We start from the raw sequence: 57,280 nt of genomic DNA on the forward strand, positions 1-57,280 counted from the left end.
GGCACGGTGGTGGTGGAGGCCGCACGCCGCAGCGGGGCGATCAGCACGGCACGGCACGCCCGGGACCTCCGTCGCGCCGTGATGGTGGTGCCCGGGCCGGTGACCTCCGCGGCGTCGGCCGGATGTCACGTCCTGCTACGGGAGTGGAGCGAGGTCGTCTGCGTGACCGACACCGCGGAGGTTCTGGACCTCGTCGGGCTCATCGGTGACGACCTCGCGCCGGAGCGGCGCGGTCCCGTCCTCGACCGGGACCGGCTCGATCCGGTCACCGGAGACGTCCTCGAGGCGATCCCGGCGCGTGGCGGGGCGGGGACGGCGCGGATCGCGGTGACCGCGGGCGTCGATCTCGACACCGCGCTCGCCGCGCTGGGCTCCCTGTCGGCGGCCGGATTCGTCGAGCGATGCGCGAAAGGATGGAAATTGCGCCGCCATTCCCCGGGCGGCTGAGCCGATCCGGTGTGCAGTAGCCCGGTGTGCGGTGGGCCGCTGAGCCGATCCGGTGTGCAGCGGCCCGGTGTGCAGTGGGCCGCTGAGCCGGTCCGCGCCGGCGGCGGAGCGCCGCCCAGCACCGGCCGGTCGTCCGCCGGTAGGGGTGAACGGGCGAGGCGTCGTCAGTGCCGTGGATCGTGAGCGCCGGTGGCACCACGATTCACGGCACTGACGTCGAACGGCCGTGAGCGGGCGGGCGGCACCGGGTGCCGCCCACCTGGGCGCCACGTCAACCGTTGGGCAGCTCCAGGTCGCTCTTGGCCAGCTCCTCGATGTTCACGTCCTTGAAGGTCACAACCCGAACGTTCTTGACGAAACGCGCGGGACGGTACATGTCCCAGACCCACGCGTCCTGCATGGTCACTTCGAAGAAGGTCTCGCCGTTGTCGGTGCTGCGCACCTGCAGATCGACGGTGTTGGTGAGATAGAACCGCCGCTCGGTCTCGACGACGTACGTGAAGAGGCCGACCACATCGCGGTATTCGCGGTAGAGCTGGAGCTCCATCTCGGTCTCGTACTTCTCGAGGTCTTCTGCGCTCATACTCGCGTTCCCTCCCCGAACCGCGGCTCAGGCGACGTCCGCCTGGTCGGCGATGTCCTCATAGTGTGACGCCTCCCAATCGATCTCCCCAGCGGCTGAGGCATCGATCTCCGGTCCCGCCTCCGCCGCGGCCACCCGGGCCACGTTGACGAAGGAGAGCCGATGTTCAGGACAAGGTCCATGCTCCTCCAACGCCGCGGCGTGGGCACGAGTGACGTAGCCCTTGTGAACGCCGAAGCCGTACATCGGATAACGGTCGTGCACCTCCATCATGATCCGGTCCCGGGTCACCTTGGCGACGATCGACGCCGCGGCGACGCAGGCCGCCACCCGATCGCCCTTGGGCACCGCGAGCCCGGGGGCGCACAGGCCCGGCACCCGGAATCCGTCCGTCAGGACGTAACCGGGCTCCACGCTCAGCGCCGCGAGCGCCCGCCGCATTCCGGTGACGTTGCACCGGTGCAGGCCCACCCGGTCGATCTCCTCACGCGGTACGACGAGGGCGTGCCACGCCACGGCCGTGGCCGTGATCTCGTCGTACAGGCGCTCCCGGCGCGCGGCGGTGAGCAGCTTCGAATCGGTCAGTCCCTCGATGCGGCGGCGGCGCTCCGGTGCGAGGATCACGGCGGCCACGACCAGCGGCCCGGCGCAGGCGCCCCGGCCGGCCTCGTCGACCCCGGCCACCGGCCCGAGACCGCAGCGTTCGACCACCCGCTCGTAGGCGTACATGCCGACGTCCCGTCGCGGGGTGAGACCACGAGGGCGGCGAGCTCGGACATCGATGTACACATCAGGCAGCGTACGTCGCGCGGAGGCTCGGCCGTGGCGGAACCTCCCCGCGCGGTGGGCGCATTGGCGCGACCGGTCACTTCCTATGGGGTGTCCGGTGGACAGGCCGCGGCGCGCCGGAGGCGCCGGCGTCCGCCGGGAGACGAGCCGGCGCGGCGGCGTCGCCTGCGCAGCAGTGTCACCGGCAGCGCACCGGCGAAGCCCATCGCCAAGGGGACCGCGGGCAGGGCGCCGTCGGCGAGTGCCAGGCCCGGTTGGCCGAACGTCTTGGGGATCGACAGCAGCTTGACGCGCGTGACCGGCCAGACGACGACGAACGCGCGCCCGACGACGCGGTTCTCGGGGATGGTGCCGCCACCGGGGTCGCCGAGGTGACCGCGGGAGTCGTACGACACTTCACGGTGGTCGCCCATCACCCAGAGCCGGCCCGCAGGCACGGTGATCTTGAACTTGGTGTCGGACGGCTTGTTCTGCTCGTGCGTGACCGGATCGGTGTAGATGTAGGCCGTCTCGTCGAGCGGGTGGCCGTTGACGGTGACGCGGCCCTGCGCGTCGCAACACGCCACGTGGTCACCGGGCACGCCGATGACCCGCTTGATGTAGTCCTTCTCGCCCGGGACGACGCCGAACGCGCTCCCGACTGCGTGCAGGACCTTCGTCACCGGGTTGCTCGGCTGGGAGTACTGGACCTCCGGGTCCCAGGAGTCCAGACCGTTGAAGACGACGACGTCACCGCGCTTGATGTCACGCGTGTGGTAGACGATCTTGTTGACCAGGACCCGATCGCCGACCTTGAGGGTGTTCTCCATCGACTGCGACGGGATGTAGAACGCCTGGACCGCGAACGCCTTGATGACCATGGCGAGAGCGAGGGCGACCCCGATCAGGATCGGCAGCTCCTTCCAGAAGGAGCTCTGCTTCTTCTTGGAGCGCTTGCCGTCATCGGCGGCCTCGCCGTCGTCCGGCTCCGCCGACTCCGCCGGGGCCTCCGGCTCTTCCGGTCCCCCCGGCCGGGACGAGTCCGGCTCGCTCGCCGTCTCGGCCGCCGGTCGCGGGTCACCCGGCTCGCGGTCGCCGGTGTGCGCGCTTCCCTGACCGTTCTGCGAAGCGTCGTGGCGCGTGTCACCGGTGGTGGCCGCGGGCTCGCGCAGGCCCTGCTCGTCGTCAGTCATCAGGGGAAGCCTAATGCCCGAGAGCCCCGGGAGCGGCCAACGTCAGCGTGTCGCCCGCCGCGCGTCTGCAAATCCCTGGCAGCCACTCCGCCCGTCACCTGTCCCGGCCACGGAATCCCTGGCCGTGACGCCGCCCGCCGCCCCTCCCCGGCCGGGGAAGTCCCTCCCGTAACGCTGTCCCTCGCCCGCCCCTGACCCGGGAAGTCCCGCTCGTGGCGCCATCCCTTGCCCCGCCCCCCGGCCGGCGAAGTCTCGTCCGTGGCGCCGCCGGGCGCTTTTTCGCCCGGGAGAGTCCCGTCCCGTGGCGTCGTCCCGCGCCCGCCCCGGCCGGGAGATTCCCGGGCGGTGATGACGAAGGCCCCGGCCCGTCGATCGACGGGCCGGGGCCGGAAGCAGGAACGGAACCCGCTCAGTTGTCGCGCTTCTCCTTGATGCGGGCGGCCTTGCCGCGCAGCTCGCGGAGGTAGTAGAGCTTGGCGCGCCGCACGTCACCGCGCGTGACGACCTCGATCTTGTCGATGGACGGGCTGTTGAGCGGGAAGGTCCGCTCGACGCCGACGCCGTAGCTCACCTTGCGGACGGTGAACGTCTCACGGGCGCCGCCGCCCTGACGCCGGATCACCACACCCTGGAAGACCTGGATGCGGCTTCGGTTGCCCTCGGTCACGCGCACGTGAACCTTGAGCGTGTCACCCGGGCGGAAGTCCGGTACGTCAGACCGCATCGCGGCCTTCTCGATCTCCTGGATCAGGGTGTGCATGACTGCGGTTCCTCGTGGTGAAACGCGCGCGGTCTAGGGACACCGACGCGCGAAGGGATCTTCTGGAAGTCTGGACACGCCCAGCGTCGAGCGCTGGGGTGACGTCTCAGTGTGCCACACGTTCGGCGTCAACCGGAAAACCGGCCTCGGTGAGCGCTTTTCGGTCGGCCTCGTCCAGTGTGTTCCGGCCGATGAGTTCGGGCCGCCTGGCGGCGGTGCGACGCAGCGCCTGATCGCGCCGCCAGCGGGCGATCGCGCCGTGGTTCCCGGACATCAGCACGTCGGGGACGTCGCGCCCGCGCCAGGTCGCCGGCTTGGTGTACACGGGCCCTTCGAGCAGGGCCTCCATGCGGCCGGGCGCGAAGGAGTCGTCGGTCACCGAGTCGGCGTTGCCCAGCACGCCGGGCAGCAGCCTGCTGACCGCCTCGACGATCACGAGGACGGCCACCTCGCCGCCGGCCAGGACGTAGTCGCCGATGCTGACCTCGTCGACCGGCATCCGTTCCCGGGCGTCCTCGATGACGCGGGCGTCGATCCCCTCGTAGCGTCCGCACGCGAAGACGAGCCAGGGCTCCGCGGCGTACTCGGTGGCGAGTTCCTGCGTGAAGGGGCGTCCGCTCGGCGTGGGGACGATGAGGCGCGCACGCGACGGAGGGGGGACGACGGCGTCCAGGGCCTCGCCCCAGGGCTCCGGCTTCATCACCATGCCGGGGCCGCCGCCGTACGGGGTGTCGTCGACGGTCCGGTGCCGGTCGTGCGCCCAGCCGCGCAGGTCGTGCACGTGGGCGTCGACGTCGCCGCGCCGCCGCGCCTTGCCCAGGAGGGAGACGTCGAGCGGCGCGAAGTACTCGGGGAAGATCGTGACGATGTCGAGTCTCATGGGCGCTCCGTGTGTCCTGTGTCAAGTCTGCCCGCCGGCGCCGGGCGCGCGGACGCCGTCCGGGGTGCGAACGCCGTCCGGCGCGTGATCATCGGGCCGCGTGACCGCCGGCCGCCGGACGACGCGGAACGGCGGGCGTCCGCGGCGGGCGTCATTCGAGCAGGCCGGGCGGGGGGTCGATGACGATCCGCCCGCCGGGCACGTCGACCTCGGGGACGAGAGCGCGAACGAACGGCACGAGCGCGTCACCGCCGGGCCGCCGGATGACCAGGAGGTCCTGGCCGAGGTGCTCGACGTCCACGACCTCGCCCACCTCGGTCCCGTCGGGTGTCACCGCGAGGAGGCCGATGAGCTCCTGGTCGTGGAACTCGTCCGGGTCGGCGCTGGGCGGGATGTCGGCGGAGTCGACCAGCAGGAGGGTGCCGCGGAGCGTCTCCGCGGCCGTACGGTCGTCGATCCCGGCGAAGCGGACGAGGAGGCGGCCGGCGTGCGGGCGCGCGGACTCGATGGTCAGCGGGCCGAGGCGCGCCGGGTCGGTGACGAGCGATGACCCCGGCGCGAACCGCACGCCAGGGTCATCCGTGCTCATCTCGACGCTGACCTCGCCACGGACACCGTGGGCTCGGCCGATACGGCCGACGGCGAGCAGCATCAAGCCGCCCCGCCGGCGGTCGTACCGCGAAAGGTGTCGGTCGCGAGCACTATCGGGCCTCGTTGAGGTCGAGGAGGTCGACGCGGATGTACCGGCCGCCCGCGAGGGCACCGATGACCGTGCGCAGGGCCTTGGCCGTGCGGCCATTGCGGCCGATCACCTTGCCGAGGTCGTCGGGGTGCACGCGCACCTCGAGGACCCTGCCGTTGCGAAGCCGGCGGGCACGCACCCGGACGTCGTCCGGGTGCTCCACGATTCCGCGGACCAGATGCTCGAGCGCCTCCTCGAGCACCTTAGGCCTCGCTCTTGGCTTCGGAGGTCTCCTCGGCCGGCGCCGACTCCTCCGCCTCGCTCTTGGCCTTCTTCGGCTCGGCCTTCTTCTTGGACTTGGGCGTGGTCGCCTTGCCCTCGGCGTCGTCCAGGGTCTCCTTGACGGCGGCCTGGAAGACCTCCTGCTTGTCGGGCTTGGGCTCGGCGACCTTCAGCGTGCCCTCCGCGCCCGGCTCGCCCTTGAACTTCTGCCAGTCGCCGGTGATCTTCAGGATCGACAGGACCGGCTCGGTCGGCTGGGCGCCAACACCCAGCCAGTACTGCACCCGCTCGGAGTTGACCTCGATGAGCGAGGGCTCCTCCTTCGGGTGGTACTTGCCGATCTCCTCGATCGCGCGCCCGTCACGCTTGGTGCGGGAGTCGGCGACGACGATCCGGTAGTACGGAGCCCGGATCTTCCCCAGACGCTTGAGCTTGATCTTGACTGCCACGGGTGTGGTGTTCTCCAGATTCGAAATGGACGAGTGGATCAGCCCCGGGTGGGGACCGGAACCGCCGCTCGGATGGACACCGGTGCGCGCAGGTGAGAGAGGGCCCCGCACGGTCCGGTTTTCCAGCCTGCCATTCTGCCAGACGATGACGGGGAAGTGGCAATTGATCAGCGCGCCGCGCGTCACGGTCGGCGATCGGCCGATGACGGGCGTGTGGGCCCACCACGTGGGCGGCTCACAAAAGAGGGTACGCGACGATGGAGCCGGCGACCTTTTCGCGATGAAAGTGAGCTTCAGCCGATGACCGTACCTGACACGACGTCCGTTCTGACCGGGGATCAGCTGATCGGCACGCGGGACGTACCCGGGGCCGGGGAGGAGTTCCACGCCGTCGATCCGCGGACCGGCGAGCGCCTCGATCCGGTGTACCGCTTCGGCGTGGCGGCCGACGTCGAGCGTGCCGCCACGCTGGCGTGGGACGCCTTCGGCACGTACCGGAACACCGATCAGGAGACCCGCGCCGCGTTCCTGGAGGGAATCGCGGACCGGATCGACGCGCTGGGCGCGGAGCTGATCGGCCGGGTCACCGCCGAGACCGGCATTCCGGAGGGCCGTGTCACGGGCGAGCTGGCGCGGACCACGAACCAGTTGCGGCTGTTCGCGCGGGTCGTGCGGGACGGCGGCTGGCTGGGCGCCCGCGTCGACCCGGCCGTTCCCGGCCGCGTCCCGTTGCCCCGGCCGGACCTGCGGCAGCGGCGTATTCCGCTGGGCCCGGTGGCGGTGTTCGCGGCGAGCAACTTCCCGCTGGCCTTCTCCGTCGCCGGGGGTGACACGGCGTCGGCGCTGGCCGCGGGCGCCCCGGTGGTCGTCAAGGCGCATCCGGCGCACCCGGGCACGTCGGAGCTGGTCGGCCGGGCGATCCGGGCCGCGGTCGCCGCGCACGGGCTGCCCGAGGGGACCTTCTCGCTGCTGCACGGCGGACGTGAGCTCGGCGTGGCGCTGGTGACCGACCCGCGGATCCGGGCCGTCGGCTTCACCGGCTCCCGCCAGGGCGGCCTGGCACTGGTGGCGGCCGCGGCGGCGCGTCCCGTGCCGATCCCGGTGTACGCCGAGATGTCCAGCGTGAACCCGGTGTTCCTGCTGCCCGGCGCGCTGCGGGAGCGGGCGGAGGAGCTCGGCCGCGCGTACGTCGCCTCCCTGTCCACCGGAACCGGCCAGCTGTGCACCAGCCCCGGACTGGTGTTCGCGATGGAGGGCGACGGGCTCGACGCGTTCGTCGAGTCGGCGACCGCGGCGCTCGCGGGCACGGCGGCGGCGCCGATGCTGAGCGCCGGCATCCGGCAGGCGTACGACGAGGGGGTCCGGCGGCTGGCGGGCACGGACGCGGTGACCGAGGTGGCGCGCGGCGGTGACGACACGACGATCGCCTGCGCCGGGCGTGCCGCGCTGTTCGTCACGGACGGGGACGCCTTCCTGGCCGACCGCTCGCTGCAGGACGAGGTGTTCGGCGCCGCGTCGATCGTCGTACGGGTACGGGACCACGCGCAGCTCCTGGAGATCGCCCAGGCGGTCGAGGGGCAGCTCACCGCGACCGTTCACGCGACGCCGGAGGATCACGCGCGGGCCGCCGAACTGCTGCCGCTGCTCGAGCTGATCGCCGGGCGGGTGATCTTCAACGGCTGGCCGACGGGTGTGGAGGTCGGGCACGCCGTCGTGCACGGCGGGCCGTTCCCCGCCACCTCCGCGCCGGCCACCACGTCGGTCGGGACGCGGGCGATCGAACGCTTCCTGCGTCCCGTCAGCTACCAGGACGCGCCCGCGGAGCTCCTGCCCGCCGAACTGCGCGACGGGAACCCGCTGGGCATCTGGCGGCGCGTCGACGGCGAGCTCGGCCGCGACTGACGGCCCCTCCCGCGCGAAGGCGTGCGGCCCTCCGGGGTTCCGGTGGACCGCACGCCTCCTTCCGGCCGACGCGGCGGGTTACTTCTTTTTGCCCTGAAGCTTCGACAGGTCCGGCATCTGGAAACCGGGGGGCAGCTGACCCGGCAGCCCGCCGCCGAGGCCCGGCGGGAGGCCCTGCGGCGCGCCGTCGGCATGCTGCGTCTTCTTGCCCGCCGCCTCCTGGGCGCGCTTGCGCGGGTCTCCGCTGCGCTGCTTGCCCTTGCCCTTGCCCTTCTTAGCGGCCGCCTTGGCCTGCTTGCGCCGGGTGCCCGGCATGCCGGGGATGCCCATGCCGCCGGCCACCTGGCGCATCATCTTCTGCGCGTCGAAGAAGCGGGTGACGAGGTTGTTGACCTCGGTGACGCTGACGCCGGAGCCGCGCGCGATGCGCGCCCGCCGCGAACCGTTGATGATCTTGGGGTTCTGCCGCTCCTCGGGCGTCATCGAGTTGATGATGCCGCCGATCCGGTCGAGGTCGCGGTCGTCGATCTGGTCGATCTGCTGCCGCATCTGCCCCATGCCCGGCATCATGCCGAGGAGGTTCTTGATCGGGCCGAGCTTGCGGATCATCTGCATCTGCTCGAGGAAGTCCTCGAGGCTGAAGTCCTCCCCCGAAGCGAACTTCGAGGTCATCTTCTCGGCCTGCTCGGCGTCGAACGCCTTCTCGGCCTGCTCGATCAGGGTGAGGATGTCACCCATGTCGAGGATCCGGCCCGCCATGCGGTCCGGGTGGAAGATGTCGAAGTCCTCGAGCTTCTCGCCCGTGGAGGCGAACATGATCGGCCGGCCGGTGATGTGCCGGACCGACAGGGCCGCGCCACCGCGGGCGTCGCCGTCGAGCTTCGTGAGCACCACGCCGTCGAAGCCGACGCCGTCGAGGAACGCCTGCGCGGTGACCACGGCGTCCTGACCGATCATCGCGTCGACGACGAACAGGATCTCGTCGGGGCCGACCGCGTCGCGGATGTCGGCCGCCTGGCGCATCATGTCCTCGTCGATGCCGAGGCGGCCGGCGGTGTCGATGATCACGACGTCGTGCTGGGCGTGCCGGGCGTGCTCGATCGACTGGCGGGCGACCTCGACCGGGTCGCCGACGCCGTTGCCGGGCTCGGGGGCGTACACCGCGGTGCCCGCGCGCTCGCCGAGCACCTGCAGCTGCTGGACGGCGTTGGGCCGCTGGAGGTCGGCGGCGACGAGCAGCGGCGCGTGCCCCTCGCTCTTGAGCCAGCGCGCGAGCTTGCCGGCGAGGGTGGTCTTACCGGAACCCTGCAGACCCGCGAGCATGATCACGGTCGGCGGGGTCTTGGCGAACCGCACGCGGCGCGTCTCGCCACCGAGGATGTTGATGAGCTCCTCGTTGACGATCTTGACGACCTGCTGAGCGGGGTTCAGCGCCTGCGAGACCTCCGAGCCGCGGGCCCGCTCTTTGATCTGCGCGATGAAGTCCTTGACGACGGGCAGCGCCACGTCGGCCTCGAGCAGGGCCACGCGGATCTCGCGCGCGGTCGCGTTGATGTCGGCCTCGGACAGCTTGCCCTTGCTGCGCAGCGAGGAGAAGACCGTAGTCAGCCGGTCGGAAAGCGTCTCGAACACGTGTCTGGACCAGTCCTAGGGTGCTTCGGGGATCGACCCTCAACACTATCCGCTCGGCGGCCTCCGGGTACCGACCGCCACAGATCACTGTGACACGGCGCCCGCGGTCTCACCAGAGGCCGCGTGCGGCCCGCCGGGCCGCCCCCGGGAGTGTGATCGGCCACATCGCGGAATGCCGCCCCAGCCAACGCACTTGGCCCAAATAGGTGAACAAACCCGTTTAAGGGGGAGGAAGTCCGCATGGACTCGCAGGTGGAGGCCGCCCGGCTCCTGGTGCGCTGCCTGGAGGCGGAGGGCGTCGAGTACGTCTTCGGCATCCCGGGTGAGGAGAACATCCACTTCGTCGACGCTCTGAACGAATCCTCGATCCGTTACGTCCTCGTACGCCACGAGCAGGGCGCCGCTTTCATGGCGGAGATGTACGGGCGGCTGACCGGCCGTCCGGGCGTCGCGTCGGCGACGCTCGGTCCGGGCGCGATCAACCTGCAGCTCGGGGTCGCCGACGCGACCACGAACAGCACTCCGGTCGTCGCGATCTCCGCGCAGGTCGGCCTGGACCGCATCTACAAGGAGTCGCACCAGATCATCGACCTCGTCTCGCTGTTCCGGCCGATCACCAAGTGGGCCGACATGGCGCCGACGCCGGAGGCCCTGCCGGAGATGGTGCGCAAGGCGTTCAAGGTGGCGCAGACGGAGCGGCCCGGCGCGGTCTACCTGGCGATCCCCGAGGACGTCGAGTCGGCCGAGGTCGACCCGTCCCTCAAGCCGCTGCCGATCAACATCGTGCGCCCGGAGGAGCCCTCGGCCTCCCAGGTGGCCCGCGCCGCCGACGTCATCGCGATGTCCCGGCAGCCGATCATCCTGGCCGGCCACGGCGCGACCCGGAACCGCGCGAGCCACGAGCTGGTCCGCATGTCCGAGCGGCTGGGGATCCCGGTGGCGACGACGTTCAACGGCAAGGGCGTCTTCCCCGACGACCACGACCACGCGCTGGGCGCGGTCGGCTTCATGCGCCACGACTACGTGAACTTCGGCTTCGACGAGGCCGACGTGCTGATCTGCGTCGGGTACGAGCTTCAGGAGTTCGACCCGGTCAAGATCAACCCGCACGCCGACAAGAAGATCATCCACATTCACCGGTTCCCGGCCGAGGTCGACGACCACTACCCCGTCACGGTCGGCATCCAGGGCGACATCCGCAACTCCCTGCGCGCGCTCACCGACGCCGTACGCCGCCGCTTCGACGCCCGGGGCACCGGCGAGAAGATCCGGCGGATGCTCCACGAGGAGCTCGAACGCGGCCGCCACGAGGACCGGTTCCCGATGTCGCCGCGCCGGATCGTCACCGACATCCGCGAGGCGATGGGCCGCAAGGACATCGTCCTGGCCGACACCGGCGCCGTGAAGATGTGGATGGCGCGGATGTACCCGACGTACGAGCCCAACACGCTGCTCGTCTCCAACGGCCTGTCGTCGATGGGCTTCGCGGTGCCGGGCGCGCTCGCGGCCAAGCTCGCCTACCCGAACCGGCACGTGCTGGCCGCGACCGGTGACGGGGCGTTCCTGATGAACTCCCAGGAGCTGGAGACGGCGGTCCGCGAGAAGCTTCCGATCACCGTGCTGATCTGGGAGGACCGGGCGTACGGGCTGATCGAGTGGAAGATGGACCTGGAGATGGGTCACGACTCGAACGTGGAGTTCGGCAACCCGGACTTCGTGAAGTACGCCGAGAGCTTCGGGGCCCGCGGCTACCGCGTCGAGTCGGCGGACGCCCTCCTGCCGACGCTGCGCCAGGCCCTGGAGGAGGACACCGTCTCGGTGATCACCGTGCCGGTCGACTACTCGGAGAACCTCCGCCTCACGTCCAAGCTCGGCGAGCTCACCGACCCCTTCTAAGACACCGCCCGCTTCTGCGACAAAGACCGCTTCTGAGACACCGCCGCCGGGGAGGGCCCGCCCTCCCCGGCGGCGCGCCTCAGCGGGCGGAGGTCACGGCGTCGTACAGGACGGCGGTCGGGTGGTCCGGGGTGAGCGTCGCGGGCGCGGGGCCGGAGACGAACGAGGCACCGGGCAGGTCGTTCCGGCCGAGGAAGAACGCCCGGTTGATCGCCTGCACCTTGATGGTCGCGCCGGTGTCCTTCGCCGTGGCGGGCACCCGGATGCCGACGATCTCGGCCACGTCCGACGGCGTCGTCCCGGGCGGAAGCTGCACCGTCGTCGCCGCGGGCAGGTCCCGGTTGATGGACCGGTCGGGGAACAGGTGGTCCGAGCGGTACAGGGTCGAGTCGCCCTTGAGCCGTACGCCGATGGACAGCCCGACCCAGTCGGTGCCGTTCGGCGGGTCGAGGGTCTGCTTGCGGACCACGAGGTACAGGTAGTCGCGCGGGTCGGCGATCAGGGTCTGTGAGGTCGTCGGCGGGTCCGCCGCGACGCGCCCCTCCCGGCGCGCCTCCGCCGCCGCCACCCAGTACGTCCACGGGTTGCGGTCCATGATCTGCTCACGGGCCTCCGTGGTCGCGTCGAGCGTCTGCGCGGTGGACAGCGAGAACCGCATCGGGTCGTCGACCTTGTCGCAGATGTTGTTGTTGAGCGTGCAGGTCTGCAGCAGCGGGTGATCACCCTCGTACGTGCCGGCGAACTGCTGCGTGACGTGGTTGGGCGCCTGGAAGACGGCGGTGCCGGGCACCCGCCGGCCCCGCGCGTCGACCTCGACCTGGTAGATCCACTCGATGTCGGTCGTCCGGCCCCAGCGCGCCATGAGCTGCGGGGTTGACGTCCCGCCGTCCTCGTTGCTCCAGATGTAGGAGTAGGTCAGCAGGCGGTGCCCCGGCGTCGAGGCGGGTACGTCCTCGTGCCAGGCGACCAGCGGCGTGTCCGTGGCGGCGTTCTGGAACGGCCCGGTCGAGCTGCCCCCGGTGCCGTCGCGGCCGTACAGCACGGGCGCGTGCGCGAGGTCGGTGTACGCCGGCGACCCGGCCGCGACCGTGCGGAACGCCAGGCGGCTCACCCGTACGCTCCGGCCCGGCGACCGGTCTGCGGCCAGCCGTAGCCGCAGCGTGTGGCGGCCGGCCCGCAGCCGGCCGAGGGCGAACTCCCGGGTGATCGGGAAGTCGGCGGGGACCACGTCGTCCGTGGCGTACCGGCCGTCGACGTACAGGGACAGGACGGCCGACTCACGGCCCTTGACGGCCCAGGACACGCCCGGAGCCGCCGCGGTGACGGCGGCGAGCACCTCACCGTCGTGACCGGTCCGGAAGGTGATCGTGCGGTCGTGACCGCGGTCGACGGCCGTGACGCCGGCCGGCGTCACGGCCGCCCTGGCGGGGGCCACGACGGCTCCGGCGAGGGTGAGGGTGAGGACCGGCACGGCCACACGAGTGAGCGGAACGTTGGGCACGCAGACCTCCTGGGGATCTTCGATCCCCAGGAGCCTCACCCGGACCGCGGGCACCGTCAATGGCCCGCACGGCCAGTTCGGTCGATCTTCACCCAGTGGTCAACGGCACTGCCGACGGCCATCGGGGACGTGGCGATCAGCCGATCCCGCGCGGCTGCGGGAGCGGCCGATTCCTTTTCGTGGTGGACGGGATCTACATGGTGGGAGGCGCGACCCGCGACGGGCCGGTCGGTCTCTCCCCTGGACACCGAGAAGAGAAGGCCGATCGCCGATGAGCGTTCCCGCGACCATGCGCGCACTGCAGCAGACCTCCCTCAGTGGCCCGCAGGACATGCGCCTGATCACCGACGCGCCGGTGCCGAGCCCCGGCGCGGACGAGGTCCTGATCCGCGTCGCCGCCGCCGGGGTCAACTTCGCCGACGTCTCGAAGGCCCACGGCACGTTCGCGGGCGGCCCTCAGCCGCCGTACCTGGCGGGTTTCGAGGCCGCCGGTGAGGTCGTCGCGGTGGGCGCGGCGGTGACCGGTCCGCGACCCGGAGCCCGCGTCGTCGGCGTCGGAACCGGCGCTTTCGCCGAGTACATGGTCCTGCCCGCGGCCGCGGCGGTGCCGGTGCCCGCGGGCTGGACGGAGCAGCAGGCGCTGGGTCTGGTCGTGAACTGGCCCACCGCGCTGGCCGCGCTCAGGCCGCTGGGCGGTGTCGCCGCCGGGCAGGTCGTGCTGATCCACGCCGCGGCGGGCGCGACCGGCCAGGCCGCGGTGAGAATGGCCAAGCACTACGGTGCGACGGTCATCGCCACCGCCTCACCGGGCAAGCACGAGACAGTGCTCGCACTGGGGGCCGACCACGTCCTGGACTCCCGCGGCGGCGACCTCGCCGCCGCGGTGATGGAGCTGACCGGCGATTCCGGCGCCGATCTGGTTCTGGAGTCGGCCGGCGGCGCCACCTTCGAGGTCAGCCTGGCCGCGGCCAAGCGGGTCACCGGCCGGGTCGTCGTCTACGGCGTGGCGGGCGGCGAGGCCCCGGTCACCAACTGGGAGTTGGTGTACAGGCACCAGGTCCACATCTCCGGCCTCAACATCGGCGTGCTGATCCAGGCCGCACCGCAGATCTTCGGCGAGCTGATGGGTGAGCTGTCCGAGCTGATCGCGGCCGGCGTGCTCACCCCCGGCCTGCCGACCGTCTACGAACTGGCCGACGGCCCGAAGGCGCTGACGGAGCTGGAGGCCAGGGCCACCGTCGGCAAATTGGCCCTGCTGCCCTGAAACATGGACACCGCTTGTGCGAGACGACTCCGCGTCGTCGATTGTGGCCGAGGTGGGGCCTGGTGTCGCCGGCAGGTGGACCACGCCCGAAGGTGCCACGGGACTAGGCTCCCGGCGTGACCTCGGATCTGCGGGCGGCACCGGATCACGACCGGTTCACCGCCGAGACGGAGCGGTTCCGCCGGGAGCTGCTGGCGCACTGCTACCGCATGGTCGGCTCGGCGCACGACGCCGAGGACCTGGTGCAGGAGAGCTACCTGCGGGCGTGGCGGTCCTACTCCGGATTCGAGGGCCGGGCATCGATCCGGTCCTGGCTCTACAAGATCGCCACCAACGTCTGCCTGAAGGCGTTGCAGCCGCGTCCGATCCGGGTGCTGCCCTCAGGTCTGGCAGGCCCGTACGACGGACCCGACCGGTCGCCGAGTCCCATCGCGCCGGGCGAGGTCTCGTGGCTGGAACCGCTGCCGGACGCATGGATCGCCCCGCCCGCCGACGATCCGGCCGCGGTGGTGATCGAACGCGAATCGCTGCGGCTGGCGCTCATCGCCGGCCTGCAGCACCTGCCCGCCCGCCAGCGCGCGATCCTCATCCTGCGCGAGGTGCTGGCGTTCTCGGCGGCCGAAACCGCGGAGATCCTCGACACCACCACGGCGGCGGTCAAGAGCGGTCTGCAGCGCGCCCGTGCCCGGCTGGACGAGTTGGAACCACGGCCCGAGGAACTGCTCGAACCGACCGACCAACGGGCACGCGCGCTCCTCGACGGCTACATCGCGGCCTTCGAACGCTCCGATCCCCGCCTGCTGGAACAGGTGCTGCGCACGGACGCCACGCTGGAGGCGACGCCGTTCCGCGAATGGCAGGCCGGCCGGGCGAGGTGCGTCCACCTGCTCGAGGCGTACGTGCTGGGCGCACCGGGCGACTGGCGGATGGTCCCCACCACGGCCAACGGCCAGCCCGCCGCCGTCGTGTACCACCGGGATGCGGACGGCGCGCTCCGGGCCGACGGCGCCGTCGTGCTGGCCCCCACCGCCACCGGCGTCTCCCGCGTGGTCAAATTCCATGATCCCGCGCTGGCCGCGACGTTCGGCCTCCCGGACGTGCTCGCGCGCTGACCCGCGGACCCGGCCCCTGTCCGTCCGCCATCGCTCACCGGATCACTTCGAGGACGGCCTCGCGGATCGTCTCCCGCAGGACACGGTCGGCGAGCGGGCGCCCCTCGCCGTCCACGACGTAGAAGACGTCGACGGCCTCCGCGCCGAGCGTCTCCACCCGGGCGGCGCGCACCTGCACGCCGCAGGAGCCGAGGGCGTGCCCGATGCGCCACAGCAGGCCGGGCCGGTCGTGGGCGCGCACCTCCATGACGGTCGCGGTGTCGGAGGCGTCGTCGAGGAGGATGACGCGCGGCGGGGGCACCGGGACGCCCTTGCGGGGCCGGTACGACCGGGCGCGGCGCTCCAGCCGGGCCGCGACGTCGAGCCGCCCGGCGAGGACGCGCCGGAGGTCGGCCTCCAGCGCGGCGGGGTCGGGACCGGAGCCGTACTCGGGGACCGCGAGGAACTCGAGCACGGCCGTGTCCGCCTGATCGCCGCGCTCGCCCACCACGCCGGGCTCCGTACGGCCGCCTGACCGATCGGTCTCCCGGTGTCCGTCCACCTCACCGGCCTCCGTACGAGCGCCCGGCCGGGCGGGCTCCGCTCCGGCGGCCGTGGCCCAGGACGCCGTACGGGCTCCGCGGACGGCGAGGCGGTGCAGCGCGAGCACGCCGGCCGCCTGCCAGAGCAGACCGGGACGGTCGGGCGCCACCACCGTGATCCGGGACCCGGCGACCCGCACGGCGCCACCACCGTGGCGGGCGAGGGCCAGCTGTTCGGGGGCCGGGTCGGGTGCCACGGGTGGCGGCGCTCCGGCGAGCACGGCGGCGACGCGCCGGGCCAGCTCCGCGACCAGGCGGGCCTTCCACGCGCCCCAGGCCGCCGGCCCGGTCGCCTGGCCGTCCGCGACGGCGAGGGCGGCGAGCGTCTCGAGCACGACCGGGTCCCCGACGGCCTCGGCCACCGTCTCGATGGTGACGGGGTCGTCGAGGTCGCGGCGGGTCGCGGTCTCGGGCAGCAGGAGGTGGTGGCGGACGATGGACTCCAGCGCCCGTACGTCGGCGGCGTCGAAGCCGAGGCGCCGGCCGAGGTCGCGGGCCATGACCGCGCCGGTGCGGGAGTGGTCGCCGGGCCAGCCCTTGCCGATGTCGTGCAGCAGGGCGCCGACCAGCAGGAGGTCCGGCCGGGCCACGTCGCGGGTGTGGGCGGCCGCGCGGGCGGCCGTCTCGACGAGGTGCCGGTCCACGGTGTAGGTGTGCACGGGGTTGCGCTGCGGCCGGTTCCGGACGCGCTCCCAGTCGGGCAGGAGCCGGACGATCAGGCCGGCCTGGTCGAGCGCCTCCCACACCCCGACCGCGGGCGGCCCGGCCCCGAGGAGGGTCACCAGCGCGTCGCGGGCGTCCGGCGGCCACGGGTCGGGGAGCGGCCCCGTCTCTCTCGCCAGGCGCTCGACGGTCGCCGTGGCGAGCGGCAGGCCCGCCTGCGCGGCCGCGGCGGCGGCGCGGAGCACGAGCACGGGGTCCTTGCGTGCGTCGGCGCCCAGCGCGAGGACGACCTCGCCGTCCTGCTCGACGACGCCGTCGGCGAGCGGCCTGCGGACGGGACGGCCCGGCGGGGAGCAGAAGCGGGCCACCGTCCGCCAGACCTGGTCGGCGGCGTAGGTGATCGTGCGGGCGGCCTCGGCGACCGCGCGCAGGAGGGCGTGCGCGTCCAGGAGTCCCAGGGCGGCCGCCACGGCGTCCTGCTCCTGCAGGACGAGGCGGTCACCCCCACGACCCGTGTGCCGGTGCAGGGCGTGCCGGACGTCGAGCAGCAGGTCGTAGGCCGCCTTGACCGCGTCCGTGGGGCCGGGCGCCACCCAGGCCGCCGCGACCGCCTGGATCGCGTGAACGTCGCGCAGCCCGCCGTGGGACTCCTTCAGGTCGGGTTCCAGCAGGAAGGCCAGCTCCCCGTAGCGGTCCCAGCGGGACCTGGCCATCTCGCGCAGCTCCGGGAGCCGCCGCCGGGCGTCCGCCCGCCAGTCCGCGAGCACCGTCTCACGCAGTTCCCGGGTGAGGACCGGGTCACCGGCGACGTGCCGGGCGGAGATCAGGCCGAGCGCGGCCTTCATGTCCTCCCGGGCGACGGCGCGCGCCTCCTCGGGGGTGCGCACCGAGTGGTCGAGCCGCAGGCCGGAGTCCCAGATCGGGTACCAGAGACGGTCGGCGAGCGCGGACACGTCGGGCCGGTCCCGGTGCAGGAGGACCAGGTCGAGGTCGCCGCCCGGGGTGAGTTCCTCCCGCCCGTGGCTGCCGACGGCGACCAGGGCGACGCCGGACTCGGCGCCGAGCAGCCGGGCCAGTTCGCGGTCCAGGTCGCGGGCGCGCTCGGCCCGTGCCGCCCCGAGCACGGCACGGGCCTCGGCGGTCGCCGGCGGCCCGGGGAGGGCACGGCCCGGCAGGGCGACCCCGCCCGCCGGGCCGTGCGCCTCCCCGATCACGTCCGCCACGCTTACAGGGCCTCCGGCCCGGTCTCCCCGGTACGGACGCGGACGACGGTGTCGACCGGGACCGACCAGACCTTGCCGTCACCGATCTTGCCGGTCTGGGCGGCCTTGACGATCACGTCGACGATGTCGTCGGCGTCCTCGTCGTCGACGAGGACCTCGACACGGAGCTTGGGTACGAGATCGACCTTGTACTCCGCGCCCCGGTAGACCTCGGTGTGACCGCGCTGGCGGCCGTACCCGCTGGCCTCGCTGACCGTGAGGCCGTGCACGCCGAAGGTCTCCAGCGCCGCCTTGACGTCGTCCAGCTTGAACGGCTTGATCACCGCGGTGACGAGCTTCATGCCTCCGCCTCCACCTTCTTCTCGCCCGGGTCGGCGGACGTCTTGCCGCCGCCCGAGCCATTGTCACCGGCCGCCTTGGCGCGGTCGACGGTGAGCGCGGCCAGGATGCCCGATCCGCCACCGGACCCGCCGTGGGCGGGGCCGAACTCGTACGCGCTCTCGGCGTGCTCGGCGAGGTCGATGCCGGACACCTCGTCCTCCTCGCTGACACGCAGGCCCATCACCTTGTCGAGGACCTTGGCGATGATCCAGGTGATGACGAAGGAGTACACCGCGACCAGCACCACGCCGATCGCCTGCTTGCCGAGCTGGGACAGTCCTCCGCCGTAGAACAGGCCGGCCGGGCCGTCGCCCTTGGCGGGGGTGAGGATGCCGGTGACCGTCGGGGTGGCGAGGAAGCCGATGAGCAGGGCACCCGCCGCGCCGCCGACCGCGTGCACGCCGACGACGTCGAGCGAGTCGTCGAAGCCGAGCTTGTTCTTGAGGCCCACGGCGACGGAGCAGAGCGCGCCGGCGATGACGCCGAGGATGATGGCGCCCACCGGGTTGACCGCGGCGCAGGCGGGGGTGATCGCGACGAGGCCGGCGACGGCGCCGGAGGCCATGCCGAGCGCGGTGGACTTGCCGTACCGGATCCGCTCGGTGATGATCCAGCCGAGCGCCGCCGCGGCGGTCGCGACCTGCGTGTTGATGAACGCCACCGACGCCTGGGCGTTGGCCGCCAGCGCGGAGCCGGCGTTGAACCCGAACCAGCCGAACCACAGCAGTCCGGCGCCGAGGAGCACGAACGGGACGTTGTGCGGCCGCATCGGCTCCTTCGGCCAGCCGACACGCTTGCCGACGACCAGGGCCAGGGCGAGGCCGGCCATGCCGGCGTTGATGTGGACCGCGGTGCCACCGGCGAAGTCGAGGGTGCCGATGTGGTCGGCGAGGAAACCGCCGTCCTTGGTCGTCGTCGTGTCGCCGAAGAAGAAGACCCAGTGCGCGACCGGGAAGTAGACGACCGTCGCCCAGATGGCGACGAACACGCACCAGCCGCCGAATTTGACGCGGTCGGCCACGGCGCCGCTGATCAGGGCCGGCGTGATGATCGCGAACATCAGCTGGAACGCCACGAACGCCAGTTCGGGCGAGGTGCCGGAGGCGGAGATCAGCGTGTCCTTGAGCCCCACCCTGCCCAGGCCGCCGATGAATCCGTGGCTGCCCACGTCCTTGGCGAAGGCGAGGGAGTAACCGTAGAAGACCCACAGGACGCTGACGATGCCGATGGTGGCGAAGTTCATCATCAGCATGTTCAGAACGCTCTTCGACCGGACCATGCCGCCGTAGAAGAACGCGAGACCGGGGGTCATGAGAAGCACAAGGGCTGCACTCGCGAGCAGCCAGGCGGTGTCGCCCGAATTCATCAGTTTGAGAACGTCCGGCGGCATGCGGTCGTCCCTTCGGTGAGGTGGTCGATACTGCTCTGGAGCTTCGAGCAGCGCGGTTTCACCGACGGGGCATGAGTGTTTCGGCGGTGTGAAACCCTGCGAGCCGGTGTTTCAGGTGTGTTTCGGTTTCCTCACTTAATATGACCAAAAATCGGTACGCCCCGTGGCTCGCGAGTCCATTCCGTCACTCCGGTCCCCGCGGCACCGCGTCCCGGCCCGTGGGACCGGGCCCGAAGGTCACCCCACGGGGACGGCGCACGTACGCTGTGACCTGGACCGTCATTCCGGAGCGACGGGTGTCGCGCCGGTCTCGGTCCCGAGGCGAGAACATGACGGGGGCATCCGAGACCACCCGGCCCGGACAGATTCACGGCGTCCCGGCCGAGGTGACGAGTTTCGTCGGGCGTCGGCACGAGGTGGCCGAGGTCAGACGGCTCCTGTCGATCTCCCGACTCGTCACGCTGTGCGGCGTCGGCGGAGTCGGCAAGACCCGCCTGGCCGCCCGCGTGGGCACGCTGGTCCACCGGGCGTTCCCCGACGGCGTGTGGCTGGTCGAACTCGCCGCGCTGAACGATCCCGGCCTGCTGGTCCCGGCGGTGTGCGAGGCCCTGCGAATCCCCGATCGTTCGGTCCGTCCGCCGCTGCGGATGCTGATCGACCACCTGGAGGACGCGCAGGCCCTGCTCATCCTGGACAACTGCGAGCACCTGGTGGGCGAGTGCGCGGTCCTGGCCGAGGCGCTGCTGCGCTCCTGCCCCGGCCTGCGGATCCTGGCCACCAGCCGCCAGTCCCTCGGCATCGCCGGCGAGCAGACCCTGTTCGTCCCCAGCCTGCCGGTGACCGGTCACGCGGTCGCCGGCTCCCACTCCATCGTCGTCGGTGACGCCGTACGGCTGTTCGCCGAGCGCGCCGAAGCCGTCGTCCCCGGCTTCACCCTCACCGAGGACAACCGCGAGACCGTCGAACGCATCTGCCGCCGCCTCGACGGCCTGCCGCTGGCCATCGAACTGGCCGCCGTACGCCTGCGCGCCCTGTCGGTCCACCAGCTCCTCGCCCGCCTCGACGACCGCTTCCGCCTCCTCACCTGCGGATCCCGCACCGACCTCCCCCGCCACCAGACCCTCAGCGCCCTCATCGGCTGGAGCTACGGCCTGTGCACCGCACCCGAACGCCTCCTCTGGCAACGCGCCTCGGTCTTCTCCGGCGGCCTGGACCTCGAAGCCGCCGAAACCGTCTGCGCCGGCGACGGCATCGCCCGCGAGGACATCCTCGAACTCGTCATCGGACTCGTCGACAAATCCGTCCTCCTCCGCGAAGAACACTCCGGCACCGTCCGCTACCGCCTCCTGGAGACCATCCGCCAATACGGCCACGAACGCCTCACCGCCTCCGGCGACCAGCCCCGCGTCCAACGACGCCACCGCGACCACTACCGCGACCTCACCGCCCGCGCCGAACACGAATGGTTCGGCCCCGCCCAGATCGCCTGGTTCGACCGGCTGCGCACCGAACACCCCAACCTGCGCACCGCCCTGGAGTACTCCCTCGGCACGCCGGGCGAGAGCTCCGCCGGCCTGAGGATGGCCTCCGACCTGCTGTTCTACTGGATCGCGGCCGATCTCCTCAACGAGGGACGGCGATGGCTCGAGAAGCTGCTCGACACCGGCACCGACACCGGTGACTCCGCTCCGGCCGCCCGCGCCGCCGCCCTGTGCGTGCACGCCCGGCTGGCCGTCCTCCAGGGCGACCTCGCGGCCGCCCGGCCGATGCTCCGGGAGAGCCGGGCCCTCGCACGTGACCAGCCGGTCGTCCTCGCCCAGTGCGAGTACGTCACGGGCCTCGCCGCGCTGATCAGGTCCGACCTGCACGGAGCCGTGGCCGTCCTGGAGGACGCGCTGACGCGCCACCGCGCGCTGTCGCACGAGAAGGGTGTCGCCAACTCGTCGATGTACCTCGCCACGGCGTACTCCCTGCTCGGCCGTTCCGAGGAGGCCATCGCCCTGTTCGACGAGTGCCTGCGGCTCTGCGAGTCGAGGCAGGACCACTGGTTCCGCTCCTACGCGTTGTCCGTCTACGGGATCGAAATCTGGCGGCGGGGCGACCTCAAGCGCGCGACGGAGCTGGAGCAGCGCGCCATCCGCCTCAAGCAGCCGTTCGACGACCGTCTCGGCATGGCGCTGTGCGTGGAGGTCCTGGCCTGGATCGCCGCCGACGAGGGCGACCCGGAGCGCGCCGCCCGCCTCCTGGGAGCGTTCCGGGAGATCCGGCGCGCGGTGGGCGGCCCCCCGTACGCGTACCTCGCCGGGTACCGCGAGCAGTACGCGACGGCGATACGGGACCGCCTCACCGCCACCAGATTCGACGCGCTCTTCCAGGAGGGGGCCGGTCTCTCGCCGGCGGAGACGACGGCGTACGCGCTCAGGGAGGCCGAGGCCGAGACCGCGCCGGGCGCTCCCGCCGGGCGCGCCCTGTCGCCGCTGACGCGCCGGGAGACGGAGGTCGCCCGGCTGGTGGCGAAGGGGATGAGCAACAAGGAGATCGCCGCCGCACTCGTCGTCGCCCAGCGCACCGCGGAAGGTCACGTGGAGCGCATCCTGCGCAAACTCGGCTTCAGCTCCCGCGCGCAGATCGCCGCGTGGGTCGCGGAGCTCAACGAGGAGGCGCCCGGCTCCGAGCCCGGAGGCGCCCAGGGCCGCCGGTGATCCGGGCGGTCTCCGATCACCACCCGGCGGCGGAGACGGCCTGGAGGGCCGTGTGGCCGTCGCGGAGCAGGGCGACGGCCCGGGGGAAGTCCGTGAGCTGTTCGGCCAGCAGGTCCAGCGCCGGCGCGAGCGAGTGCGCGGGAACACCACGAGCGGCGAGGATGCCCGCGGTCCAGGTGATGAAGCGGGTGAACAGCCCGGCGTCGTCCAGGTACAGGGCGGCGCCAAGGAACTCGGTGACGTAGACGAGGTCCTCGGCGGTGTGCCGGCGCTGCCGGTCGTTGTAGCCGGCCATCGCCGGGAGGCGTTCCGGGAGCGCGGCGAGGACCGCCGTGGCGAGCCGGTGCGTGGTGCGGGTGACGAGGGTGTACTCCTGGTCGGCCAGGTGCGGCAGGTCGTTCAGGGGCTCGTGTGCGGGCGGCGGGACGTACGGCCGGGCGAGGATCTCCTCCAGGCGGACGGCCGCCGTACGGGCGTCGGGGGCCCAGGCGTCGGCGCCGAGCCGGTCGGCGTAGCGGCCACCGGGGCCGAACGCCGCCCCGCCGGCCATGACGGGGACACCCGCGGCCTGGGACGCGATGATCGCCGCGTGGGCGGCGGGCAGGCGGATGGGGATGGAGGACGACAGGGCCAGCGTGTCGGGGCGGGTGCGGTGCAGGTGATCGATCAGGTTGGGGACGGGCACGTGCGCGCCGAGGAAGTCCACCCACCGGCCTCGCAGCCGCAGCGTCTCCGCCAGCAGGCGGGCGGGCAGGGCGTGCCACTCCCCCTCGACGCACGCGACCGTGACCCGGCCCCGCCGCGGCCGCCGGGTCTCGTCGGGCCCGTGGTGGGCCAGGGCGGCGATGACGCGGTCGTTGATGGCCGTCGCGGTGTGCTCCTGGGTGACGCTGATCCGGTTGGCGGCCCACTCGGTACCCGCCTTCGCCTGGGCCGGCGCGATCACGTCGAGGAGGGCGGACTCGGCGTCCAGGCCCGCGTCCACCGCCGACAGCACGACGTCGGCGGCGGCGTACTCGTCGCCCTCGCGGACGGCGTCCCACAGCCGCGCGGACAGCGCCTGTGTGCGGACAGGGTCCGATTTCGAAGCGGTCATCGCCGGATCTCCTCATCGTTCGCGCGCCGCACCGCCGCCGTGGGGGAACCGGTGTGCGGTCCGCTGATCGCCACGACGGCCATGTCGTCGTGGTCCCGGTTCCCCGCCCATTCCGCCGCGAGCATCTGCACCCGCTCCACCACGGCCTCGGCCGGCATCCCCCCGCATTCGGACAGCGCGTCCTTCAACCGCTCCTCACCGAACATGACGTCACCGAGCGGCCCGCCGCGCGCCTCGGTGATGCCGTCGGTGTACAGCACGCACGTCTCCCCGGGCCCCAGATCGACCCGGACGGTGGTCGCGTGGACGTCGGTCATGGCGCCGATCAGGGAACCGCGGGTGGGAGCCTCCTCGACGACGCCGCCGGAGCGCACGATCAACGGCGGTGGATGCCCCGCGCTGGTCAACCGCAACCGCACCCGGTCACCGTCCCGCACCGCGGACGCGAGCACCAGCGTGGCGAACCGGGTCGACTCCGTGGTGAGCAGTGCCGCGTTGAGCAGGGACAGCAGGCGGTAGTGGTCGCCCGCCACGGGCAGGAGCGCCCGCAGCATGTTCCGGATCTTGAAGGTGGTGACCGCCGCCTCCAGGCCCTTGCCGCACACGTCACCGAGGATCACGAGGGACTCGGCGCCCTCGTCCTCACCGGGATGCACGTCGTAGAAGTCACCGCCGATCAGCTCGCTGCGCACCGACGCGCGGTACCCACCGGCGATGTCCACACGGTGGACGCGGTGCAACTGGGGCGGCAGCATCTCACGCGTGAGGATGGTCATCACCTCCGTCCGCTCGGCGTAGGCGCGGGCCGCCGACAGCGCCGCGCCCGCCCGCGCCGCGAACAACCGGGCGAAGACCTCGTCGTTCCGGCTGAACCCGGACTCGTCGCCACGGCGGAGCAGGATCAGCGCGCCCTCGGGGATGCCGTGCCCGGGCAGTGGGGTGACCACGACCGCGCCGACCGGCCCGTCGAACTCTTCCGGCACGGCCCACGAGGGCAACCCGCCAGGGTCGATCCAGCGGGAGGAAGTCGGCGGAAAACCCTGCAGCGCCTCGGTCAATCCGGGCACCTCGGCGGAGTCGTCCGGCACCGTACGGCGGTGGACCGTGCCACCGCGAAGGGCGAAGACCGCCGGCAGCCGCTGTCGTGAAGCCGCGGGCAGGATGACGACCGCGTCGGCCAGATGCTCGGCCGCCAGCCGCGCCGTGACCTCCAGGCACCGGTCGACGGTGAGCGCCGACAGCATGGCGTACGACTCGTCCGCGAGGAGTGCCGTGCGCCCTCGCTCCCTGGACAGAGCGATCTCCGCCTGCCGCCGGTCGGTGTCCTCGACCAGCCACCAGGCCGTGTCCCCGTCCGGTGTCCGGGTCGGAAGGGCGTCGAAGCTCCGTTCCCCCACCCGGCCCCACACCGGTTCGCCCTCGGCCCCGGACGCCGCCGCGGTGCGGTGCGCCTCCGCGAGCCACCCGGGCATCATCGCGCCGAGGCTCGCCCCCGGCTCCGCGCGCGGGAACAGCCGGGCGGCGGCCTCGTTGAGCTCGAGCACCCGGCCGCCGGCGTCGGCCACCACCACCGGGCACGGAGCGGCTTGCCACAGCGCGCCGGCGGCCCGCTCCTGGCCGGGCCGGTCCTTCGAAGGAACGCCGGTAACGTCCACGTGCCAGACCCGCGGTCTCGCGGGTCTTCCCACCTTCTCCCCCGGTCGGAACGGCGCCCTGGGACGACCGTCCCCTCCTCGCGGCGTCGAGACCGCCTCTTTGCCACACTAGTGCCGCGTCAAGCGAGGCCGGTCCGTGCCCGTACGCGGGGCAAGGTCGCGGCCGCGCTCGGTGGTCACCCGGCGGCTTGCGGACGGGCCGGCGCGGCGCACGCTGCGTAGACTCGGGTTCGGGCCCCCGCTCGCGCACCGCGGCGCGGGCCGCGGGACTCGGTGAAGAGGCTCACGATATGCCTGCTCAGGGCACGCTGACCAGGAACGGCCTGCATACCGACAATTCGAGTTTCGTAGGCCGTAGACGCGAGATGTCCGAGGTGAGACGGCTCCTCCCGCGGACACGTCTACTGACGCTGACGGGTGCCGGCGGTGTCGGCAAGACACGGCTCGCGCTCCGTGTCGCGCGGGCGGTGCGGAGCTGGTTCCCCGACGGAGTGCACGTCGTGGAACTCTCCACGCTGGAGGAGGGGCGGCTCCTCGTCCCGACCGTGGCCGCCGCCGTGGGAATCCGGGAGATGGATGGCCAGGCGATGCCGCTCCTCGTGGCCCGCCTCGCCGACAAGCGGATGCTGCTCCTGCTGGACGGCTGCGAACACCTCCTCGACTGCTGCACCGATCTCGTGGACCGGCTGCTGCGCGGCGCCCCGCGCCTGCGGATCATGGCCACCAGCCGTCACCGGCTGGGCGTGCTCGGCGAGCACGTGCTGCCGATCTCGTCCCTGCCGGTCGCCGACCGGCACGCTCCGGCCCGCGAGATCGCCCGGTGCGAGGCCGTACGCCTCTTCACCGACCGGGCCGGCATCGTGTGCCCGGGCTTCCGCGTCACCTCCGCCAACGCGCCCATCGTCGCCCGCATCTCCCAGCGCCTCGACGGCATCCCCCTGGCGATCGAGTTGGCCGCCGCCCGTCTGCGGGCCACCCCGCTCGACCGGCTCCTGGGCGAGCTCGACGACCGCTTCGCCGTTCTGACCGACGGCGACAGCGACGCGCCGCCGCGCCAGCAGACGCTTCGCGCCACGATCGACTGGAGCCACGGCCTGTGCTCCCCCGCCGAACGCCGGCTGTGGGCGCGCCTGGCGACCTTCCCCGGCGGAGCGGACCTCGACACCGCCGAGGAGGTCTGCCCCGGCGGGGAGATCGGCCGGGGGGAGATCTTCGACTTGATCGCCGGACTGGTGGACAAGTCGGTCCTCATCGCCGAACGTTTCCCGGCCGGCCTGCGGTACCGCATGCTGGACAGCATCCGCGCGTACGGCCGCGAGAGACTGACCGGCGCGGAGAAGGAGCGGCTGCGCGGGCGGTACTGCTCCCACTACAGGTCGCTGGTCGCACGCTGCCGGATCGATCAGATGACTCCCGACCAGCTCGACCGGTTCCACGCGCTGCAGCTCGAGCTGCCGAATCTCCGCGCGGCGATGGAGACGTGTTATGGCCGGCCGGCCTCGGCGCCCGCCGGGTTGGAGGTCGCCTCGGCCCTGTGGAGCTTCTGGCTGCTGGCCGGGGCCCTCACCGAGGGACGGCACTGGCTGGAACGGGGCCTGCGGCTGGTTCCCGCGCCCGGTAGGGCGCGGCTCACCGCCTTGTGGGCCGACGCCCTGCTCGCCCTGCACCAGCGTGATCTTGCCGCGGCGGTCATCCGGATCGAGGAGTGCCGGGCGCTCGCCGGGGAGACGGGGGACGCCACGGCGGCGGCGTTCGCCACCATGGTCTCCGGCATCGCCGCGCTGGCGGCCGGGGACGATCGCCGCGGGCTCGCGCTCATGGAACAGGCCCGGCGCCGCCACTGGGAGGACGGGGATCTCAACGCCGTCGGGATCAACCTCTATCTCGCGTCGACGTTCTGCGTCGCCAAGGACCCGGACCTCGGGGCGGCTTTGGGCGAGGAGCTCGTCGCCCTGTGCGACGCGCGGGACGCGCCGCTGTTCCGCGCGTACGCGTTGTTCGCGGTGGGGATCGCGGCGTGGAAACAGGGCGACTGGCGGCAGGCGGAGGCGATGATGCTGCAGGTGGCCGAGCCGTGGTCCGTCATCGAGGACCGCTGGGGGCTCGCCCAGTTCCTCGAGGTGCTGGCGTGGACGGCGAGCGCCGGCGGCGCCCAGGAGCGCGCGGCCCGCCTGCTCGGCGCGGCGGACCGGGTCTGGCATGAGCTGGGTTTCTCGCCGACCCAGCTGCCGTACCACGTCCGCTCGCACCAGCAGTGCGAGACGCACGCCCGTGAGGCGCTGGGCTCGCGGGCCTTCGCGCGGGAGTTCCGCGCCGGCACGCGGCTGGACCTGTCCGCCGCGGTCGCCGACGCCCTCAGCGGACGCTGACCGGGCGGCCGGGATCCGATGGATCTCGGCCGCCGCGGTGGGCCGGTGTCAGCCGCCCAGGATGGCGTCGACGAAACCTTCGGGGTCGAAGGGCGCGAGGTCGTCGGGTCCCTCGCCGAGCCCGACGAGCTTGACCGGGACGCCCAGCTCTCGCTGCACCGCGATGACGATGCCGCCCTTGGCGGTGCCGTCGAGCTTGGTCAGCGCGATGCCGGTGACGTTGACGACCTCGGCGAACACCCGGGCCTGGCGCAGACCGTTCTGCCCGGTCGTCGCGTCCAGAACGAGGATCACCTCGTCGACCTCGGCCTGCTTCTCGACGACGCGCTTGACCTTGCCGAGCTCGTCCATCAGCCCGGTCTTGGTGTGCAGCCGGCCGGCGGTGTCGACGATGACGGTATCGACGCGGTCCTCGATGCCCTTCTTGACCGCCTCGAACGCGACGCTCGCGGGATCGGCGCCCTCCTCCCGGCGCACCACCTCGGCGCCGACCCGGGAGCCCCAGGTCTGCAGCTGATCGGCGGCGGCCGCGCGGAACGTGTCGGCCGCGCCGAGGAGGACGGTGCGCCCGTCTCCGACGAGGACCCGTGCGAGCTTGCCGCAGGTGGTGGTCTTGCCGGTGCCGTTGACGCCGACGACCAGCATCACGGCGGGCTGGGCGCCGTGCGGCCGGGTGCGCAGGGAGCGGTCCCAGTCCTTGCCGATCTGGGCGAGGAGCTCGTCCTTCAGCAACCCGCGCACCTCGTCCGGGGTGCGGGTGCCGTAGACCTTCACCTTGGTCCGCAGGTCGTCGACGATCTGCCGGGCGGGCGCGACGCCGACGTCGGCCTGCACCAGGGTGTCCTCGATCTCGTCCCACGCGTCGTCATCGAGCGTGTCGCGGGACAGCAGGATGAGGAGGGTCTTGCCGAGGGCGTTCTGGGAGCGGGAGAGCCGTGCCCGCAGGCGGATGAGGCGACCGGCGGACGGCGGCGGGATCTCGATTGCGGGCGGTGCGGGCGGCGCCGGAGGCGCCTCGGGGGTCGGCGCGCGCGTGGGCGGCGCGACGGCCTCTTCTTCCTCGATGACGGCGGTGCCGCCGCGCGGCGCCTCCGGCGCCTTGGGCGCTTCCGGTGGCCGGGGCGGCGCAGCGGCGCCGCGCGCACCCCGGACCAGGAAGAACACGCCCGTCGCGACGGCGAGCACGACGATGGCGATGGCGAGAATGACGTATTCCATAGCGTGTCCCAGTCTCGCAGAAGGTACGGGCTCCCCTCCCGTCCCTACCCGGTCACCGGCCGCCCGGCCACGTCGTCCTCACGCGTGCTCGGGCGGAAGGCTCGGAGAAGGTCCGCCGGGGCGCCCCGGCGGACCGGGGCATTCGCCGACGTTCCCATCGGCGCCGGAAACATTCTCCGAGCATTCCGCCCGGCGGGGCGGGAGGCCCGCCGTCAGTCCATCCGCGGGAGCGCCGCCCGCGTGCCGGAGAGGGATTCGCGCTCGGAGGTCTCCCACTCCTCGACGTTGCGCAGCAGCGCCTCCAGGTAGCTGCGCAGGTGCGTGCGGTAGACGTCGCTGAAGGTCCGCAGGTAGGCGATCTCGCGTTCGAGCTCGCGGCGCTCGTCGCCGGACATCGGCTCGCTCGACGGGGCGATCTGCTCGGCGGCGTACGACGCCTGCCGGTGCGCCTCCTCCAGGACGAGGGTGGCGCGGGACCGCGCGTCGGCGAGGATCTCGTCCCGGCCGCGCCGGGCCTCCTCGGCGATCTCCCGGCTGTACCGCTGCGCGTCCGCGACGTACTGGTCCGCGGTCTGCTGGGCGTTCGACAGGATTCGAACGGCCTGGATGTGGGCGTCCTCCGGCTGGATCGCCGCGGCGTCGGGGCCGGCGCCGGCGATGCGCTCGCGCAGGCGGCCGACCTCGTTCTCCAGGTCCGCCTTCTCGTTGAGGACCCGGACCAGCTCCTGCTCGACCTGGCCCAGGAACGCTCTCACCTGGTCTTCGTCGAATCCCCGGCGGCCGAGCGGAGCGCGCTGGAAGTTGACCGCCTGCAGCTCAGCCGGGGTGATGCGCTGGGCGTGGATTTCGGGGGAGGTCATTCGTCTCCTCTTAAGCGTCCGCGTACTTGTCGATTCGGATGCGGTCGTGGCTCAGCCCGAGATTCAGGAGGCGATCGACGGTCGCGTCGGTCATCCCCGGCGAGCCGCAGACGTAGGCGTCGTGGTTCTGCCACATCCCGAACCGCCCGATGACGTCGGGCAGCGTGCCGTGCTCGGCCACCGCCCCGGGATCGTGGTCGGAGACCGCCGGGATCACGGTGAGCCACGGCGCTCCGGCCGCCCGCTTCTGCAGATCGTCCAGGTCGTAGAGCCCGTCCACGTACCGCGCGCCGAAGAACAGGTGGACGCGCGGCGGGCTGGGCAGCGCGCCGATCTGATCGAGGATCGCCTTGAGCGGCGCCAGGCCCGTGCTGCCGCCGATGAGCAGCACGTCACGTCCGGACCGCTCGTCGAAGGTCATCGTGCCGACCGGCGCGCTGAGCTTGATCCAGTCGCCGACCCTCAGCGACCGGACGAGGACCGGGCTGACGGGGCCCCCGTCGATCAGCTGCACGTGGAAGTCCACGGTGTTGTCGGGCCGGGGGGCGTTGGCCATCGAGTAGGAGCGCCACATCCGCATCCGGGCCGGAACCTCGAGCGAGGCCGACTGGCCGGGCTGGTACGCGAACGGCCGGTCGGGAAGGACCCGGAACACCGCCAGGTCGAAGCGCCGGCGCTCGTGCGCGACGATCTGGGCGTTCCACCAGGACGGGTTCACTGAGGAGTCCTGCTGGGCCGCGTCGAGCATGACCTTCGAGACCAGGTTGTAGGCATCGGTCCAGTCCCGCGCCAGTTCCTCGGTCCACGAGGATCCCGAGAAGTAGCGAAGGGTGGTGACGAGGCTCGCCCCGACTTCGGGATAGTGCAGGGCCTCCACTCCGAACTTGCGGTGATCCCGGCCGAGCTGTTGCACGAACGGAACCAGGTTGTGCAGGTCGTCCACCTGGGACACGATGCGCCCGAGCGCGGACAGCAAGCGGTCGCGCTGGGTGCTCATGCCCACGGGGAACATGTCCCGTAGGCGCGGGTTGCGCAGGAAGAGATCGGAGTAGAAGAACAGCGCGACGGCGTCACCGTGCTGCGCCACCTGAGCGAAGTTGTCCTTCAGTCGTTGAGCATCCACACATTCTCCTGAAGCCGGGCGGGCCGTCGCCGCGGCGTTCTACTTCTGTTCAGCGGCCTTGATCATGACGTCGGAGACGACCCCGTACGCCTCGACCCAGTCCTTCTCCAGTTCGGGGGTCCAGTCGTCGCCGCTGAAGTACTTCAGCGTCGCGACGAGGCTGGCGCCGACCTCGGGGTAGTGCTCGGGGTTGATGCCGAATCCGGCGTGCGCCCGGCCGAGCTCCTCCAGGTACGGGACGAGCCTCTCCGGGTCGTCCACCAGCGACACGATCTGGGTGAGCGCGCCCAGCAGGACCTCCTGCTGCCGCCTCATCGAGGCCGGGAACAGGGGGCGGTAGTGGGGGTTGCGCTCGAACAGGTCCGCGTAGAAGTACTCGGCCACGTCCATGCCGTGCCCGCCGACCTGGGCGAAGTTGTCCTTGAGACGTTGAGGGTCCACAGTGACCTTTCCGAGGGTGTCAGTCGTGCCGTGAGGGACGGCGGTGACTCTAGCGAAGCCAAGCGCGATTCGGGACACGATGGTACAAAACATGCAAATTGATTGCCGTACCGGCCTTGTGACGACAAGACCGGAGAATCCCACCTTAGGCCGGATCCACGGGCCGGTCAGGACGGTTCAGGCATCGATCGACTCGTTTCACCGGGGCGGGACAGGGGTTGCTGGACCGGTCCACCCGGCCGTCTGAGGGGTGTTCCCGACCTTCGTCAGGCCGGTTCGGGCTCCCGGAGGCGCTGGCTCACCACCTGGGTCACACCGTCGCCGCGCATGCTCACGCCGTACAGGGCGTCCGCGCCCTCCATCGTGCGCTTCTGGTGGGTGATCACGATCAGCTGCGACGACTCGCGGAGTTCCTCGAAGATGCCGAGCAGCCGCTGCGTGTTGGTGTCGTCCAGGGCGGCCTCGACCTCATCGAGGACGTAGAACGGCGACGGCCGCGCCTTGAAGATCGAAGCGAGGAACGCGATCGCGACGAGCGAGCGCTCCCCGCCGGACAGCAGGGACAGCCGCTTGACCTTCTTGCCCGGCGGCCGCGCCTCCACCTCGACGCCGGTCGTCAGCAGATCCTCGGGGTCGGTCAGCGACAGCCGCCCCTCCCCGCCCGGGAAGAGCCGCGAGAACACACCCTCGAACTCCCGCGCGACGTCCTCGTAGGCCGACGCGAACACCTGCTGCACGCGGTCGTCGACCTCCTTGACGACGGTGAGCAGGTCCCGGCGGGTCTTCTTCAGGTCCTCCAGCTGTGAGGTCAAGAACGCGTGCCGCTCCTCCAGCGCCGCGAACTCCTCCAGCGCGAGGGGGTTGACCTTGCCGAGCTGGGTCAGCTGACGCTCGGCCTGCTTCGCGCGCTTCTCCTGCCTGGCCCGGTCGTACGGCTCGGGCGCGGCGTCCTCCGGGGCGTCCGGGGCCGGGGGTACCGGCTGCTCGGGACCGTACTCGGCGACGAGCACGTCCACCTCCAGCCCGAACTCCTCCATCGCCCGCTCCTCGAGCTGCTGGAGGCGCAGTCGCTGCTCGGCCCGCGCGACCTCGCTGCCGTGCGCGACGTTGACGAGCTTCTCGTGCTCGCCGGTGAGCTCCCGCACGCGGGTGCGCACGGCCTTCAGCTCCTCCTCGCGGGTGGTGCGGGCCTGCTCGTGGGTCTCGCGCTCGGCCACGGCCGCGGCGATCGAGACCTCGATGCCGGCCAGCGCCCGCTGGACGCCGGCGCCGACGGCCTGCGCCACCCGGGCGTCACGGGCGAGACGGCGGCGGCGCTCGGCGGCGCGGGCGCGTTCCTGGCGTTCCCGCTCGGCGGCCTGTTCGAGGGCGTCGGCCCGGCCCGCGATGGCCGAGACGCGCTCCTCGGCGGTACGGACGTTCAGCCGCGCCTCCATCTCGGCCGACCGCAGCTCCTGGCACCGGTCGTTCAGCTCGTCGCGGCGGGTGGTGTCCTCATCGTCGTCGTCGATCGGCTCCGCCTCGGCGATCTCCAGGCGCTCGCGCAGCTCCGCCGCGGCGGCCAGGTCCCGGTCGCGGGCCTCCTCCGCGGCGGTCAGCGACCGGGCCAGGCGCTCGGCCTCCTGCCGCGCGGCCTGCGCGGCGGCCTGCAGCCGGGCCACCTGCTTGGCCTCCTGAGCGGCCTCGGCGGCCGCCTCCCGCATCCGGGCGCGTACCTTGTCCAGGCCCGCCTGCGCGCGGTTCACGCCGCTCTGCGCCTCACCGACCGCCGCCTGGGCCGTCTCCAGCACGGTCTGAGCCCGCTGCTCGGCCGCGACGGCCTCCTCCAGGGCGACGGCGGTGCCCTCGGCCCTCGCCTCCGCGGCGGCGAGCCGCTCGGCGGCCTCGTCGCGGGCGGACCGCATCTGTAGCAGGCTCTGCCGCTTGCCGCCCCCGCCGATCGCCCAGTGCGCGCCGAGCAGGTCCCCGTCGCGGGTCACCGCGCGCAGCTCGGGCCGGGAGCGTACGAGCGCCGCCGCGGCGGGCAGGTCCTCGACGACCGCGACGCCCGCCAGCAGGTGGCGGATCGCGGCCCGCAGCGGCTCCGGGGCGGTGACCAGGTCGACGGCCCGGCGGGCGCCGTCCGGCAGGGCGGGCGGCTCGCGGTCGTCGTCGGGTCCGGCGCCGACGACGACACCGGCCTGCCCGGCGTCCTCGGCGCGCAGCACGGCCAGCGCGGCCTCGGCGGTGTCGAGCGAGGCGACGGCGACGGCCTCGGCGGCCGCGCCCAGCGCCGCCGCGACCGCGATCTCGGCGCCCGGCTCGACCGACAGCAGGGACGCCGTTGTACCGAGCACGCCGTCGAGGCCGGCGGCGAGCAGGACCTCCCCGCCGTCCGCCGCGCTGCCCATCGTCTGGTCCAGGGCCTCCACGCGGGCCTGCAGCGCGGTGACCTCCTTCTGCGCCGCCTGGTCGGCGCCGCGCGCGGCGCCGACGCGGTCCCGCGCCTCCGTCAGGAGCCGCCGGGGCTCCTCCACCGCCTCACGGGCCTGCTCGACGGCCTCCTTGGCCTGCTCCAGGACCTCCTGGGCGCGCTCGTGCTCGGCGGCCAGCTCCGGGTCCTCGGCGGTCTCGGTGTCCTGCGACTCGTACGCGGCCTGGGCCGCCGCCGCGCGCTCCCGCGCGTCCGTGACGGCCTCGGCCAGCCGGCCGATCTCCGCCTCCGTGGCCTGCACCTTGCTGCCCAGCGCCTCGACCCGGCCACGCAGCCGGGCCAGCCCCTCGCGGCGGTCCGCAGCGGCGCGGGCGGCGTCCTGCAGGCGGTACTCCTCCTGCTTCAGCGCGGCCTCGGCGGCGGCGCGCTGGTCGACGGCCTCGGCGAGGAGGTCCTGCGCCGCCTCGAGCCGGGCGCCGAGGATCTCCTCCTGCGCCCGGATCTCCGCCGCCTCCCGCTCCATGTCCTCCGGATCACGGCCGTGGCGCTCCTCCGCCTGAGCCTCCACCGCGTTGCGGTGACGCTCGGCGGCGAGCTCGCCGACACCGCGCAGGCGCTCGCGCAGCGACGACAGCTGGTACCAGGTGTCCTGCACGCGGGCGAGGACCGGCGCCTGCTCGGCCGCCTCGGCCTCCAGGACCGCCTCCCGCTGCTGTGCCTGGGCCAGCGCCTGCTCGACGGCCGTACGGCGCTCCCGGATCGTCGCCTCGTCGGCGGCCTCCTGCTCCAGCCTGGCCTTGAGGGTGACCAGGTCGTCGGCGAGGAGCCGCAGCCGCGCGTCGCGCAGCTCGGACTGGATGACCGCCGCCCGCCGGGCGATCTCCGCCTGCCGGCCCAGCGGCTTGAGCTGCCGGCGCAGCTCGGTCGTGAGGTCCTGCACGCGCGTCAGGTTGGCCTGCATCGCGTTGAGCTTGCGCAGGGCCTTCTCCTTGCGCTTACGGTGCTTCAGGACGCCCGCGGCCTCCTCGATCACCGCCCGCCGCCCCTCCGGGCCGGAGTGCAGGACCCGGTCGAGCTGGCCCTGGCCGATGATGACGTGCATCTCACGGCCGATACCGGAGTCGGACAGCAGCTCCTGGACGTCCAGCAGCCGGCAGGGGTCGCCGTTGATGGAGTACTCGCTCTGCCCCGACCGGAACATCAGCCGGCTGATCGTGACCTCGGTGTAGTCGATGGGCAGCGCGCCGTCGGAGTTGTCGATCGTCAGGACGACCTCGGCGCGGCCGAGTGGCGGACGCGAGGACGTGCCCGCGAAGATCACGTCCTCCATCTTCCCGCCGCGCAGCGACTTGGCGCCCTGCTCGCCCATCACCCAGGCGAGCGCGTCGACGACGTTGGACTTGCCCGAGCCGTTCGGGCCGACGACGCAGGTGATCCCCGGCTCGAGGCGCAGCGTGGTCGAGGACGCGAAGGACTTGAAACCCCGCAACGTGAGGCTCTTCAAGTACAAGCGCCCACCGATCCCTTCTGCCATCGCCGGCGGGTGGATCGTCCCGCACCGGACGCCACGGACGCCCCCGCCGTCTCAGCACGATACCGGCCGACAGTCGCCGAAGCCGGGTATCCGACTCCCCCGATGTGTCAGGGCCGGGACGCCGCCCGGTCGGACACCCGTACCGCGAGAAAACACGTTTCGCGGCCAACAAAAAGGGACGTCTGGTCGACGTCCCTTTTACACGCTGGCGCTGACCTCAGGTCAGTGCCGGTTCGCGGTCCTTGGCAGCGAGCGCCATGACTTCGTTGTCAGCAACAGCGGCAAGCGCGTCGTTTTCGGACTGGAGCCGTACGAGCTCGGCCTCCAGGTCACGGACACGTTGCTGCAGGCGCCGCATCTCCGCAACCATGCGGGGGTCGGGACCGCCGACGTGGCCGAGTAGAGCCTTCGCCATGATTAAGGGTCCTCCACGCTGAGTGACCAGCAGGAATGGTCCGCGCACGAGAATCATCTTGAGGTGCGCGTAACAACTAGGGTCGCACCGGCCGGAGAGCCGGTCAAGACAGATGTCACAGACCCGTAACAACCTGTCCGTACAAGTTTAGCAGACCTCCCAGACCGATCATCGTTCGACGAACCCGCGAAGGCCGCCGCGCGGCTCGGTCCAGCGCTCGGACACACCGGTGACCCGGCCCGGTGTCGTTCCGCCCCGGAGAAGGTCCAAAAGGTCGGCGCACGCCTTCCGCGGCCCCTCGGCGATCACTTCGACCCGCCCGTCGGCCAGGTTGCTCGCCGAGCCGGCCAGGCCCAGCTCCAGGGCACGGGAGCGCACCCACCACCGGAAGCCGACACCCTGCACCCGCCCGCGTACCCAGGCCGTCAGCCGTACGTGCTCGTCCATCCCCCGATCGTAGGGCGCGCCCAAGGGGAACCCGTGCCGCGCTCGCCGCGGTCAGGAGTGGGCGCGGCGGGGGCGGGGCTGGCAGGTGGGGCAGGTGAAGGAGGAGCGGTTCATGAAGGCGTCGCGGCGGATCGCGCTGCCGCACCTGGCGCACGGCTCGTCGCGCCGGCCGTAGACGTTGAGCGACCGCGAGAAGTAGCCGCTCTCGCCGTTCACGTTGACGTACAGGCTGTCGAAGGAGGTGCCGCCCGCCTCCAGGGCCGCGGTCATCACCTCGCGGACGCCCGTCAGCAGTCGGGTCACCTCCGCCCGCGTCAGCGTCTCGGTCGGCCGCGCCCAGTGCATCTTGGCGCGCCACAGCGCCTCGTCGGCGTAGATGTTGCCGACGCCGCTGATCAAAGACTGGTCGAGGAGCGCCCGCTTCACCCCGGTACGCCGGCGCCGCAGCGCCCGGTGGAAGGCCTCCTCGTCGAAGGCGTCCTCCAGCGGGTCCGGTGCGATGTGCGCGATCGGCTCCGGAATACCGTTCTCGGTGGCCGTGAGCATCAGGTGCCCGAAGGTGCGCTGGTCGATGAAGCGCAGGTCCGGTCCGCCGTCCGTGAAGGTGAACCGGGCGCGCAGGTGCTTCTCCGGCGGCCGGTCCGGATCATCCACGATCAGCTGGCCGCTCATGCCGAGATGGACCAGCAGCGCCTCGTCGTCGCCGACCGGCAGCCAGAGGTACTTCCCGCGCCGCCGCGCCGCGGCGATGGTCCGCCCGGTCATCCGCGCGGCCAGGTCCGCCGGGCCCTCGGTGTGGCGGCGCGCCGACCGCGGGTGCAGGACCTCGGCCGTCCGGACCGTACGGCCGACGGCCCAGCGCTCCACACCGCGCCGGACGACCTCGACCTCGGGCAGCTCGGGCACGCGTCAGTCCTGCGTGCCGGAGCGCTCGCGGATGGCCCGCCAGGCGGCCTCGGCCGCCTGCTGCTCGGCCTCCTTCTTGCTGCGCCCCTCGCCGCGGCCGTACTCCGTCCCGCCGACGACGACCACGGCGCGGAACGTCTTCTGGTGGTCCGGGCCGCTCTCCTCCACGTGGTACTCGGGCACGCCGAGCTCCTCCGTGGCGGTCAGCTCCTGCAGGGACGTCTTCCAGTCCAGGCCCGCGCCCAGGCTGGCCGAGCGGGTGATGAGCGGATCGAAGAGCCGGTGGACCAGCGCGTCGGCCGCCTCCAGGCCCAGGTCGAGGTAGACGGCCCCGATCAGCGCCTCGAGCGTGTCGGCCAGGATCGAGGACTTGTCGCGCCCCCCGGTGCCCTCCTCGCCGCGGCCGAGCCGGATGTAGGCGCCCAGGCCGAGCGCGCGCGCCACGCCGGCGAGCGCCCGCATGTTGACCACCGCGGCCCGCAGCTTGGCCAGCTGGCCCTCGGGCAGGTCGGGGTGGTTACGGAACAGCGTGTCGGTGACGATCAGGCCGAGCACCGAGTCGCCGAGGAACTCCAGCCGCTCGTTGGTCGGCAGGCCGCCGTTCTCGTAGGCGTAGGAACGGTGGGTGAGGGCGCGTTCGAGGAGTGCCGGGTCGGGGCCGACCCCGAGGGACTCCACCAGCGGACCGCGATCGGACGCCGAGTTGTCGGTCTTCATACGGCCCCCATGACGAGGACCATGGCGGGCAGGTAACTCACGGTGCTTCCTCCGAGGAAGGTTCCGCGAGGGCGAGGCGCACGCCGGATGTCTCCGGCGTCCGCCACGGCCTCGGGCGAGTCTTCATCGCGAGACGAGACGAACCGGGGGCGGCAGAGCCGCCCCCGTAGACGTCGCTCAGGCCACGTCGACGACCTGGCGGCGGTTGTAGGTGCCGCAGGTCGGGCACGCGGTGTGCGGCAGCTTCTCGTCGCGGCACTGCGGGCAACGCACGAGCGTCGGCGCCTGGGTCTTCCACTGCGAGCGACGGTGCCGCGTGTTGCTGCGCGACTTCTTACGCTTGGGAACGGCCACGTCAGCCCTCCTGGTCTTCTTGTCGTTGATCCAACATGCCCTGCAATGCCGCCCACCGGGGGTCGACGGCCTCATGGTGGTGGTCCGGCTCGGCGTCGGCCAGCCGCACCCCGCACTCCGAGCACAGGCCGGGACAGTCGTCCTGGCACAGCGGGGACAGCGGCAGCGCGAGCACCATCGCGTCCCTGACCACCGGCTCGAGATCGATGAGATCTCCCTCGAGACGGCGCTCGTCCTCCTCCGCGCTCTCGCCGGAGCGAGTGTCGGAGTAGACGTAGAGCTCCTGGAAGTCCACCTCGATCGACGAGGTGACCGGCTCCAGGCAGCGCGCGCACTCTCCCGTGAGAGGTGCCCGCGCCGTGCCCGAGACGAGCACGCCCTCCATCACCGCCTCGAGCCGGAAGTCCAGCTCGATGTCGGCGCCCTCGGTGACACCGACCATCTCGACGCCGAGATCCGCCGGAGCCGGCACGGTCCTGGAGTCCTCGCGCATCGATCCCGGTCTGCGGCCCAGAGTGGTCGTGTCGATCACGAAGGGGGCTCGGGGATCGATGCGGGTCAGGTGTTTCCTGCTTCCGTGAGGCATGGCGCATCACCGCCGTCGTACAAGGTCGGTTGGCAAGGTTACCAACGCGCGGGCGTTCTCCCAACTCGGAGGGCCCCGTAGGCCCGTCGGGTCGGGGTTCTCAAGGTCTGCTCAGGGCTGCGAGAACCGGCGGATCAGACGCTGCTGAACCGGCTCCGGCACCAGCCCGGAGACGTCTCCACCGTACTGCGCGATCTCCTTGACCAGGCTGGAGGACAGGAACGAGTACAGCGGGTTGGTGGCCATGAACATCGTCTCCACCCCGGCCAGCTGGTGGTTCATCTGGGCGATCTGAAGCTCGTAGTCGAAGTCGCTGACCGCCCGCAGGCCGCGCACGATCACGGGGATGTCCCGCTCGCGGCAGAAGTCGACGGTGAGCCCGTGGAACTTCTCGACGACGACGTTCCCGTACTGCTTCGTCACCTCGGCGATCATCTCCGCCCGTTCGTCGACGGTGAAGAGGCTCTTCTTGGAGATGTTGATGAGAACCGCGACGACGACCTCGTCGTACAGCCGCGACGCCCGGCTGATGATGTCGAGGTGGCCATTGGTGACGGGGTCGTACGAGCCCGGACAGACAACACGGCGCACGAGGTGAGCACCCTTCGCTGAGGAAGCGGTCAGTGACCTGCGGCGTGACCGTACCAAAGCGTCCCTTCCCCGTAACGACGGGCCCTGCTCTCCTCGAACCCGGCGGGCCAGCGCACCGGCTCGTCTCGGGTCGCGCGCTCGACCGCCACGAGGGCGTCCGGCGCGAGCCAGCCGTTGTCGCGCAGGTCCTCCAGCATCCGGGTGACCGCCTCGCCGGTCACGGCGTACGGCGGGTCCGCGAAGACGAGGTCGTACGGTTCCGGGGGCGGCTGCCGCAGCACCCGCTCGACGCGGTCGGTCACCAGTTCGGCCCCGGGCAGGCCGAGGGCGGCGATGTTCGCTTTGATCACCTTGGCCGCGCGCGGCGCCGACTCGACGAGCAGGACGTGGGCCGCGCCGCGTGACAGCGCCTCCAGCCCCACCGCGCCGGACCCGGCGAACAGGTCGGCCGCCCGCAGTCCGGTGAGGTCGCCGAGGAGCGAGTGGACGGTGGCGAACAGCCCCTCGCGGGCGCGGTCGCTGGTCGGCCGGGTGTCGCGGCCGGACGGCACGGAGATGCGCCGGCCGCCGGCCGTCCCTGCGATGAGTCGGGTCACTCCCCCAGTCTGCCGATCCGGCGCGCGGGACGCCGCTGGAGGGGCGGGTGCGGCCGTCAGCCGTCGAGGGCGACGGTCCCGCCGCTGAGGCGGTCCACGACCGCGCCCAGATCCCGGGTGCCGATGAGGGCGCCGCGCAGGGCGTACGCGAACGTCGCCCCATCGAAGCGTTCGGCGGTCCGGCGCAGCCGCTCGGCGCGGCGGGGGTCTCCGCGCGTCAGGTCCTCCGGATCCGCCACGTCCACCAGCAGGTACGGCCGGGCACCCCTCTCCGCGACCCGCAGCCGCGTGACCCTGTCCCAGGGGACGAACACGTCGTAGCCGCGCCGCGCGAATCCGCGCAGGCGCACGCCCTCGGTGGTGAAGACGGGCGGGGTGCGCAACAGCCGGAACTCCGAGCGGGCGAGGAACGCCATCCCCACCGCGGAGGCGAGCAGGCCCAGCCCGAGAGCCGGGAAGATCACGAACACGGGACCGGCCGCGGCCTGCTCCGAGATCCGTCGCATCGCGAGCACCAGGTAGCCCACGAGGACGAGCACGAAGACGGCGCCGGCGCCCGAGACGGCGGCCAGGACGGCGATCAGGTAGGCGGGCGCGGCTGCGACGGGGACCGGGAAGTCGCGCTTCTGCTCCACTGCGGGAGCGTAACCAGAGACGGAAGATCGCGGCCACGACCTTCCCCGGCGCGTCGTGGCCGCGTGATCGACCGTGATGCGGTCAGGCCCGGGAGAGGGGGGTGGCCAGGGCCCAGCGGGCCTCGGCTCGGATGCCGGGGTCCGGGTCCTGCAGCGCGGCCGTCAGGGCCGACCGGGCGTAGTGACGGTCGGGCGCCCAGCGGGCCAGCGCCCGCACGGCCGCCAGGCGGACGGCCACGACCTCGTCGTCGAGCACACTGGTCAGCGGGCCGATCGCGGCCCGGGGGCCGAGCGTCCCGAGGGCGACGACGGCGCGTTCACGGATGGGCCAGGACGGGTCGGTCAGGGCGATCTCGCCGAGCTCGACGGCGGCCCTGAGCACGACGAGCCCGCGGATCGTCTCGGCGCGACCGGGATCCTCGCGGCGCAGGGCCCCGGCGTAGATGTCCCAGGCGGCGTCCCGCATCGCACGCACGAGTTCCGCCGCCACCGCGCGTACGTAGGAGTCGGCGCCGGTGTCGGCGGCCTGGACGAGCGCCCGCACGCCCTCCTCGCCGACCAGCACCTCCTGCTCGTCGATGAGGGCACCGGCGGCGGCGCGGCGGACGCGGGCGTCCCGGTCGCCGAGTGCACGGGCGAGCCTGTTGCCGGCCTGTTCCGGCGTGCGCGGCGTCGGTGCGGGCAGCGGCAGGTCGATCACGGTCATGTGGTTCTCCGGAGAGTCGTCTGATGGACGCCGCGACGCGTCGGCGGGCACGGCCTACCGCGCGCCCGGCGCGGCCACGCGAGGCGCGGCCGGGGACGGGGACTCAGCTCCGGGGACACAGGGCGCTGGCCTGTCGCCGCAGGTCGACATGGAGCCGCACGATCAACGGAGCTCTCCGGTGCACCCTTCCAGCCTGAACCGCGTTCCCTGGTTTGTCAATCGGGATAGTATGGAAATCAGGTCTTCTCGAGGTACTCGGCGCGCTCCTCGTCGATCAGGGCCGCCAGCTCCGCCGCGAGGGCCGGGTGGTCCACCAGCTCCGGGTCCCGGTCGACGAGCGCCCCGGCCTCGGCGCGGGCAGCCTTGATGATGTCCTCGTCGCGCAGCAGGGTCAGCAGCCGGAGGCTGGAGCGCCGCCCGGACTGGCTTTCGCCCAGGACGTCGCCCTCCCGGCGCTGCTCCAGGTCGAGCCGGGACAGCTCGAACCCGTCGAGGGTGGAGGCGACCGCGTCGAGGCGCTCGCGGGCCTTGGAACCCTCGTCCGCGTCCGTGACGAGCAGGCACAGCCCGGGATACCTGCCCCGGCCGACGCGGCCGCGCAGCTGGTGCAGCTGCGAGACCCCGAACCGGTCGGCGTCCAGGATCACCATCACCGTGGCGTTGGGCACGTCCACGCCGACCTCGATGACCGTCGTCGCGACGAGGACGTCGAGCTCCCCGGCGGCGAACCGCCGCATGACGGCGTCCTTGTCGTCCGGGTGGAGGCGGCCGTGCAGGACCCCGATCCGCAGGTCCCGCAGCGGTCCCCCGGAGAGCTTCGGGGCGACGTCGAGGACGGCCAGGGGCGGGCGGCGGCCCTCCGGCTCCTGGTCCTGCTCCCCGGCGACCGCGTCGACGACGTCGCCCACGTCGCCCTCATCGCCTTCCGCCTCGCCGATGCGGGGACAGACGACGTACGCCTGCCGTCCCTCGGCGACCTCCTCGCGGATGCGCTCCCAGGCGCGGTTCCAGTACGCCCGGTTGGCCGTGGGGACGACGTGGGTCGCGATCGGCGACCGCCCGGCGGGCAGCTGGGTGAGCGAGGAGGTGTCCAGGTCGCCGTACACGGTCATGGCGACGGTGCGCGGGATCGGGGTGGCGGTCATGACGAGGACGTGCGGCCGGCCTCCGGCCGCCTTCTCCCGCAGCGCGTCGCGCTGCTCGACACCGAACCGGTGCTGCTCGTCGATGACGACGAGGCCCAGGTCGGCGAACTGGACGTGCTCCTGCAGCAGCGCGTGAGTGCCGACGACGATGCCGGCCGCGCCCGAGGCGGCGTCCAGGAGGCCCGCACGCCGCGCCTTCGCTCCCTGGGAGCCGGTCAGCAGGGCCACGCGGGTGCCGTGCTCGGCCCCGCCGAGCCGGCCGGCCTCGGCGAGCGGTCCCAGCATGGCCACGATCGACCGGTGGTGCTGCTGGGCCAGAACCTCGGTGGGCGCGAGCAGCGCGGCCTGCCCACCGGCGTCGACGACCTGCAGCATCGCGCGCAGCCCGACGATCGTCTTGCCGGCGCCGACGTCGCCCTGCAGCAGGCGGTGCATGGGGTGCTCGCGGGCCAGGTCGGCGGCGATCTCCTCCCCCACGGCCCGCTGGCCCTCCGTCAGCTCGAACGGCAGCCGCCCGTCGAACTCGGCGAGCAGCCCGTCCTCGCGCGGCGGCCGGGGCGTGGCCCGCTGGGCGGAGGCGTCGAGACGGCGCCGGGCGAGGGCGGTCTGCAGGACGAACGCCTCGTCCCACTTGAGCCGTTTGCGCGCGCGGCCGGCCTCGGCCATGTCCGCGGGCCGGTGGATGCCGTGGTACGCCTCGGCGAGCCCGACCAGCCGGTGCCGCCGGCGTACGGCCTCCGGCAGGGCATCGGGGCCGACGTCGACGGTGTCGAGGGCCATCCGGACGCAGTCGCCGATCTGCCACGACGTCAGGCCCTTCGTGGCCGGATAGACGGGGATCAGCTCCTCGGCGAACTCCCGTGCCGCGTCGGCTCCCTCGCGGGAGTCGACCGCCTTGTACTCCGGGTGGACGAGCTGCCGTTTGATCCCGTTGCCGCTCCGGTAGAAGGAGACCTTCCCGGCGAACAGGCCGCGCGTGCCCGGGGGCAGCTCCCGCTCGGGAACCCGCGCGCCGTTGCCGAAGAAGGTGAGGGTCAGCCGCCCGTGGCCGTCCGTCACGACGACCTCGAGGAGGTAGCCCGGCCGCCTGGTGATCTTGCGGCCCTGGACCTTCTCGACCTCCGCCATCACCGTGACGTACTCGCCCTCGGCCAGGCCGACGAGGTCCGTCAGCTCGCCGCGCTGGGCGTAGCGTCGCGGATAGTGGCGGAGCAGGTCGCCGGCCGTGTGCAGGTCGAGCGCGGCCAGCTTCTTGGCCGCCTTGGGACCCACCACCTTGACCAGCGGCGCGTCGAGAGTCGTCACGGAACACTCCTCTTACCAGCCGGGCTCCCTCTGTTCTACCGGCTCCGCCGGACAGGCCGCCGCGCGCCCGGCACCTGAGGGCGGTCCCGCAGGCGCCTACTCGACGCCGATGAGGAGGAGATGGCGGTTCTGCCCGCCGTGGTAGACGGCGACCTCGACGTCGGGCCGTACGGCGCGCAGGCGCTCGCGTACCCGGTCGGGGAGATCGCCCGGAGCGCCGTCACCGGCGATCAGCGTGACCAGTTCGCTCCCGGGGGACAGCATGCGGTCGAGGACGCTCGCCGCCAGGGCGTACGCGTCCGCGCCGATGAGCGCGACGTCGCCGTCGACGAGGCCGAGGATGTCACCGGGCCGGCACATCCCAGCGCTCGTCACCGCCTCGCTCCGCGCGGTCTCGAGCCGGCCGGACCGCGTCGCACCCGCCGCGCGCGTCATGGCGATCACATCGTCCTCGAAGCGGCGCAGCGCGTCGTGGACGGCGAGCGCCGCCAGGCTCTGCACCGACGCCGTCGCCGGCACGACCGCCGCGTGGACGCCGTCCTCCCGCGCCCGGCGGGCGGCGGCCTCGGCGACGGCCAGCACCGTGTCGTCGTCCGGCAGGACGACGACCTCGCTCCCGGCCTCGACGATCGCCTCGGTCAGCTCGGCCAGGCCGGGCACGCGCCCGGAGGAACGGCGGACGACCCGGGCGCCGTGCTCCTCCAGCAGCGCGGCGAGGCCGTGCCCTGCCGTGACCGCGACGACGCCCCGGCCGGTGCGCCGGGCGGGGCGGTCCTCCGCCGCGTCCAGGTAGGTCACCCGGATCCGGTACGGGCGGCCGGCCCGCAGGCCGGCCTCGATGGCCGCGCCGGCGTCGTCGGTGTGGACATGGACGTTCCACAGCCGCGCGCCGCCGACCACGACGAGGGAGTCGCCGAGAGCGTCCAGCTCACCGCGCAGCCCGGCCACCGCGTCCTCGGAGGCGTCGAGGAGGTACATCACCTCGTACGCGCCGCCGCCCCCGGCCCGCGGCACGGCCTCCGGCGGGTGGTCCTGGCTGCGGCGCGGGATCTCGTACGTCTCGGGGTACTCCCCGCTGACCACGGCGGCGAGCGTCTCCAGGACGACGCACAGCCCGGCCGCGCCGGCGTCGACGACGCCGCTGCGCGCGAGCACGTCGAGGTGGTCGGGGGTCCGCCGCAGCGCGACACGGGCCCGCTCGGCCGCCGCCCACGCGGTGGCGCCGGGATCCACGACGGGAACGGCGGCGGCGTCCACGCCGGCGTCGGCGGCGAGAATCACGATGGGGACGCCGGGGGGATCCAGGCCGGCATCGGCGGCGGGATTCGCGACGGGCGCGGCGGTGGGAGCGGGGGCCGGTGAGATCGCCTCGGCCGCCTCGCGCAGCACGCTCAGCATGGTTCCCTCGACCGGGTGGGCCACGGCGCGGTACGCGAGGTCGGCGGCGTTGCGCAGGGCCGCGTCCAGGCCGCCGCCTGTGCCCAGGACCTCGGCCATGCCGCGCAGCATCTGGCTGAGGATCACTCCGGAGTTGCCGCGGGCGCCCACGAGGGCGCCTTCGGCGAGGGTCCGCCAGGCGTCCGCGGTGTCCGCGTCGCCGGGCAGCCCGTCGAGGCGTTCCGCCGCCGTGAGGAGGGTGAGATGGAGGTTGGTCCCGGTGTCGCCGTCGGGTACGGGGAAGACGTTGAGCGCGTCGATCCCGGCACGTGTCCGGCCGAGCGCGTCCGCCGCCAACCGGCACCAGCGTCGCACCGCCGCGGCGTCGAGAACCTCGCCCACGCCACCTCCCAGGCGAACAACTCTAGACTCACGGGACAAAGGCCCGGTCTTCGCGCCGCGGTCGCACGGTGGCATCGGCTTCCTCGCGGGGGCGGGGCCGCACGTGAGCCGGTCGATTCGCGTCCGTGGACGGGTGTCGGCTAGTCTTGAGCCCTGGGTCCCGTCCGGGGACCCTTTTGACGAGCGCCCGAATCCCGGGCTTCCACCCTTCTGAACACTTTGGAGCGCATCCCATGGCTTCTGTCTGCGAAATCTGCGGCAAGGGGCCGGGGTTCGGCATGCGCGTCTCTCACTCGCACCGCCGCACCCCGCGCCGCTGGAACCCGAACATCCAGCGGGTGCGAGCGGTCGTCGGCCGCACCACCAAGCGGATCAACGTCTGCACCTCGTGCATCAAGGCCGGTAAGGTCACCCGGCCCGTCGCACGCTGACGCACCCCTTCAGAGCGCCGTAAGGCGCCCACAGGACCGTGCTCTCACCGGGCACGTCCGACGGCCGGTCCGTTCCACACACGGACCGGCCGTCGACCTTTTCCCCGGCGGTCCCTTCGGGTGCCGCCGGTTCCCTTTCACCGGCGTCCTCGACGCGCATCGGCATGGCGTCGCTGCAGAAGGGCGACCTTGTGATCGACGCGAGGGTCTCTTCGGACGCCGTCCGCCCCCTCGCCGTCCCGTAGGTGGCACGGCCGGCGGGTACGGGCGGTGTGCAGGGGCCGGATCCGGGCATCATGCGGCGCATGAGAGTCGTGGCGCTGGCCGACACCCATGCTCCGCGGCGATGGCGGGGCTGCCCGCCGGCGGTGGCCGCGCATCTCCGGGACGCCGATCTCATCCTGCACGCCGGGGACGTCTGTGTGCCCTCGGTGCTCGACGAACTCGCCGCCTACGCCCCCGTACGCGCCGTGCGCGGCAACAATGACGGCACGGACGTCGCGGCGTGGGGGGCGCCGGAGATCCTGGAGCTGGAACTCGCCGGGCTTCCGGTGGGGGTCATCCACGACAGCGGCCCCGCCAAGGGCAGGCTGCGCCGGATGCGCCGCCGGTTCCCGGAGGCGCGGCTGGTCGTCTTCGGCCACTCGCACATCCCGCTGGACGAGACCGGCGAGGGGCTGCGCATCTTCAATCCCGGCTCTCCGACCGACCGCCGGCGCCAGCCGCACGGCACGATCGGCCTGCTCGACATCGACGAGGGCCGTCTCCTCGACGCACGGATCGTCCCGGTGACCTGATCACGTCCCCGCGGCGACGCGAGTCCTCGGGGCGGCGCCGTCATGGACCGAAGGGCGGCTCACCACAAGGCGCCGCCGGCGCCCCAGGTGTCCCAGCAGTCTCCCCAGTTATCGCAGCCGTCTCCGCCGTGCCCGGCGGTGACGTGATGCGAAGCGGTGGTCGCGGGAGACGGCGCTCCGGCCGCGCCGGAGGCGAAGGCCATGGCTCCGGCGAGGGCCAGTCCCGCCAGGCCGGCCGCCGGTCTGTTCACTCTGCGCATCGAGGACACCTCCTCTCGTCCTGTGTGACGCCGCGCCCTTCACGCGGCGACGCCCGGGAAATTAGTCGCTTTCGTGTAGTTCCCCCGGTTCCAACTGCACAACGTCCGCCCATCGGAATCAACTGGCGAAACGTTTGCGAGACGCTATTTGACCCGATCGGAGCCTTCTCCCGGCGCTCTTTAGGCAGGATCTCCGAGCTCTTGACGCACCGTGCCGTACCTGCGGATCCCCTGGTCACGCCGGTCGGCACCCACCCTCCGAGGCCGGCCCGGACCTCCGCCTCGGAGGACCGCTAAAGGCCGGGCTGCGCTTCCGCCAAGCACGAGTTAAATCGGGATTTTTAGCAGATTATGGGTTGTTTCCGGGCGTGATCCGAGATCGAGTGGAGTGTGGATAGCACGGCGTATCGGGTAATCGCCGAGAGCGTGCAACCTCCCCTATCCGTCGATCGAGCGAAGAGGTGTTCTTCATGAGGATCAGGAAGCGGATGGCCGTCGCCATCTCGGGAGCGGCCCTCGCGGGCGCCACGGCGCTCACTCTCGGTGCGGCCCCGGCCGCCGGGGCGCAGACCGTCACCGCCGCACCGCACCACGTCTCCAGCGGCCATGTCGCCGGCCAGGTCCGCGGCGACGGCTGGGGCTGGGGTGACGGCGGCTGGGGCTACCCGACCGGCTGGGGTTACTCGACCGGCTGGGGCTACCCCACCGGCTGGGGCTACGGCGGCTTCGGGTACCCGACCGGCTGGGGCTGCGGCTGCTGACACCCGCCACCACCGAGACCAGAATGGGTCGCACCGGGGGGGTTCCGCGTGACGCGCGGAACCCCCTTCACGTCCGCGTCAGGGGCGCGCGGCCGTCCGGGCGCGGTGGAACTCCCACCCGTGGTCGACCGGTCCGATCCCGCCGCCCAGCGGGAAGCCGTGCTCGATGGCGCCGGTGACGTACTCCTTCGCCCGGCCGACCGCGGTCACGACGTCATCGCCGTGCGCGAGGTACGAGGCGATGGCCGACGCGAGCGTGCATCCGGTGCCGTGGGTGTGCGCGTTGTCGAGGCGCCGTCCCGGGAACCGGTGCTCCTCCACGCCGTCGAACAGCAGGTCGACGGGGGCGCCGGGAAGGTGACCGCCCTTGATCAGCACCCACCGCGGGCCCAGCTCCTTGACCGCCTCGGCGGCCCGGCGCAGCCCGTCCTCGTCCTCGACCTTGACGCCGGTGAGCTGCTCGACCTCCCAGAGGTTCGGGGTGACGACGGTCGCCAGCGGGAGCAGCGCGGACCGGACCGCGCCGACGGCGTCCGGCGCCAGCAGAGGGTCACCGTGCTTGGAGACCCCCACGGGGTCGACCACGAGCGGGGCGTCGACGCCGGTCAGCGCCTCGGCGACGGTCTCGACGAGCACGGACGAGGCGAGCATGCCGGTCTTGATCGCCTGCGCTCCGATGTCGGACAGGACCGAGTCGAGCTGGGCGCGTACGGCCTCGGGAGGGAGCTCCCAGTAGCCCTGGACGCCGAGGGAGTTCTGCGCGGTGACGGCGGCGATCACGCTCATGCCGTGGGTTCCGAGGGCGAGCATCGTCTTGAGGTCGGCCTGGATGCCCGCGCCGCCTCCTGAGTCGGAGCCGGCGATCGTGAGGACCCGGGGCGGTGTGGTCATGCGGACAACTCTACGGTCGGCAGGACTTCCCGTTGAGCGTGCAGCCGGACGGCGCCGTTCCCGTCCCGGTGGCGGTGAACCGCACGGTCGCCGACCGGCCCGGGGCGATCCCGGGGCGCGCGGCCGGGTTGCGGACGACCAGCACGGTCCCGGTGCGGACGGCGGTGCCGCCCGTGACGCCGGTGATCCGCGCGTGGGCGTACCGCAGGACGAGCGTCCAGCCCCGGACCGCGGTGGCGCCGTGGTTCGCGATCGTCGCCTCGCCCTGGAAGCCGCGCACGGACGCGGAGGTGGTCCGGACGGTGACGGCGACGCCGGAGCGGGCCGTGCCGCGACTGACCCGGCCGCTCTGTGAGGCGTCGTTGCGGGCGGCGCGCCCGCCGGAGGAGTGCTCGGGCCCGCCGGAGACGGTGACGATCGGTGACGCGCCGCCGGACGGCGTGCCGCCCGCGAAGTTCAGTGAGATCTGCTGCGTGCTGACGGCGGACACGATCGCACCGATCGCCAGGACACCGGCGACCGTCGGCAGGAGCGGCACCTTGCCGAACCTCCGGTTCCGGCCTGGGCGGTCATCCTCCCGCTCCGCCCGCGGGCCGTCCTCCGGCTTCCTGGTGTGTCGTCCCATCCCGTCCCTCTCCGGTCTCGGGATGTATACCAAAAGCACACGACCCATGCCTACCAGACCGCCGATGCGAACTGCGACAACTCACCGCTGCGGCGGACGGAAATGGTCCCATCCCCCGGCGCCGTGAGTTCGTCCGTCCACGACGACCTCGGCGGGCCCCTCGACCACCCTCCCGATTGTCCGCCATTCGGCGGGCAGCGGCATCCGGTTCGGAAAGGTCGCCGCGAACGCGTGGTCGTCACCGCCCGTGAGGGCCAGGCGCAGCCCGTCCGGCACGGGCGGCAGCGGCACGGCCGCTCCGTCGATCTCGATCCGCACCCCCGCCGCCTCCGCGATGTGCCCGAGGTCCTGGACTAGTCCGTCGCTGACGTCGAGCATCGCGGTCGCCCCGAGGTCCCGGGCGCCCAGCGCGGCGGCGTACGGCGGCCGGGGGCGCCGGTGCGCGTCGATGAGGTCGGCCGGTTCCCGCCGTCCCGCCGACAGCAGTTCCACGCCCGCGGCGGCGTACCCGAGCCGGCCGGTCACCGCGACGACGTCACCGGGCCGGGCGCCGGACCTGGTGATCGCGGGGCCGTCCAGTGCGCCGAGCGCGGTGACCCCGAGCACCACCGTCTCGGCGCGCACGATGTCGCCTCCGGCGACGGACGCGCCGACCTGCGCGCACTCGTCCCGCAGCCCGTCGCACAGCGCGTCGACCCAGCCGATCTCCGTGTCGGGCGGGGCGCCGAATCCGAGGAGCAGGGCGGTGGGGCGGGCCCCCATCGCCACGACGTCCGCGAGGTTCTGCGCGGCGGCCTTGCGCCCGATGTCGTACGGCGGGGACCAGTCGCGGCGGAAGTGCCGTCCCTCGACGAGCAGGTCCGTCGTCGCGACGACACGTCCACCGGGTGCGCGCACCACGGCAGCGTCGTCGCCGGGCCCGAGTTCGACTTCGGGCCCCTGGCCCAGGCGTCCGGTGATTCGAGCGATCAGCCCGAACTCGCCGAGTTCCCCGATGCTGATGACCCACCTCCGATCAAGACACGGTACGGTTGCGGCTGATGGCCGTTTTAAGGGAGGACGTGATGGTGCAGGCCTACATCCTCATCCAGACCGAGGTCGGCAAGGCGGCCGAGGTGGCCCGCACGATCTCCGGGATCACCGGGGTCACGCTCGCCGAGGACGTCACCGGTCCGTACGACGTCATCGTCCGCGCCACCGCCAACAACGTGGACGAGCTGGGCAAGCTCGTCGTCGCCCAGATCCAGTCGGTCGAGGGGATCACGCGCACCCTGACCTGCCCCATCGTCCACATTTGAGCCCGTTGTCCGCACTGTCGCCAGTCTGCACCACCGGGCGCCCCCCGGCGGCGCGGGGCGGGGCGCCGGGGCGGCTCAGGCGGGCGGCGCCGGTCGTGGCGGTCGTTGCGGTGCTGTCGGTGATCGCGGCGGGGTGCGGGGCGAGTGACGTCGAGGTGCCGGTGCCCCGGCCGCCCGCGTCGGCGGTCTCGCTGTGCCGCGCCTTCCACGACCGTCTGCCACAGCGCCTGCACGGCCTGAAGCGCCGGTCGACCAGCCCGCGCTCCGCTCTCGTCACCGCGTGGGGATCACCGGCCGTCGTGGTGCGCTGCGGCGTCGTCCGTCCGGCGGGGCTGCACCCCACCTCCGAGCTGGCGGTGATCAACGGGATCAACTGGCTGGCGGTGCCGCCGGACCACCCGGTCACGTTCACCGCCGTCGGCCGGCACGCGTACGTCGAGGTGACCGTGCCGCCGAAGTACACCCCGCCCGGCGACGTGCTGAACGAACTGACCGCGGCGATCAAGTCGACCATCCCCGCCAACTCCGACGCGACCCTGTGAGGGCACCGGGCGCTCCCTAGTGGGTGAGGTGCCGCGCGGCCGCGACCAGCGCGGGCAGGGCGCCTCCGGCGTCACGCCGCCACAGCAGGACGACCTCGATCGGCGGCAGGGGTTCGAGGATCGGCCGGAACACCAGTCCCGCCGGTACCCTCGCCGTCTCCCGTACGCAGAGGGTGTAACCCTCCCCCGCCGCGACGAGAAGGGGGACCAGGTCGTGGCCAGCGGCCGCCGGGCCGAACCGCGGGTGCAGGCCGCGCCCGGCGAACTGGTCGACGAAGCGCGCCGCCTCGGCGGTCCGCGGCAGGATCAGTGGCTCATCGGCGAGGTCGGCCAGGGAGAGGGACGCGCGCGCGGCGAGCGCGTGGCCGCGCGGCAGCAGGGCGCGGACCGGGGCCCGGTGGACGACCAGGCGGGAGACGCCGTCCGTCGCGGGCACCGGCCGGTAGCCCAGCCCCGCCTGCACGTCCTCCGCGGCGATGCGCGCCACCTGCTCGGCGGTGCGCATCCGGGTCATCCGCACGCGCGCCCCGGGGGCGAGCCCGCGCAGACCGCCGAGGATCGCGCGTACGACGTCGGACAGCCCGTCGGCGACCGCGAGACGCAGCCCGCCGAGGTCGCCGTCCACCGCCTCGGACACCGCCGCGAGCGCCTGGTCGAAGACGCCGAGGACCGACTCCGCGTGGGCTGCGAAGACCTCGCCGACCGGCGTCAGGCGCATGCCGCGCGCCGTGCGCTCGAACAGCGGCGCGCCGACCTCGCCCTCGACGATGCCGAGCTGCTGCGAGAGTGTCGGCTGCGCGATGCTCAGCAGCTGGGCCGCCCGGCGCACGCTCCCGGTCTGGGCGACGGCGAGGACGTAGCGCATCTGACGTACGTCCACCCGACCTCCCTCCGGCACCCGTGGGGATGATCACACAGATCGCGCGCCTTCGCATCGGGAGGTCGCGCGCGGGTCCCTACCGGGTGGTCTTGTCGCGGCGGGCGGGCTCGCGGCCGGGCGGCTGCGGAGGGCTGGGCCGCGACGGGAACGGCGGCACGGCGACCCGCACGGCGCCGCCGTCGAGCCGGACCGGCTCCCCGTAGTGGTCGATCTCCAGTGGGTCACCGCCCAGCAGCTCGTACACCGTCGCGTCGTGGCCGATGGTGACCTTAAGGCGCCGGCCGCGGAACCGCATGCGGAACGCGAGCCGGGAGAGCCCGGGCGGCAGCCGTGGCGCGAAGGTCAGCCGCGTCGTGTACTGGCGCATCCCGCCGAGGCCGGCGACGAGCGCGGTCCACGTCCCGGCGAGGGAGGCGATGTGCAGGCCGTCGCGGGTGTTGTGCTCCAGGTCGCGCAGGTCCATCAGCGCGGCCTCGCCGATGTAGTCGTGGGCGAGTTCCAGATGCCCGGTCTCGGCCGCCATCACCGCCTGGGTACAGGCGGACAGCGAGGAGTCGCGTACGGTCAGGCCCTCGTAGTAGACGAAGTCGCGGAGCTTCTCGTCATCGGTGAACGCGTCGCCGCGCAGGTGCAGGGCCAGCACGAGGTCGGCCTGCTTGACGACCTGCTTGCGGTAGATGTCGAAGTACGGGTAGTGCAGCAGCAGCGGATAGTGGTCGGGCGGGGTGTCGTCGAAGTCCCAGCGCGCGTGGTGGGTGAAGCCCTCGCTCTGCGGATGCACCTCGAGCCGCTTGTCGTAGGGGATGACGATGGCGTTCGCGGCGTCCCGCCAGCTCGCGGTCTCCTCCTCGGTGACGCCCATGCGGCGCGCCTGCTCGGGGTACTCCTCGGCGAGGTCGGCGGCGGCCCGGAAGTTCCGCTGGGCCATGAGGTTCGTGTAGACGTTGTTGTCCGCCAGGGCGCTGTACTCGTCGGGGCCGGTGACCCCGTCGATGCGGAATCTCCCCTTGGCGTTGTGGTGGCCGAGGCTGCGCCACAGGCGCGCGGTCTCCACGAGGATGTCGAGGCCGACGTCGCGGGTGAAGTCCTCGTCCGCCGTGGCGTCGGCGTAGCGGATGACGGCGTCGGCGATGTCGGCGTTGATGTGGAACGCCGCCGTCCCGGCCGGCCAGTATCCGGAGCACTCCTGCCCGGCGATCGTCCGCCACGGGAACGCCGCGCCGCGCAGCCCGAGCTGTTCGGCCCGTTCCTTGGCCAGGTCGAGGGTCGCGTGCCGCCAGCGGAGCGCGTCGGCGGCGGCCTCCGGCCGGGTGTAGGTCAGCAGCGGGAGCACGAATGTCTCGGTGTCCCAGAATGTGTGACCGTCGTAGCCGGGGCCGGTGAGGCCCTTCGCGGGGATCGGGCGGCGCTCGGCGCGGGCGCCGGCCTGCAGGGTGTGGAAGAGGCCGAAGCGTACGGCCTGCTGGACCTCGGCGTCGCCCTCCACCTCGACGTCGGCGCCCGCCCAGAAGTCGTCGAGGAACTGGCGCTGTTCGCGGACGAGCCCGTCCCAGCCGGTCATCTTCGCCGCGGCGAGCGCGGCGATGACCTGGTCGTGCACGGCGGGCCGGGACCGCTGGCTGGACCAGCCGTAGGCGAGGTACTTGACCAGGCACAGCCGCTGCCCCTGCTGGAGGCGGGTGGCGATCGTGTAGCGGCAGACGTCCTCGAAGTCGTCGGAGGTGATCGTGCACTCGGGGCCGTCGATCTCGTGGCCCATCGCCGCGGCGATCCGCAGCCCGCTGTGCCGGGTGCGGTGCACGAGGACGGCGGTGTCCTTGTCGGCCACCGACTCCTCGCCGACCAGCGGGTTCTCCAGCCGCCCGGCGACCCTCGGGTCCTTGCCGAGGTCGGGCAGGGACTCGTTGGCGACCAGCTCGGACTGCACGACGATGCGGACGGGCCGGTTCACGGCCTCGACCTCGTAGCGGATCGCGGCGACGCCCCGCTGCACCAGGGACACCAGCCGCACCGTACGGACCCGGACCGAGTCCCCCGCCGGGGAGGTCCACTCGACGTTCCGCGTCAGCGTGCCGGCGCGGAAGTCCAGCGCCCGCTCGTGGGAGCGGAGTTCGCCGTAGCGGACGTCGAACGGCTCGTCCTCGACGAGCAGCCGGATCACCTTGCCGTTGGTGATGTTGATGACGGTCTGCCCGGACTCGGGGTAGCCGTAGCCGGCCTCGGCGTAGGGCAGCGGCCGCAGCTCGTACACCGAGTTCAGGTAGGTGCCGGGCAGGCCGTGCGGCTCGCCCTCCTCGAGGTTCCCGCGCAGGCCGATGTGGCCGTTGGACAGCGCGAACACCGACTCGCTCTGCGCCAGGGTGTCCAGGTCCAGGCTCTGCTCGCGGACGCACCAGGGTTCGACCGCGTACGCGGCCTGCCGGATCATGCGCGCTTCCCTTCGCCGTCGCGGTCGAGGAGCTCCGAAAGGTCCCGTACGACGACGCTCGCGCCGTGTTCCCTCAGCGCCGCGCCCTGGCCGATCCGGTCGACGCCGACGACGCATCCGAAGCCGCCCGCGCGCCCGGCCGCGACACCGGCCAGCGCGTCCTCGAAGACCACCGCCTGCGACGGGGGCGTGCCGAGCGCCTCGGCCCCGGCGAGGAACATGTCCGGCGCGGGCTTGCCCGCCAGGTTCCGTTCCTTGGCCGTCAGCCCGTCGATCCGCGCGTCGAACAGGTCCGCGATGCGGGCGGCGTCCAGGACCTGGGCGGTGTTCGCGCTCGACGACACGACCGCGGTTGCCAGGCCCGCCGCGCGGGCGGCCCGTACGTAGTCCACCGAGCCGGGGTAGACGTCGACGCCGTCCTCGGCGAGCCTGCGCAGCACGATCTCGTTCTTCCGCCGGCCCAGCCCCTCGATCGTCGGGGCGCCGGGCGGGTCGTCCGGCGAGCCTTCGGGCAGTGTGATGCCGCGCGACTCCAGGAACGACCGGGTCCCGTCCTCCCGTCGCTTGCCGTCGACGTACTCGTCGTACTCCTTGACCTGGTCGAACGGCCGGAACGACGGTCCCTCCCGTTCCCGGAGGAACTCGTCGAACATCTCCTTCCACGCCGCCGCGTGCACCGTCGCGGTGCGGGTCAGCACTCCGTCCATGTCGAACAGGCAGGCCGTGACCCCGTCCGGCAGTCCGAGCATGTGTCTCCTCCCCGAGATCGCCGATGACACATGCCTACCCCACCGCATCGGGATAAGCGCCCCGAATGCGGGCGGGGCGGCCCGGAGGCCGCCCCGCGTGGTCGGGAACAGGGAGGGAACAGGTCAGGCGCAGGTGACCTTCGCGTCGGCCCAGTCGGCGTGGTCGCTGTCGACGCCGTTGCCGCCGTCGGTGACGATCAGCCGGACGAACTGCGCGCCGGAGACGTCCGCGGTCAGGTGCTTCGCCGGGTCGGCCGTCGTGAGCAGGCCGCTGTCGGCGACCTTGGTGCCGTCGGCCCAGATCTCGAAGGTGACCGAGCCGTTCTGCGTCTTCTCGTCGTCCACGCCGACGTCGGCGGACACCGCCGTGCAGCGCTTGGCGAGGTAGTACTCGACGGTGCTCGGGGCGTGCGCGCCCAGGCCCTTCTGGTACGTCACGCCGTTGATGGTGATCGGGTTGCCGTCGGTGGCCCCGGTCTCGCCGTTGCTGCGGTCCTTCTCGACCGGGCCCCAGCCGTTCGTGGAGCGCAGCCAGGTCTGGTCGCTGAGGTAGGAGGTGCCGGCCGGCGGCGCGGACAGCTTCTGCACCGTCACCTGGACGCTGCTCGTCAGGGTCTCGTCGGCGGTGCGGGCCTTGGCGGTCAGCGTGTACGTGCCGGAGGTGACGTCGGCCGGGGGCCGTACCGTCCAGTTGGTGGTCAGCGACGTGCCGGTCGGCAGGGCCGGGCGGGTTCGCGCCGACGTGGCCTGGACCGTCCAGCCGTCGGGGCCGGTGAGCGTGGCGCGGACGCGCCGCGCGGGCCGGCGGCCGGCGTTGGCCACCGTGGTGGTCACCGTGGCGTCCTCACCGGGCTGGACGATGGGGAGCGCGCCCGGGTAGGCCACCGGCAGGCCGATGCCGAGGTCCACGGCCGGCGGGTACTCCGCCCAGGACCGGTCGGCCGCGACGCGGTACATCACGCTGCCGTGCGCCGGGACGGTCGCGGCGATGGCGCCGGCCGTCTCGTGGGTGGCGTGCGCCCACAGGTCGCGCACCGTGTAGGCCGCAGCGTCGGGCAGGCCGATCGCGCTCGCGGAGGTCGTGATCCGCTGCGGGGAGTCGGCCTCGTTGAACAGCACCACCGCGCGGTCGCCGTTGGCCAGCCGCTTGACGAACACGTCGCGGCCGCCGTCGGTGCTGATCGGTGCGCCCTGGATGCCGAGTTTGTCCTGATCGACGGCGATGACCTCCTTGTTCTGGAGGATCGACATCGTCGTCGCGGACGCCTTGCGCAGGTCGGTGCCGATCAGCAGCGGGGCCGCCATGACCGACCAGAGGCTGAAGTGCGAGCGGTACTCGGTGTCGGTCATGCCGCCGTTGCCGACCTCGAGCATGTCGGGATCGTTCCAGTGCCCCGGCCCGGCGTACTGGGACAGGACCATGTTCTGGTGGACGATCGACAGCATCGAGCTGTAACTGTCGGAGATGTCGCCCGTGGTCCGCCACGAGTTGCCGACGTCCTTGCCCCACAGCCACGGCTGGTTGGAGCCCCACTCGCAGATGGAGTACAGGATCGGCCGCCCGGTGGCCTTCAGCGCGTCACCCATCTTGGTGTAGCGCTGGATCGCGTCGACACCCTGGTTGTTGCAGTTGTCGTACTTCAGGTAGTCGACGCCCCACGACGCCCACGTCCTGGCGTCCTGCTCTTCGTGCCCGAGCGCGCCGGGCATGTTGTTAGCGCAGGTGAGGGTGCCCGCGCTGCTGTAGATGCCGAGCTTGAGGCCCTTGGAGTGCACGTAGTCGGCGACCGCGCGGATCCCATTCGGGAACCGCGTCCTGTTGGGCACCAGGTCGCCGTTCGCGTCGCGGTTCTGCTCGGCCCAGCAGTCGTCGAGGTTGACGTACTCGTAGCCGGCGTCCTTCAGACCCGAGGACACGAACAGGTCGGCGATGCCCTTGACCATGCCCTCGTTGAAGTCCGCGCTGCATTGGGTGGCGTTCCAGTTGTTGAACCCCATCTGCGGGGTCAGGGCGAGGCCGTTGTCGAGGGCCGCCGCCGGCGCGGCGGAGGACAGGGCGAGTGCGACGGCGGACGCGGCCCCCATCGTGAGGGCGGTGACGGCGGAGGCGAGGGAACGAACTGTGCGCATGAATCATCTCCTCTGGCGGAATCGCGCACGGTGAGGCGGCCCGGCCTGTGAGTTCATGTTCGGCCGCGCCGCCCCGAGAGACCGGCGGAGGCACCGGTCGCCGCAATTCGTACCGCGGATGAACACAAATCAACAAGATTCAAAATTATGGCCTGTCAGATAGTGTTGACACTTGTCGGACAGCGACGAGGCTGCCTCTGGCGTCCCGGTCACGTGGTGGAGGGGGAACGATGCTCGCCCAACAGCGGCAGCAGGCGATCCTTGAGCTGGTCCAGCAGCGCGGCGGCATTCGCGTGGCCGACCTCG

At 72.5% G+C, this 57,280-nt stretch carries 53 protein-coding genes (2 of these 53 cut by a window edge); 13 read left to right on the forward strand and 40 right to left on the reverse strand.

Features of this window, described 5'->3' with window-relative positions:
* Nucleotides 1–447 carry the end of a DNA-processing protein DprA gene (dprA, locus tag NE235_RS27015; protein ID WP_252807907.1) on the forward strand. The gene continues 708 nt to the left of window position 1, outside the view, so the window shows 447 of its 1,155 coding nt (coding positions 709–1,155); its start codon lies beyond the left edge, outside the window; it ends in the stop codon at nt 445–447.
* A 271-nt stretch (nt 448–718) separates the two neighbouring features.
* On the opposite strand, the gene NE235_RS27020 is transcribed toward dprA, so the two are convergent.
* The 8 genes from NE235_RS27020 to rpsP all read right to left on the reverse strand — a co-directional run bounded on the left by NE235_RS27020 (nt 719) and on the right by rpsP (nt 6,044).
* On the reverse strand, nt 719–1,030 hold the full coding sequence (locus tag NE235_RS27020) for a DUF2469 domain-containing protein (protein WP_252776343.1): 312 nt from the start codon (nt 1,028–1,030) through the stop codon (nt 719–721).
* A gap of 27 nt (nt 1,031–1,057) precedes the next feature.
* On the reverse strand, nt 1,058–1,819 hold the full coding sequence (locus NE235_RS27025; protein WP_308206162.1) for a ribonuclease HII: 762 nt from the start codon (nt 1,817–1,819) through the stop codon (nt 1,058–1,060).
* A gap of 83 nt (nt 1,820–1,902) precedes the next feature.
* Complete coding sequence (gene lepB, locus NE235_RS27030; RefSeq protein WP_308206163.1) at nt 1,903–2,991, reverse strand: signal peptidase I; 1,089 nt, start codon at nt 2,989–2,991, stop codon at nt 1,903–1,905.
* A gap of 409 nt (nt 2,992–3,400) precedes the next feature.
* The gene (rplS, locus tag NE235_RS27035) at nt 3,401–3,751 is read right to left on the reverse strand and encodes a 50S ribosomal protein L19 (protein ID WP_252807910.1); all 351 of its coding nucleotides are present in this window, start codon (nt 3,749–3,751) and stop codon (nt 3,401–3,403) included.
* A 106-nt stretch (nt 3,752–3,857) separates the two neighbouring features.
* Nucleotides 3,858–4,631 (reverse strand): tRNA (guanosine(37)-N1)-methyltransferase TrmD, encoded by a 774-nt coding sequence (trmD, locus tag NE235_RS27040; protein ID WP_252807911.1) that lies wholly within the window; start codon nt 4,629–4,631, stop codon nt 3,858–3,860.
* A 151-nt stretch (nt 4,632–4,782) separates the two neighbouring features.
* The gene (rimM, locus tag NE235_RS27045; protein WP_252807913.1) at nt 4,783–5,283 is read right to left on the reverse strand and encodes a ribosome maturation factor RimM; all 501 of its coding nucleotides are present in this window, start codon (nt 5,281–5,283) and stop codon (nt 4,783–4,785) included.
* Between the two features lie 49 nt (nt 5,284–5,332).
* Complete coding sequence (locus tag NE235_RS27050; protein ID WP_252776333.1) at nt 5,333–5,575, reverse strand: RNA-binding protein; 243 nt, start codon at nt 5,573–5,575, stop codon at nt 5,333–5,335.
* Between the two features lies 1 nt (nt 5,576).
* Nucleotides 5,577–6,044 (reverse strand): 30S ribosomal protein S16, encoded by a 468-nt coding sequence (rpsP, locus tag NE235_RS27055; RefSeq protein ID WP_252807915.1) that lies wholly within the window; start codon nt 6,042–6,044, stop codon nt 5,577–5,579.
* 300 nt (nt 6,045–6,344) lie between these two features.
* Here rpsP and NE235_RS27060 point away from each other — a divergent pair, with 300 nt between their 5' ends.
* Complete coding sequence (locus tag NE235_RS27060; RefSeq protein WP_252807917.1) at nt 6,345–7,946, forward strand: aldehyde dehydrogenase (NADP(+)); 1,602 nt, start codon at nt 6,345–6,347, stop codon at nt 7,944–7,946.
* Between the two features lie 78 nt (nt 7,947–8,024).
* Here the strand turns inward: NE235_RS27060 and ffh are convergent, their stop codons facing one another.
* Nucleotides 8,025–9,578, reverse strand: coding sequence for a signal recognition particle protein (gene ffh / locus NE235_RS27065; RefSeq protein WP_252807919.1), 1,554 nt, complete (start codon nt 9,576–9,578; stop codon nt 8,025–8,027).
* A 240-nt stretch (nt 9,579–9,818) separates the two neighbouring features.
* On the opposite strand from ffh, the gene NE235_RS27070 reads away from it, so the two are divergent.
* Nucleotides 9,819–11,474, forward strand: coding sequence for an acetolactate synthase large subunit (locus NE235_RS27070; RefSeq protein ID WP_252807921.1), 1,656 nt, complete (start codon nt 9,819–9,821; stop codon nt 11,472–11,474).
* Nucleotides 11,475–11,553: 79 nt separating this feature from the next.
* Here the strand turns inward: NE235_RS27070 and NE235_RS27075 are convergent, their stop codons facing one another.
* Nucleotides 11,554–12,975 carry a hypothetical protein gene (locus NE235_RS27075; RefSeq protein ID WP_252807923.1) on the reverse strand — a complete coding sequence of 474 codons (1,422 nt, stop codon included), beginning with the start codon at nt 12,973–12,975 and terminating at the stop codon, nt 11,554–11,556.
* 271 nt (nt 12,976–13,246) lie between these two features.
* On the opposite strand from NE235_RS27075, the gene NE235_RS27080 reads away from it, so the two are divergent.
* Nucleotides 13,247–14,239, forward strand: a complete 993-nt coding sequence (locus NE235_RS27080) for a zinc-binding dehydrogenase (RefSeq protein WP_252807925.1) — start codon at nt 13,247–13,249, stop codon at nt 14,237–14,239.
* Nucleotides 14,240–14,355: 116 nt separating this feature from the next.
* Nucleotides 14,356–15,351, forward strand: a complete 996-nt coding sequence (locus tag NE235_RS27085) for an RNA polymerase subunit sigma-70 (protein WP_252807927.1) — start codon at nt 14,356–14,358, stop codon at nt 15,349–15,351.
* Nucleotides 15,352–15,385: 34 nt separating this feature from the next.
* Here NE235_RS27085 and NE235_RS27090 read toward each other — a convergent pair whose 3' ends face one another.
* From NE235_RS27090 to NE235_RS27100, 3 genes are read right to left on the reverse strand one after another with little or no spacing between them, the layout of a single operon-like run.
* A complete protein-coding gene (locus tag NE235_RS27090; RefSeq protein WP_406567646.1) occupies nt 15,386–17,809 on the reverse strand; it encodes a [protein-PII] uridylyltransferase in 2,424 nt (807 codons plus the stop codon).
* 11 nt (nt 17,810–17,820) lie between these two features.
* Nucleotides 17,821–18,159, reverse strand: coding sequence for a P-II family nitrogen regulator (locus NE235_RS27095; RefSeq protein WP_252776317.1), 339 nt, complete (start codon nt 18,157–18,159; stop codon nt 17,821–17,823).
* On the reverse strand, nt 18,156–19,589 hold the full coding sequence (locus NE235_RS27100) for an ammonium transporter (RefSeq protein WP_289849265.1): 1,434 nt from the start codon (nt 19,587–19,589) through the stop codon (nt 18,156–18,158). Before NE235_RS27100 ends, NE235_RS27095 begins: the two co-directional genes overlap by 4 nt.
* A gap of 329 nt (nt 19,590–19,918) precedes the next feature.
* Between NE235_RS27100 and NE235_RS27105 the strand changes: the two genes are divergently transcribed.
* Nucleotides 19,919–22,291: an ATP-binding protein gene (locus NE235_RS27105; protein ID WP_252807933.1), complete on the forward strand. Its 2,373-nt coding sequence runs from the start codon at nt 19,919–19,921 to the stop codon at nt 22,289–22,291.
* 16 nt (nt 22,292–22,307) lie between these two features.
* Here NE235_RS27105 and NE235_RS27110 read toward each other — a convergent pair whose 3' ends face one another.
* Nucleotides 22,308–23,387: a cobalamin B12-binding domain-containing protein gene (locus NE235_RS27110; protein ID WP_252807935.1), complete on the reverse strand. Its 1,080-nt coding sequence runs from the start codon at nt 23,385–23,387 to the stop codon at nt 22,308–22,310.
* Nucleotides 23,384–25,042: a SpoIIE family protein phosphatase gene (locus tag NE235_RS27115; RefSeq protein ID WP_252807937.1), complete on the reverse strand. Its 1,659-nt coding sequence runs from the start codon at nt 25,040–25,042 to the stop codon at nt 23,384–23,386. The genes NE235_RS27110 and NE235_RS27115 overlap by 4 nt, the downstream gene beginning before the upstream one ends.
* 374 nt (nt 25,043–25,416) lie before the next feature.
* On the opposite strand from NE235_RS27115, the gene NE235_RS27120 reads away from it, so the two are divergent.
* On the forward strand, nt 25,417–27,411 hold the full coding sequence (locus NE235_RS27120; RefSeq protein ID WP_252807939.1) for an ATP-binding protein: 1,995 nt from the start codon (nt 25,417–25,419) through the stop codon (nt 27,409–27,411).
* A gap of 48 nt (nt 27,412–27,459) precedes the next feature.
* Here the strand turns inward: NE235_RS27120 and ftsY are convergent, their stop codons facing one another.
* The 17 genes from ftsY to NE235_RS27205 form a co-directional block, all read right to left on the reverse strand.
* Complete coding sequence (ftsY, locus tag NE235_RS27125; protein ID WP_252807941.1) at nt 27,460–28,629, reverse strand: signal recognition particle-docking protein FtsY; 1,170 nt, start codon at nt 28,627–28,629, stop codon at nt 27,460–27,462.
* A gap of 212 nt (nt 28,630–28,841) precedes the next feature.
* Entirely contained in the window at nt 28,842–29,489 is a 648-nt protein-coding gene (locus NE235_RS27130) for a DivIVA domain-containing protein (RefSeq protein ID WP_252807943.1), read from the reverse strand.
* A gap of 10 nt (nt 29,490–29,499) precedes the next feature.
* Nucleotides 29,500–30,612 carry a globin domain-containing protein gene (locus NE235_RS27135; protein ID WP_252807944.1) on the reverse strand — a complete coding sequence of 371 codons (1,113 nt, stop codon included), beginning with the start codon at nt 30,610–30,612 and terminating at the stop codon, nt 29,500–29,502.
* Nucleotides 30,613–30,651: 39 nt separating this feature from the next.
* Nucleotides 30,652–31,053 (reverse strand): globin domain-containing protein, encoded by a 402-nt coding sequence (locus tag NE235_RS27140; RefSeq protein ID WP_252807947.1) that lies wholly within the window; start codon nt 31,051–31,053, stop codon nt 30,652–30,654.
* Nucleotides 31,054–31,319: 266 nt separating this feature from the next.
* Entirely contained in the window at nt 31,320–34,976 is a 3,657-nt protein-coding gene (gene smc / locus NE235_RS27145; RefSeq protein ID WP_252807949.1) for a chromosome segregation protein SMC, read from the reverse strand.
* Between the two features lie 241 nt (nt 34,977–35,217).
* On the reverse strand, nt 35,218–35,415 hold the full coding sequence (locus NE235_RS27150) for a hypothetical protein (protein WP_252807951.1): 198 nt from the start codon (nt 35,413–35,415) through the stop codon (nt 35,218–35,220).
* 168 nt (nt 35,416–35,583) lie between these two features.
* Nucleotides 35,584–35,862: an acylphosphatase gene (locus NE235_RS27155; RefSeq protein WP_252807953.1), complete on the reverse strand. Its 279-nt coding sequence runs from the start codon at nt 35,860–35,862 to the stop codon at nt 35,584–35,586.
* Nucleotides 35,863–35,913: 51 nt separating this feature from the next.
* Nucleotides 35,914–36,768, reverse strand: a complete 855-nt coding sequence (mutM, locus tag NE235_RS27160) for a bifunctional DNA-formamidopyrimidine glycosylase/DNA-(apurinic or apyrimidinic site) lyase (RefSeq protein ID WP_252807955.1) — start codon at nt 36,766–36,768, stop codon at nt 35,914–35,916.
* Nucleotides 36,769–36,771: 3 nt separating this feature from the next.
* A complete protein-coding gene (gene rnc / locus NE235_RS27165; RefSeq protein WP_252807957.1) occupies nt 36,772–37,485 on the reverse strand; it encodes a ribonuclease III in 714 nt (237 codons plus the stop codon).
* Nucleotides 37,486–37,662: 177 nt separating this feature from the next.
* A complete protein-coding gene (gene rpmF / locus NE235_RS27170; RefSeq protein ID WP_252776286.1) occupies nt 37,663–37,839 on the reverse strand; it encodes a 50S ribosomal protein L32 in 177 nt (58 codons plus the stop codon).
* Nucleotide 37,840: 1 nt separating this feature from the next.
* The gene (locus tag NE235_RS27175; RefSeq protein WP_252807958.1) at nt 37,841–38,425 is read right to left on the reverse strand and encodes a YceD family protein; all 585 of its coding nucleotides are present in this window, start codon (nt 38,423–38,425) and stop codon (nt 37,841–37,843) included.
* A 111-nt stretch (nt 38,426–38,536) separates the two neighbouring features.
* The gene (gene coaD, locus NE235_RS27180; RefSeq protein WP_252807960.1) at nt 38,537–39,016 is read right to left on the reverse strand and encodes a pantetheine-phosphate adenylyltransferase; all 480 of its coding nucleotides are present in this window, start codon (nt 39,014–39,016) and stop codon (nt 38,537–38,539) included.
* Between the two features lie 29 nt (nt 39,017–39,045).
* Nucleotides 39,046–39,612 carry a 16S rRNA (guanine(966)-N(2))-methyltransferase RsmD gene (gene rsmD / locus NE235_RS27185; RefSeq protein ID WP_252807962.1) on the reverse strand — a complete coding sequence of 189 codons (567 nt, stop codon included), beginning with the start codon at nt 39,610–39,612 and terminating at the stop codon, nt 39,046–39,048.
* A 56-nt stretch (nt 39,613–39,668) separates the two neighbouring features.
* Nucleotides 39,669–40,247, reverse strand: a complete 579-nt coding sequence (locus tag NE235_RS27190; protein WP_252807964.1) for a hypothetical protein — start codon at nt 40,245–40,247, stop codon at nt 39,669–39,671.
* 82 nt (nt 40,248–40,329) lie between these two features.
* Nucleotides 40,330–40,953: a HEAT repeat domain-containing protein gene (locus NE235_RS27195; RefSeq protein ID WP_252807966.1), complete on the reverse strand. Its 624-nt coding sequence runs from the start codon at nt 40,951–40,953 to the stop codon at nt 40,330–40,332.
* A 236-nt stretch (nt 40,954–41,189) separates the two neighbouring features.
* On the reverse strand, nt 41,190–43,403 hold the full coding sequence (recG, locus tag NE235_RS27200; RefSeq protein ID WP_252807968.1) for an ATP-dependent DNA helicase RecG: 2,214 nt from the start codon (nt 43,401–43,403) through the stop codon (nt 41,190–41,192).
* A 96-nt stretch (nt 43,404–43,499) separates the two neighbouring features.
* The gene (locus NE235_RS27205; RefSeq protein WP_252807970.1) at nt 43,500–45,182 is read right to left on the reverse strand and encodes a DAK2 domain-containing protein; all 1,683 of its coding nucleotides are present in this window, start codon (nt 45,180–45,182) and stop codon (nt 43,500–43,502) included.
* Nucleotides 45,183–45,415: 233 nt separating this feature from the next.
* On the opposite strand from NE235_RS27205, the gene rpmB reads away from it, so the two are divergent.
* Together rpmB and NE235_RS27215 are read left to right on the forward strand one after the other, a co-directional pair.
* Entirely contained in the window at nt 45,416–45,613 is a 198-nt protein-coding gene (gene rpmB, locus NE235_RS27210; RefSeq protein ID WP_252776270.1) for a 50S ribosomal protein L28, read from the forward strand.
* Between the two features lie 305 nt (nt 45,614–45,918).
* Complete coding sequence (locus NE235_RS27215; protein WP_252807972.1) at nt 45,919–46,410, forward strand: metallophosphoesterase family protein; 492 nt, start codon at nt 45,919–45,921, stop codon at nt 46,408–46,410.
* Between the two features lie 59 nt (nt 46,411–46,469).
* Here the strand turns inward: NE235_RS27215 and NE235_RS27220 are convergent, their stop codons facing one another.
* Nucleotides 46,470–46,670, reverse strand: coding sequence for a hypothetical protein (locus NE235_RS27220; RefSeq protein WP_252807974.1), 201 nt, complete (start codon nt 46,668–46,670; stop codon nt 46,470–46,472).
* A gap of 470 nt (nt 46,671–47,140) precedes the next feature.
* Here NE235_RS27220 and NE235_RS27225 point away from each other — a divergent pair, with 470 nt between their 5' ends.
* On the forward strand, nt 47,141–47,431 hold the full coding sequence (locus tag NE235_RS27225; protein ID WP_252807976.1) for a hypothetical protein: 291 nt from the start codon (nt 47,141–47,143) through the stop codon (nt 47,429–47,431).
* A gap of 78 nt (nt 47,432–47,509) precedes the next feature.
* Here the strand turns inward: NE235_RS27225 and thiD are convergent, their stop codons facing one another.
* The 3 genes from thiD to NE235_RS27240 form a co-directional block, all read right to left on the reverse strand.
* Complete coding sequence (gene thiD, locus NE235_RS27230) at nt 47,510–48,322, reverse strand: bifunctional hydroxymethylpyrimidine kinase/phosphomethylpyrimidine kinase (protein WP_252807977.1); 813 nt, start codon at nt 48,320–48,322, stop codon at nt 47,510–47,512.
* A 10-nt stretch (nt 48,323–48,332) separates the two neighbouring features.
* Nucleotides 48,333–48,860, reverse strand: a complete 528-nt coding sequence (locus tag NE235_RS27235) for a cellulose binding domain-containing protein (protein WP_252807978.1) — start codon at nt 48,858–48,860, stop codon at nt 48,333–48,335.
* Between the two features lie 168 nt (nt 48,861–49,028).
* Nucleotides 49,029–49,949: a thiamine-phosphate kinase gene (locus NE235_RS27240; protein WP_308206165.1), complete on the reverse strand. Its 921-nt coding sequence runs from the start codon at nt 49,947–49,949 to the stop codon at nt 49,029–49,031.
* Between the two features lie 62 nt (nt 49,950–50,011).
* Between NE235_RS27240 and NE235_RS27245 the strand changes: the two genes are divergently transcribed.
* Together NE235_RS27245 and NE235_RS27250 are read left to right on the forward strand one after the other, a co-directional pair.
* On the forward strand, nt 50,012–50,245 hold the full coding sequence (locus tag NE235_RS27245) for an Lrp/AsnC ligand binding domain-containing protein (protein ID WP_252808057.1): 234 nt from the start codon (nt 50,012–50,014) through the stop codon (nt 50,243–50,245).
* 95 nt (nt 50,246–50,340) lie between these two features.
* Nucleotides 50,341–50,787: a DUF3515 domain-containing protein gene (locus tag NE235_RS27250; protein ID WP_252807979.1), complete on the forward strand. Its 447-nt coding sequence runs from the start codon at nt 50,341–50,343 to the stop codon at nt 50,785–50,787.
* A 16-nt stretch (nt 50,788–50,803) separates the two neighbouring features.
* Here the strand turns inward: NE235_RS27250 and NE235_RS27255 are convergent, their stop codons facing one another.
* The 4 genes from NE235_RS27255 to NE235_RS27270 form a co-directional block, all read right to left on the reverse strand.
* Nucleotides 50,804–51,667 carry a LysR family transcriptional regulator gene (locus tag NE235_RS27255; protein ID WP_252807980.1) on the reverse strand — a complete coding sequence of 288 codons (864 nt, stop codon included), beginning with the start codon at nt 51,665–51,667 and terminating at the stop codon, nt 50,804–50,806.
* 76 nt (nt 51,668–51,743) lie between these two features.
* Complete coding sequence (locus NE235_RS27260) at nt 51,744–54,095, reverse strand: glycoside hydrolase family 65 protein (RefSeq protein WP_252807981.1); 2,352 nt, start codon at nt 54,093–54,095, stop codon at nt 51,744–51,746.
* Nucleotides 54,092–54,844, reverse strand: a complete 753-nt coding sequence (locus NE235_RS27265) for a beta-phosphoglucomutase family hydrolase (RefSeq protein ID WP_252807982.1) — start codon at nt 54,842–54,844, stop codon at nt 54,092–54,094. Before NE235_RS27265 ends, NE235_RS27260 begins: the two co-directional genes overlap by 4 nt.
* Before the next feature lie 123 nt (nt 54,845–54,967).
* Nucleotides 54,968–56,974, reverse strand: coding sequence for an NPCBM/NEW2 domain-containing protein (locus NE235_RS27270; RefSeq protein WP_252807983.1), 2,007 nt, complete (start codon nt 56,972–56,974; stop codon nt 54,968–54,970).
* A gap of 230 nt (nt 56,975–57,204) precedes the next feature.
* Here NE235_RS27270 and NE235_RS27275 point away from each other — a divergent pair, with 230 nt between their 5' ends.
* Nucleotides 57,205–57,280, forward strand: partial view of a DeoR/GlpR family DNA-binding transcription regulator gene (locus NE235_RS27275; RefSeq protein ID WP_252807984.1) — the 5' end (the start) only. 725 nt of this gene lie beyond the right edge of the window; the window shows 76 of its 801 coding nt (coding positions 1–76); it begins with the start codon at nt 57,205–57,207; its stop codon lies off the right edge, out of view.

The organism is Actinoallomurus spadix (assembly GCF_024055725.1).
Taxonomy (GTDB): Bacteria; Actinomycetota; Actinomycetes; order Streptosporangiales; family Streptosporangiaceae; genus Actinoallomurus; species Actinoallomurus spadix.

Coding starts and splice junctions, on each gene's coding strand:
- lepB (WP_308206163.1), bottom strand. CDS start 2,991: ATGACTGACGACGAGCAGGGCCTGCGCGAGCCCGCGGCCACCACCGGT.
- NE235_RS27110 (WP_252807935.1), bottom strand. CDS start 23,387: ATGACCGCTTCGAAATCGGACCCTGTCCGCACACAGGCGCTGTCCGCG.
- NE235_RS27155 (WP_252807953.1), bottom strand. CDS start 35,862: ATGGACGAGCACGTACGGCTGACGGCCTGGGTACGCGGGCGGGTGCAG.
- NE235_RS27220 (WP_252807974.1), bottom strand. CDS start 46,670: ATGCGCAGAGTGAACAGACCGGCGGCCGGCCTGGCGGGACTGGCCCTC.
- rplS (WP_252807910.1), bottom strand. CDS start 3,751: ATGCACACCCTGATCCAGGAGATCGAGAAGGCCGCGATGCGGTCTGAC.
- NE235_RS27100 (WP_289849265.1), bottom strand. CDS start 19,589: ATGCCGCCGGACGTTCTCAAACTGATGAATTCGGGCGACACCGCCTGG.
- NE235_RS27225 (WP_252807976.1), top strand. CDS start 47,141: ATGAGGATCAGGAAGCGGATGGCCGTCGCCATCTCGGGAGCGGCCCTC.
- ftsY (WP_252807941.1), bottom strand. CDS start 28,629: ATGGAATACGTCATTCTCGCCATCGCCATCGTCGTGCTCGCCGTCGCG.
- NE235_RS27070 (WP_252807921.1), top strand. CDS start 9,819: ATGGACTCGCAGGTGGAGGCCGCCCGGCTCCTGGTGCGCTGCCTGGAG.
- NE235_RS27270 (WP_252807983.1), bottom strand. CDS start 56,974: ATGCGCACAGTTCGTTCCCTCGCCTCCGCCGTCACCGCCCTCACGATG.
- NE235_RS27265 (WP_252807982.1), bottom strand. CDS start 54,844: ATGCTCGGACTGCCGGACGGGGTCACGGCCTGCCTGTTCGACATGGAC.
- NE235_RS27060 (WP_252807917.1), top strand. CDS start 6,345: ATGACCGTACCTGACACGACGTCCGTTCTGACCGGGGATCAGCTGATC.
- trmD (WP_252807911.1), bottom strand. CDS start 4,631: ATGAGACTCGACATCGTCACGATCTTCCCCGAGTACTTCGCGCCGCTC.
- rimM (WP_252807913.1), bottom strand. CDS start 5,283: ATGCTGCTCGCCGTCGGCCGTATCGGCCGAGCCCACGGTGTCCGTGGC.
- NE235_RS27080 (WP_252807925.1), top strand. CDS start 13,247: ATGAGCGTTCCCGCGACCATGCGCGCACTGCAGCAGACCTCCCTCAGT.
- NE235_RS27195 (WP_252807966.1), bottom strand. CDS start 40,953: ATGACCGTGATCGACCTGCCGCTGCCCGCACCGACGCCGCGCACGCCG.
- NE235_RS27175 (WP_252807958.1), bottom strand. CDS start 38,425: ATGCCTCACGGAAGCAGGAAACACCTGACCCGCATCGATCCCCGAGCC.
- thiD (WP_252807977.1), bottom strand. CDS start 48,322: ATGACCACACCGCCCCGGGTCCTCACGATCGCCGGCTCCGACTCAGGA.
- NE235_RS27260 (WP_252807981.1), bottom strand. CDS start 54,095: ATGATCCGGCAGGCCGCGTACGCGGTCGAACCCTGGTGCGTCCGCGAG.
- NE235_RS27130 (WP_252807943.1), bottom strand. CDS start 29,489: ATGACCTCCCCCGAAATCCACGCCCAGCGCATCACCCCGGCTGAGCTG.
- rnc (WP_252807957.1), bottom strand. CDS start 37,485: ATGAAGACCGACAACTCGGCGTCCGATCGCGGTCCGCTGGTGGAGTCC.
- NE235_RS27020 (WP_252776343.1), bottom strand. CDS start 1,030: ATGAGCGCAGAAGACCTCGAGAAGTACGAGACCGAGATGGAGCTCCAG.
- NE235_RS27215 (WP_252807972.1), top strand. CDS start 45,919: ATGAGAGTCGTGGCGCTGGCCGACACCCATGCTCCGCGGCGATGGCGG.
- NE235_RS27105 (WP_252807933.1), top strand. CDS start 19,919: ATGACGGGGGCATCCGAGACCACCCGGCCCGGACAGATTCACGGCGTC.
- rpmB (WP_252776270.1), top strand. CDS start 45,416: ATGGCTTCTGTCTGCGAAATCTGCGGCAAGGGGCCGGGGTTCGGCATG.
- NE235_RS27245 (WP_252808057.1), top strand. CDS start 50,012: ATGGTGCAGGCCTACATCCTCATCCAGACCGAGGTCGGCAAGGCGGCC.
- NE235_RS27150 (WP_252807951.1), bottom strand. CDS start 35,415: ATGGCGAAGGCTCTACTCGGCCACGTCGGCGGTCCCGACCCCCGCATG.
- NE235_RS27095 (WP_252776317.1), bottom strand. CDS start 18,159: ATGAAGCTCGTCACCGCGGTGATCAAGCCGTTCAAGCTGGACGACGTC.